The 55,706-nt window shown below is 69.3% G+C and carries 51 protein-coding genes (2 of these 51 running past the window's edge); 22 read left to right on the top strand and 29 right to left on the bottom strand.

The window, feature by feature from the left end; genetic code table 11:
• The 8 genes from CAL29_RS06155 to CAL29_RS06190 form a co-directional block, all read right to left on the bottom strand.
• Positions 1-1,010, bottom strand: the 5' portion of a protein-coding gene (locus CAL29_RS06155; protein WP_094852045.1) for an ABC transporter substrate-binding protein. It extends 652 nt beyond the left edge of the window; only the first 1,010 of its 1,662 coding nucleotides appear in the window; its start codon is at positions 1,008-1,010; its stop codon lies beyond the left edge, outside the window.
• A 148-nt stretch (positions 1,011-1,158) separates the two neighbouring features.
• The gene (locus CAL29_RS06160) at positions 1,159-2,238 is read right to left on the bottom strand and encodes an LLM class flavin-dependent oxidoreductase (protein WP_179283930.1); all 1,080 of its coding nucleotides are present in this window, start codon (positions 2,236-2,238) and stop codon (positions 1,159-1,161) included.
• 59 nt (positions 2,239-2,297) lie between these two features.
• Positions 2,298-3,116, bottom strand: coding sequence for an ABC transporter ATP-binding protein (locus CAL29_RS06165; protein ID WP_094852047.1), 819 nt, complete (start codon positions 3,114-3,116; stop codon positions 2,298-2,300).
• Entirely contained in the window at positions 3,113-3,862 is a 750-nt protein-coding gene (locus tag CAL29_RS06170) for an ABC transporter permease (protein ID WP_094852048.1), read from the bottom strand. Before CAL29_RS06170 ends, CAL29_RS06165 begins: the two co-directional genes overlap by 4 nt.
• Positions 3,859-4,815 (bottom strand): aliphatic sulfonate ABC transporter substrate-binding protein, encoded by a 957-nt coding sequence (locus tag CAL29_RS06175; protein ID WP_143277618.1) that lies wholly within the window; start codon positions 4,813-4,815, stop codon positions 3,859-3,861. Before CAL29_RS06175 ends, CAL29_RS06170 begins: the two co-directional genes overlap by 4 nt.
• Before the next feature lie 14 nt (positions 4,816-4,829).
• Positions 4,830-5,678 (bottom strand): sulfurtransferase, encoded by an 849-nt coding sequence (locus CAL29_RS06180; RefSeq protein ID WP_094852050.1) that lies wholly within the window; start codon positions 5,676-5,678, stop codon positions 4,830-4,832.
• Positions 5,675-6,649, bottom strand: a complete 975-nt coding sequence (locus tag CAL29_RS06185; protein ID WP_094852051.1) for a TauD/TfdA dioxygenase family protein — start codon at positions 6,647-6,649, stop codon at positions 5,675-5,677. The genes CAL29_RS06180 and CAL29_RS06185 overlap by 4 nt, the downstream gene beginning before the upstream one ends.
• A gap of 7 nt (positions 6,650-6,656) precedes the next feature.
• Entirely contained in the window at positions 6,657-7,655 is a 999-nt protein-coding gene (locus CAL29_RS06190; protein ID WP_094852052.1) for a Bug family tripartite tricarboxylate transporter substrate binding protein, read from the bottom strand.
• A gap of 214 nt (positions 7,656-7,869) precedes the next feature.
• On the opposite strand from CAL29_RS06190, the gene CAL29_RS06195 reads away from it, so the two are divergent.
• The 4 genes from CAL29_RS06195 to CAL29_RS06210 are packed head-to-tail and all read left to right on the top strand — an operon-like array spanning position 7,870 to position 11,865.
• The gene (locus tag CAL29_RS06195; protein ID WP_256977221.1) at positions 7,870-9,090 is read left to right on the top strand and encodes an acyl-CoA dehydrogenase family protein; all 1,221 of its coding nucleotides are present in this window, start codon (positions 7,870-7,872) and stop codon (positions 9,088-9,090) included.
• On the top strand, positions 9,087-9,890 hold the full coding sequence (locus CAL29_RS06200) for an ABC transporter ATP-binding protein (RefSeq protein ID WP_094852053.1): 804 nt from the start codon (positions 9,087-9,089) through the stop codon (positions 9,888-9,890). The genes CAL29_RS06195 and CAL29_RS06200 overlap by 4 nt, the downstream gene beginning before the upstream one ends.
• Before the next feature lie 11 nt (positions 9,891-9,901).
• Positions 9,902-11,092 carry an ABC transporter substrate-binding protein gene (locus CAL29_RS06205; protein ID WP_094852054.1) on the top strand — a complete coding sequence of 397 codons (1,191 nt, stop codon included), beginning with the start codon at positions 9,902-9,904 and terminating at the stop codon, positions 11,090-11,092.
• Positions 11,089-11,865 carry an ABC transporter permease gene (locus CAL29_RS06210; RefSeq protein WP_094852055.1) on the top strand — a complete coding sequence of 259 codons (777 nt, stop codon included), beginning with the start codon at positions 11,089-11,091 and terminating at the stop codon, positions 11,863-11,865. The genes CAL29_RS06205 and CAL29_RS06210 overlap by 4 nt, the downstream gene beginning before the upstream one ends.
• A 58-nt stretch (positions 11,866-11,923) precedes the next feature.
• Here CAL29_RS06210 and CAL29_RS06215 read toward each other — a convergent pair whose 3' ends face one another.
• Complete coding sequence (locus CAL29_RS06215; RefSeq protein WP_179283931.1) at positions 11,924-12,973, bottom strand: NADP(H)-dependent aldo-keto reductase; 1,050 nt, start codon at positions 12,971-12,973, stop codon at positions 11,924-11,926.
• A 201-nt stretch (positions 12,974-13,174) separates the two neighbouring features.
• On the bottom strand, positions 13,175-13,912 hold the full coding sequence (locus CAL29_RS06220; protein WP_094852057.1) for an IclR family transcriptional regulator: 738 nt from the start codon (positions 13,910-13,912) through the stop codon (positions 13,175-13,177).
• Between the two features lie 238 nt (positions 13,913-14,150).
• Between CAL29_RS06220 and CAL29_RS06225 the strand changes: the two genes are divergently transcribed.
• The 6 genes from CAL29_RS06225 to CAL29_RS06250 all read left to right on the top strand — a co-directional run bounded on the left by CAL29_RS06225 (position 14,151) and on the right by CAL29_RS06250 (position 21,814).
• A complete protein-coding gene (locus CAL29_RS06225; protein WP_094852058.1) occupies positions 14,151-15,137 on the top strand; it encodes a Bug family tripartite tricarboxylate transporter substrate binding protein in 987 nt (328 codons plus the stop codon).
• 89 nt (positions 15,138-15,226) lie between these two features.
• Positions 15,227-16,426, top strand: coding sequence for a CaiB/BaiF CoA transferase family protein (locus CAL29_RS06230; protein WP_094852059.1), 1,200 nt, complete (start codon positions 15,227-15,229; stop codon positions 16,424-16,426).
• Between the two features lie 92 nt (positions 16,427-16,518).
• Complete coding sequence (locus tag CAL29_RS06235; protein WP_256977298.1) at positions 16,519-17,286, top strand: citryl-CoA lyase; 768 nt, start codon at positions 16,519-16,521, stop codon at positions 17,284-17,286.
• A 258-nt stretch (positions 17,287-17,544) separates the two neighbouring features.
• On the top strand, positions 17,545-18,909 hold the full coding sequence (locus CAL29_RS06240; RefSeq protein WP_094852061.1) for a cytochrome c: 1,365 nt from the start codon (positions 17,545-17,547) through the stop codon (positions 18,907-18,909).
• A complete protein-coding gene (locus CAL29_RS06245) occupies positions 18,906-19,466 on the top strand; it encodes a (2Fe-2S)-binding protein (RefSeq protein WP_094852062.1) in 561 nt (186 codons plus the stop codon). The genes CAL29_RS06240 and CAL29_RS06245 overlap by 4 nt, the downstream gene beginning before the upstream one ends.
• A gap of 47 nt (positions 19,467-19,513) precedes the next feature.
• The gene (locus CAL29_RS06250; protein ID WP_094852747.1) at positions 19,514-21,814 is read left to right on the top strand and encodes a xanthine dehydrogenase family protein molybdopterin-binding subunit; all 2,301 of its coding nucleotides are present in this window, start codon (positions 19,514-19,516) and stop codon (positions 21,812-21,814) included.
• A 34-nt stretch (positions 21,815-21,848) separates the two neighbouring features.
• On the opposite strand, the gene CAL29_RS06255 is transcribed toward CAL29_RS06250, so the two are convergent.
• Entirely contained in the window at positions 21,849-22,850 is a 1,002-nt protein-coding gene (locus CAL29_RS06255) for a Bug family tripartite tricarboxylate transporter substrate binding protein (protein ID WP_094852063.1), read from the bottom strand.
• A gap of 337 nt (positions 22,851-23,187) precedes the next feature.
• On the opposite strand from CAL29_RS06255, the gene CAL29_RS06260 reads away from it, so the two are divergent.
• Complete coding sequence (locus CAL29_RS06260) at positions 23,188-24,093, top strand: LysR substrate-binding domain-containing protein (protein ID WP_094852064.1); 906 nt, start codon at positions 23,188-23,190, stop codon at positions 24,091-24,093.
• Here the strand turns inward: CAL29_RS06260 and CAL29_RS06265 are convergent.
• On the bottom strand, positions 24,072-25,520 hold the full coding sequence (locus tag CAL29_RS06265; RefSeq protein WP_094852065.1) for a M16 family metallopeptidase: 1,449 nt from the start codon (positions 25,518-25,520) through the stop codon (positions 24,072-24,074). The two genes, CAL29_RS06260 and CAL29_RS06265, sit on opposite strands and share 22 nt — an antisense overlap.
• Before the next feature lie 381 nt (positions 25,521-25,901).
• Positions 25,902-28,673, bottom strand: coding sequence for a M16 family metallopeptidase (locus CAL29_RS06275; RefSeq protein ID WP_094852067.1), 2,772 nt, complete (start codon positions 28,671-28,673; stop codon positions 25,902-25,904).
• Between the two features lie 483 nt (positions 28,674-29,156).
• Between CAL29_RS06275 and CAL29_RS06280 the strand changes: the two genes are divergently transcribed.
• The 3 genes from CAL29_RS06280 to CAL29_RS06290 are packed head-to-tail and all read left to right on the top strand — an operon-like array spanning position 29,157 to position 30,939.
• Entirely contained in the window at positions 29,157-29,522 is a 366-nt protein-coding gene (locus tag CAL29_RS06280) for a hypothetical protein (protein ID WP_094852748.1), read from the top strand.
• Between the two features lie 39 nt (positions 29,523-29,561).
• Positions 29,562-30,410, top strand: a complete 849-nt coding sequence (locus CAL29_RS06285; RefSeq protein ID WP_143277619.1) for a hypothetical protein — start codon at positions 29,562-29,564, stop codon at positions 30,408-30,410.
• A 7-nt stretch (positions 30,411-30,417) separates the two neighbouring features.
• A complete protein-coding gene (locus tag CAL29_RS06290) occupies positions 30,418-30,939 on the top strand; it encodes a GNAT family N-acetyltransferase (protein ID WP_094852069.1) in 522 nt (173 codons plus the stop codon).
• A 90-nt stretch (positions 30,940-31,029) separates the two neighbouring features.
• On the opposite strand, the gene CAL29_RS06295 is transcribed toward CAL29_RS06290, so the two are convergent.
• Complete coding sequence (locus CAL29_RS06295; RefSeq protein WP_094852070.1) at positions 31,030-32,202, bottom strand: vWA domain-containing protein; 1,173 nt, start codon at positions 32,200-32,202, stop codon at positions 31,030-31,032.
• A 15-nt stretch (positions 32,203-32,217) separates the two neighbouring features.
• Positions 32,218-33,093 carry an AAA family ATPase gene (locus tag CAL29_RS06300; protein ID WP_094852071.1) on the bottom strand — a complete coding sequence of 292 codons (876 nt, stop codon included), beginning with the start codon at positions 33,091-33,093 and terminating at the stop codon, positions 32,218-32,220.
• 170 nt (positions 33,094-33,263) lie between these two features.
• On the opposite strand from CAL29_RS06300, the gene CAL29_RS06305 reads away from it, so the two are divergent.
• The gene (locus CAL29_RS06305) at positions 33,264-33,638 is read left to right on the top strand and encodes a c-type cytochrome (protein ID WP_094852072.1); all 375 of its coding nucleotides are present in this window, start codon (positions 33,264-33,266) and stop codon (positions 33,636-33,638) included.
• 12 nt (positions 33,639-33,650) lie between these two features.
• Positions 33,651-34,013: a c-type cytochrome gene (locus tag CAL29_RS06310; protein ID WP_094852073.1), complete on the top strand. Its 363-nt coding sequence runs from the start codon at positions 33,651-33,653 to the stop codon at positions 34,011-34,013.
• 13 nt (positions 34,014-34,026) lie between these two features.
• Here the strand turns inward: CAL29_RS06310 and CAL29_RS06315 are convergent, their stop codons facing one another.
• Entirely contained in the window at positions 34,027-34,452 is a 426-nt protein-coding gene (locus CAL29_RS06315; RefSeq protein ID WP_094852074.1) for a DUF1841 family protein, read from the bottom strand.
• 228 nt (positions 34,453-34,680) lie between these two features.
• On the opposite strand from CAL29_RS06315, the gene icd reads away from it, so the two are divergent.
• On the top strand, positions 34,681-35,937 hold the full coding sequence (icd, locus tag CAL29_RS06320) for an NADP-dependent isocitrate dehydrogenase (RefSeq protein ID WP_094852075.1): 1,257 nt from the start codon (positions 34,681-34,683) through the stop codon (positions 35,935-35,937).
• A gap of 7 nt (positions 35,938-35,944) precedes the next feature.
• Here the strand turns inward: icd and CAL29_RS06325 are convergent, their stop codons facing one another.
• The gene (locus CAL29_RS06325; RefSeq protein ID WP_094852076.1) at positions 35,945-36,895 is read right to left on the bottom strand and encodes a LysR family transcriptional regulator; all 951 of its coding nucleotides are present in this window, start codon (positions 36,893-36,895) and stop codon (positions 35,945-35,947) included.
• A gap of 131 nt (positions 36,896-37,026) precedes the next feature.
• Between CAL29_RS06325 and CAL29_RS06330 the strand changes: the two genes are divergently transcribed.
• Positions 37,027-38,298 (top strand): MFS transporter, encoded by a 1,272-nt coding sequence (locus tag CAL29_RS06330; RefSeq protein ID WP_256977222.1) that lies wholly within the window; start codon positions 37,027-37,029, stop codon positions 38,296-38,298.
• Between the two features lie 111 nt (positions 38,299-38,409).
• On the opposite strand, the gene CAL29_RS06335 is transcribed toward CAL29_RS06330, so the two are convergent.
• The gene (locus CAL29_RS06335; RefSeq protein WP_094852078.1) at positions 38,410-38,727 is read right to left on the bottom strand and encodes a helix-turn-helix domain-containing protein; all 318 of its coding nucleotides are present in this window, start codon (positions 38,725-38,727) and stop codon (positions 38,410-38,412) included.
• A 459-nt stretch (positions 38,728-39,186) separates the two neighbouring features.
• Here CAL29_RS06335 and CAL29_RS06340 point away from each other — a divergent pair, with 459 nt between their 5' ends.
• Entirely contained in the window at positions 39,187-39,738 is a 552-nt protein-coding gene (locus tag CAL29_RS06340; protein ID WP_143277620.1) for a helix-turn-helix domain-containing protein, read from the top strand.
• Here the strand turns inward: CAL29_RS06340 and CAL29_RS06345 are convergent.
• From CAL29_RS06345 to kdpF, 9 genes are all read right to left on the bottom strand, one after another.
• Positions 39,705-40,634 carry a 4-hydroxy-tetrahydrodipicolinate synthase family protein gene (locus CAL29_RS06345; protein ID WP_094852080.1) on the bottom strand — a complete coding sequence of 310 codons (930 nt, stop codon included), beginning with the start codon at positions 40,632-40,634 and terminating at the stop codon, positions 39,705-39,707. The genes CAL29_RS06340 and CAL29_RS06345 overlap by 34 nt on opposite strands.
• The gene (locus CAL29_RS06350) at positions 40,634-40,948 is read right to left on the bottom strand and encodes a hypothetical protein (RefSeq protein WP_256977223.1); all 315 of its coding nucleotides are present in this window, start codon (positions 40,946-40,948) and stop codon (positions 40,634-40,636) included. The genes CAL29_RS06345 and CAL29_RS06350 overlap by 1 nt, the downstream gene beginning before the upstream one ends.
• 172 nt (positions 40,949-41,120) lie before the next feature.
• A complete protein-coding gene (locus tag CAL29_RS06355) occupies positions 41,121-41,903 on the bottom strand; it encodes a TorF family putative porin (protein WP_094852750.1) in 783 nt (260 codons plus the stop codon).
• Between the two features lie 313 nt (positions 41,904-42,216).
• Entirely contained in the window at positions 42,217-42,909 is a 693-nt protein-coding gene (gene kdpE, locus CAL29_RS06360) for a two-component system response regulator KdpE (RefSeq protein ID WP_094852081.1), read from the bottom strand.
• Between the two features lie 15 nt (positions 42,910-42,924).
• A complete protein-coding gene (locus CAL29_RS06365; RefSeq protein WP_094852082.1) occupies positions 42,925-45,747 on the bottom strand; it encodes a DUF4118 domain-containing protein in 2,823 nt (940 codons plus the stop codon).
• Positions 45,748-45,849: 102 nt separating this feature from the next.
• Positions 45,850-46,539 carry a potassium-transporting ATPase subunit KdpC gene (gene kdpC / locus CAL29_RS06370; RefSeq protein ID WP_094852751.1) on the bottom strand — a complete coding sequence of 230 codons (690 nt, stop codon included), beginning with the start codon at positions 46,537-46,539 and terminating at the stop codon, positions 45,850-45,852.
• A 47-nt stretch (positions 46,540-46,586) separates the two neighbouring features.
• A complete protein-coding gene (kdpB, locus tag CAL29_RS06375) occupies positions 46,587-48,740 on the bottom strand; it encodes a potassium-transporting ATPase subunit KdpB (RefSeq protein ID WP_094852083.1) in 2,154 nt (717 codons plus the stop codon).
• Positions 48,741-48,748: 8 nt separating this feature from the next.
• On the bottom strand, positions 48,749-50,545 hold the full coding sequence (gene kdpA / locus CAL29_RS06380) for a potassium-transporting ATPase subunit KdpA (RefSeq protein WP_094852084.1): 1,797 nt from the start codon (positions 50,543-50,545) through the stop codon (positions 48,749-48,751).
• Positions 50,545-50,634, bottom strand: a complete 90-nt coding sequence (gene kdpF, locus CAL29_RS06385; RefSeq protein ID WP_094852085.1) for a K(+)-transporting ATPase subunit F — start codon at positions 50,632-50,634, stop codon at positions 50,545-50,547. Before kdpF ends, kdpA begins: the two co-directional genes overlap by 1 nt.
• Positions 50,635-51,397: 763 nt before the next feature.
• On the opposite strand from kdpF, the gene CAL29_RS31965 reads away from it, so the two are divergent.
• Both CAL29_RS31965 and CAL29_RS06395 read left to right on the top strand, forming a co-directional pair.
• A complete protein-coding gene (locus CAL29_RS31965; protein ID WP_256977299.1) occupies positions 51,398-51,622 on the top strand; it encodes a DUF4212 domain-containing protein in 225 nt (74 codons plus the stop codon).
• Positions 51,622-53,727 (top strand): sodium:solute symporter family protein, encoded by a 2,106-nt coding sequence (locus CAL29_RS06395; RefSeq protein ID WP_094852086.1) that lies wholly within the window; start codon positions 51,622-51,624, stop codon positions 53,725-53,727. Before CAL29_RS31965 ends, CAL29_RS06395 begins: the two co-directional genes overlap by 1 nt.
• A 27-nt stretch (positions 53,728-53,754) precedes the next feature.
• Here the strand turns inward: CAL29_RS06395 and CAL29_RS06400 are convergent, their stop codons facing one another.
• Together CAL29_RS06400 and trxB are read right to left on the bottom strand one after the other, a co-directional pair.
• Entirely contained in the window at positions 53,755-54,528 is a 774-nt protein-coding gene (locus tag CAL29_RS06400) for a Smr/MutS family protein (RefSeq protein ID WP_094852087.1), read from the bottom strand.
• A complete protein-coding gene (gene trxB, locus CAL29_RS06405; RefSeq protein ID WP_094852088.1) occupies positions 54,512-55,474 on the bottom strand; it encodes a thioredoxin-disulfide reductase in 963 nt (320 codons plus the stop codon). Before trxB ends, CAL29_RS06400 begins: the two co-directional genes overlap by 17 nt.
• Before the next feature lie 43 nt (positions 55,475-55,517).
• Here trxB and CAL29_RS06410 point away from each other — a divergent pair, with 43 nt between their 5' ends.
• Positions 55,518-55,706, top strand: the 5' portion of a protein-coding gene (locus CAL29_RS06410) for a DNA translocase FtsK (RefSeq protein ID WP_094852089.1). It continues 2,184 nt past the right edge of the window; only the first 189 of its 2,373 coding nucleotides appear in the window; its start codon is at positions 55,518-55,520; its stop codon lies beyond the right edge, outside the window.

Raw genomic sequence — 55,706 nt, forward strand, 5'->3', positions numbered from 1 at the left:
TTGACGAGCGCGCGCCGGACGGCGGCGTCGCCGCCTATGGGAAGCGACTCCTGGGGATAAAGGCTGTAGACCAGGCCCGGATTGCCGCGCGCGAGGATGGGGATCTGCTGTGCCTGCAATACCTTCTCGTCCTGCGGCAGGACGCTGGTGTTGACGTCTATCTGGCGCGAGACCAGGCTGCCCGTGCGCACGCCCGACTCGGGTATGACGCGGAATTCGATGCCCTCCAGGTAAGCCTTGCCCGCATGGCGCGCCAGCGTCGAACCCCAGGCGTAGTCGTCGCGCCGGGCCAGCTTGACGGCCTGGTTGTGGACGAAGCTCTTGAGGACGAAGGGGCCGGAGCCTGTCAGTTGTCCCTGGCAGCGTTCCTCGTACGACCTGGCCAGGGTCGCCTTGGCGAGCAGGCCCATGCTCATGGTGGAGGTGGCCTGAAGGAACTGCGCGTTGGACTGCTTGAATCGCACCACCACGGTATGGGCGTCCGGCGTGTCGACGCCGTCGAGGCCGGCCAGGTAGGTGGAGGCCAGCGACGAGCGCGCGCCCATCTTGACGATGGCTTCGAAGTTGGCCTTGACGGCGTCGGCGTCCACCGGCGTGCCGTCGGCGAACGTGACGCCGTCGCGCAGCGTGAAGGCGAAGCGGCGGCTGTCGTCGTCGACGGTCCAGCGGGTGGCCAGCCAGGGAACGATGGCGCCGGTCTCCGGATCCTGGTCGGTCAGCGAGTCGGTGATCTGGCGCGCGACGTTCAGCGCGGTGTTGTTGCCCGGCTGCTGAGGATCGACGCATTGCGGGTCGCCGTCCAGCGCTACCTTGAGTATGCCGCCGTACCGCGGCGCGGCGGCCGTCGCGGTGGCCGCGCAGGCCGCTTGCAGGGCGGCGGCGGTCCAGAGCAGCGTTGCGCCGAACAGGCGGGCCCCGCGGTGGCGCAGTGTGGGCGTTGTCGCCGGTTCGGGATGGCGCGCGGGCCGGCGACAGTTGTCTGCGCCATTCCTTCGGACACTGCGGTGCATGGATGGACTGCCTTGGACGTCGTGAAGATACCTGACACTCTAAACGCTGGATCCACGGCGTTTAAATACTGTCTCCCCATTTGGAAATACGCGCGGCGAAGGTGGAAATGCGCGCAGCGAAGGACGCCTGGAAGAGATGCCAGGGACGTCAGGGCCGTCCCGCCAAGGCGCGCACCCGGGGGAAGATTTCCCTGGCGAAGCGTTCCTGCTCCTCGATCATGGGAAAGAAGGACAGCAGGAACGTGCCGATGCCGATGCGGTGGAATGCGGCGATTCTCTCCGCCACCTGGTCGTAGCTGCCGACGAACCCGGGGATGGTGCCGCCGTTGGCGCCGATCAGACGCCCTTCCTTGTATTGCTTGACGTAGTGGATCGTGCGCGCTTCGGGGTCGATATGGCCGACCTGGCGGCGCACGGTGTCGGCGTCGCCGTCCTGCACCGACAGCCAATGCGCCAGTTCGGCCTGGGCCTGCGCCTCGGTTTCCCTGACCAGCGCGAACCCGGTGGTGCCGAAGCGCAGAGGGGCCCCTTTGCGCGGCCGCGCCGCCACGTCGGCGATCATGGGCTGCAGGTCCTCGACCGGCCGGCCGTTGACCAGCCAGCAGTCGGCATGATCCGCGGCGAGCCGGCGGCCCTGCTCGGATTCGCCGCCCGAATAGACGTAGGGGCGCCGCCGGCCATGGCGCGTCGAGCGCAAGGAGAAGTCGCGCAGGCGAAAGGAAGGGCCGTCATGGTCGACCGTATGCCCTTCCATCAGCGCGCGCACGATTTCCATCCATTCGGCGCTATAGGCGTAGCGCTCGTCGTGCGGCGGGAATCCGATGCCGGACAGCTCGAGTTCCGGCTTGTACCAGGCGCTGACGAGGTTGATCGCAAAACGGCCGGCGCTGATGTCCTCGATGCCCAGGGCCATCTTGGCGAGGACGGCGGGATGATAGAGGCGGGGCTTGACGGCGGCGATGATCTCGATCCGGGAGGTAAGGGCCGCCGCCGCGGCGGCGGCCGTCCACGCCTCCAGCACCTCGGCGTCCTGGCCCGCGGGATTGATGGTGTGCTGGGCGAAGAGGGCGGTGGCGTAGCCGCTGCGCTCGGCGCTCAGCACCACGTCGCGCGCCAGGGCGAACGGTGCGGCGACGGGATCGCGCGCGGGCGTCACCCAGTGGCCGCGGTGCGGCGCCCAGATGCCGTAGCGGATGTCGTCGGGCGGGGATGGGGGGAGACGGGTCACGTTGGCTTGCTCCTGCCGGTTCATGTCGCGCCGCCGGCGGCGCGGGGATGGGTCGACCGCTATATCGCGCGGGGGCCGCCGTTCGCGCCCAGGCCCAGTTCGCCGAGCAGACGCTCGCGCAGGGCCTGCAGCGCCGGATCGGTGCGATTGCGGGGGCGAGCCATGGCGATGTCGTGGCGGGACGCGATGCGCCCCTGGTCCAGCACGAGCACGCGATCGGCGAGCAGCAAGGCTTCCTCGACATCGTGCGTCACCAACAGGGCCGCCATGCCATGGTCCGCCCATAGCCGGGCGACCAGCGCCTGCATCTGCATGCGGGTGAGCGCGTCCAGCGCCCCGAAAGGTTCGTCCAGCAGCAGGAGGCGCGGACGCCGCAGCAATGCGCGGCAGAGGGCGCAGCGCTGCGCCTGGCCGCCCGACAATGCGGCGGGATAGGCGTCCAGGCGATCCTCGAGCCCGACCTCGCGCAGCAAGGCCGCGGCCAGGGCGCGCCGCGTCGCGCGGGACGCGCCATGCCCCAGCGTGACGTTCTCCCAGACGCGCCGCCACGGGACCAGGCGCGCATCCTGGAATACGTAGCCGGTATGGGCGTCGGCTTCGATCTGTCCTTGCGCGCCGTTGTCCAGGCCGCTGAGCACGCGCAGCAGCGTGGACTTTCCGGAACCGCTCTTGCCGATGAGCGCAAGGAATTCGCCTTCATGGATGTCGAGATCCAGCGCATGCAGGACGTCGTGCCGTCCGAACCGCCGGCTGACGCCGCGCAGCCGCGCCACGGGCATGCCTGGCGCGGCGGTCGCGGCGGTCGCGGCTTCTTTCGGCGGACGCGGCGCGGGCGCCGCCGGAGCGCCGTAGTGGCCGGCGCGGGCGACGGCGCTCATGCTCCGGCCTGCCATGCGGCGCCTCGCTTTTCCAGGTAGCGCACGAACAGGTCGGCCAGCAGGCCGACCGCGGCGTAGATCGCCAGGCAAGCCATGATGACATCGGTTTGTCCGAAGGTGCGCGCCTGCATGGTGAGAAAGCCGATGCCGGCGTCGGCATTGACCTGCTCGGCGACGATGAGGCTGATCCAGGCGGCGCCCAGCGATAGCCGCAGGCCGACCAGGATGCCGGGCATGGCGCCGGGGAGCACGATCTCGCGGATGAGCTGGGCGCGCGTGAGCGATTGGATGCGCGCCAGTTCCAGCAGGCGGGGATCGATGCCGCGTATGGCCTTGAAGGTGTTGAGGTACAGCGGAAAGAAACTGCCCAGGGCGACCAGCGCCACCTTGGCTTCCTCGCCGATGCCGAACCAGATGAGGAACAGGGGCACCAGGGCCAGGTGCGGGAGCGTGCGTATCATCTGGAAGGTGGCGTCGAGCAGGGTCTCCGCGCCGCGCATCAGGCCCACCGCCACTCCCAGCAGCAGCCCCAGGCCGCCGCCCGCCAGCAGGCCGGCGGCCGCGCGGGCCAGCGAGATGCCCAGGGAGGGCAGCAGGACGCGGTCGTGCTGCATCCGGCCGAATGCCTCCAGGGTCTGCCAGGGCGTGCTCAGGCGCGTTGGATCGGTCCCGTCCAGGCCGCCCGCGAACTGCCATGCCGCGACGAGCAGCAAGGGCACGGCGTAGCGTAGAAGGCGTCGGTTCATGGCGCGGCGAGATTGCGATCGAAGCTGCCGTCGAATTCCTCGCGCGTGTCGATGCGGCCGGGAATCAGCTTCTGCCCGGCAAAGGCGTCGGCGATGCGTTGCGTGTAGGCCGCCAGCTTGCCGTCGCCGACCGGCACCAGGTTCGGCACCATGACGTTCGACGCGGCCCGCACGATGCCGGGTGGCAGGCCGTACTTCGGCGCCAGCCAGTCCGCGCGCGCGTCGAGGTTCTGCTGTATCCATCCGAGGTGGGTATCCAGCGCCTTGACGAAGGCATCCAGCGCCGGCCGCTTTTCTCCGGCGATGGTGCGCGTGGTGGCCAGGTAGTAGAGCGAGCTGTTGACCAGGCCCTTGCCGTCCGCGAGCACGCGGCCGCCCTGCGCCTCGATGATCTGTATGGTGGGCGCCGTGGTGATGGCGGCATCGATCCTGCCGTTCGCCAGGGCGGCGATGGCGTCCGCCGGGCCGAGCAGGACCGGCTGTATGTCCGATTGCTTCAGGCCCGCGCTGGCGAGGACCTGGATCAGCAGCCAATGGCTGTTGGTGCCTTGCACGAAGGCGATCTTCTTGCCCTTGAGGTCCGCCACGGTCTCGATGGGCGCATCCTTGCGCACCAGGATGGCCGTGGCCGCCGTCTGCGGCGCGGTGGCGGCGATGACGCGGACAGGACGCCTGCCGCTTTGCGCGAAGATGGGCTGCACCTCGCCGGTTTCACCGATATCGACGGCGCCCGCATTGACGGCCTCCAGGGCGTCGTTGCCTGTCTCCAGCGGCACCAGTTCGAGCTTGACCCCGGGGATCTCGACCTTGGCGAGGGGAAAGTCCGCGATATAGCCCTGGGTGCGCAAATAGCCGATGCGCAAGACGACGTCGGCGGCCGAGGCGGAGGCGGAGAGCGAGACCAGCAGCGCGGCGGCGGCCGCGCGGAGCGAGGGGGAAAGGAAGAGGCGCATGGTGGGCGTGGCGGTCAAGGAGGCGGGGAGGGACGGTGATGAGCGATGGGCGATCCGACGCTGCTGCCCCATTCGGTCCAGGATCCGTCGTACAGGCGAACGTCCGCATAGCCCAGGCGTTCCTGCAGGACGAAAACCAGCAGGCTGGCGCGGTGGGAGAGCCGGCAATAGGCGATGACGGGCAGATCCGCGCGCAGCCCCGCGGCATCGGCGCGCGCGTGCAACTCGTCGTCGGGCCGCAATTGCCCATGCGCATCCAGGAAATCCAGGTAGTGCAGATGGCGGGCGCCCGGGATATGGCCGGCGCGTTCGGCGCCATGGTCGTGGCCGCCGGGCGGGCTGACCCGCCAGCCGTCATACTCCTCGCGCGAGCGGGCATCGACGATCTGGACGTCGCGGCGTCCGAGCGCGGCCAGCACCTCCTGGCGCAGCGCTCGCCGGGGCGCGGGCCCCTCGTCGATCGGCGGCGGGGCAAGGTGCGGGGCCGGCGCCGGCAGCGCCGCAGCCAGTTGCTCCGGCCGTTCCAGGACGAAAACCGGACGCAGTCCGGCATGGCGCAGCGCCCAGCGCGCGTAGAAGCCATACTGGCGATGCTCGCCGTAGAGAACGGTCGGCCGGCCCGGATCCAGTCCGAGACGGCGCAGGCGCTCGCCCAGCAACCGGGCGTCGGCGAAGTCGCGCACGTCGGGCAGCCATAGCAAGTCCTTCCAGAAGACGGGGACGGCGCCGGCGGCTGCCGGCGCGGCGGTCGATGGCTGGGCGCGGATCTCGACCAGGTTCAGGGCGGTGCGCGCCGCCAGCGCGCGCAGCGTCTCCGCGTTCAGCGTGCCTTCGCGCAGCGTGGATTCGAGGACGGATGTCATGCGTGTGCGTGGTTGTGGGAAAGCGTGGCGGCGGGTTCGTAGCGAGAGAGCGCATCGCCCTCGACGACGACGCGGCGGAGCATCCGCCGGGCGGCCGGATCGAAGGGATCGCGCTTGTGAAGCACGCTGCGGTTGTCCCAGATGACGATGTCGCCCTGCTTCCAGTGGTGGGTCCAGACGTAATCGGGTCGGGTGGCGTGCGCCCACAGCCGGTCCAGCAGGCGTTCCGACTCGGCCAGGGAAAGGCCGGGAACATAGGCGTACAGCCGGCGTCCCAGGAAAAGCGCGGGACGGCCGGTTTCCGGATGGCGGGTGACCAAGGGCTGCGCCCGCCCCGGCGAACGCCGCACATCGGTCACCGGCGCATGGCCGGCGCGGGGATGGCCGGCCGAGTCCATCACTTCGTCCTGCTTGATGGAGAGCGCGGCGAGCGCGGCCAGTTCCGCCTCGGGCAGGCCGGCCGCGGCCAGTTCCATGTTCGCGAACGAGGTGCTGCCCTGGCCCGGGGGAATTTCCGCGCCATACACGAGGGTGGCGCTGGGCGGCCGCTCGAACTGGCACATGTCGCTGTGCCAGGTCAGTTCGCCGCTGCCCAGGCCGCCCAACGCCCGGCCGTCCCGGACGATATTGGAGACGATCGTGATCTCGGGATAGCGCAGGTCTCGCGGCGCTTGCGCCAGGCCCGGGAGATGGCCGGGCAGGTCGGCCCGCGCGAGGGGATTGGGCAGCGGATTGGTGATCTTCAGCGTCCCCAATCGGCGTCCCAGGACGATCTGCGCGGCATCGTCCAGATGCTGGCCCGGGATGCTCAGGACCTGGTACTTGAGCCAGGCCCTGCGCAGGTCGGCCGTGGCGGCGGCATCCAGGGCGCGCACGTCGTCGATATGCGCCGCGGCGCCGAAAGCCGCAGGGCCGGGCACGACGTCGAAGAGCGTGAATTCCGGATCGCGGCGATGGGTCGATTGAAGCATGTTCGGGTTACTCCGGTTGCAGGCCGATTTGCAGGGCCACCTCGCGCCACCGCCCGGCGTCTTGCCTGATCGTGGCTGCGAATGCCTGCGGCGTGCTGCCCAGCGGTCGCAGGTTGACGCTGGCCAGATAGTCCCTGAAGGCCGGTTCGGCAAGGATGGCGTTGATTTCGCGGTTCAGCCTGGCGATGACGGGGCGCGGCGTGCCGGCGGGCGCGAACACGCCGGACCAGCCGTCCAGGTCCACGCCTTCGAAACCGGCCTCGGCAAGCGTGGGCACCTGGGTCAGGTCCTTGCGCCAACGTTGCGGCGAGGTCACCGCGATGGGGCGCAGTCTTTCGCCGAGCACCAATGGCAGGCCGAAGGAAGCGGGTACGAGCATGACGTCGACCTGTCCCGCCAACAGCGCGTTCACGGCCGGGCCGCCGCCGTTGTAGGGAACATGGGTGCCCGGGATGCCGGCTTTCTTGAACAGCGACGCGATGGACAGGTGCATGTCGCCCCCTTGTCCGCTGGAGGCGTAGTTGACGCCGCCAGGCTTGCGCAGGGCGTACGCCTTCAGTTCGGCGAGCGTATGCACGGGCAGGGAGGGCGGCACTGCCAGGATGGAGGTGGATGCGCTGACCGTGGATACGGGCGCGAAATCCCGTTCGATGTCGTAGGGCAGGTGCGCGTAGACGGCGGGCCCCGTGGCGAATGCGGCCAGGGTCAGCAGCAAGGTATAGCCGTCGGCCGGCGCGTGCGCGACCACGGCGGTGCCCAGCGTCGTGCCGGCGCCCGGCCTCGGGTCGATGATGACGGGTTGTCCCAGCCGTTCCGACAGGCGTTGCGCCAGCGGGCGGCCGACGACGGTCAGGCCGCCGCCGGGCGCATAGGGAATGACCAGGCGTATCGGCCGGTCAGGGTATGGGCTGGCGGTGTCCGCGGCACGCGCGGCGGGCAGCAGCAACAGGGCCGCCATCGCCGCGGCAAAGCGGCGCCGCGAGAACGGAGGGGTGGGGTCGCCCATGGCGGCATGGCCTCATCGGAGGGACAGTGAAGCCATTCATCCTAGTGGCCTCGCGCGGCGGCACGAACGACGGATTTATTGTTTGTATAGACTCAAACACAAAGAAAGCGATGCCTTCGAGCAGGCGCATCCTATCCACGGCATCGCGGCAATAAGCCGGCTTGGCCGCAATACAATCCATTGCTTCCCCCGAAACCGGAAACCGGACTCCTCGATGGCGCGCCCGCCCAGAAATACCGAAGCCTTCGTTCCCCCCGCCATGCAGGCGGCTGCGCCGCAAGCCCACGAAGGCGCGGCGCGCCCTGGAATCCCGCCGCATACGTCGGCCTCGCCGCCATGGCGGCAGGCGGATGTCTTGCCGGCCGGGCTGTCGGCCTGGCTGGACGCGCACGCGGACGCGCTGGACAGCGGCGCGCAGGATCCCGCCACGCTCTTGCCCGCGCTGGCCGACGCCGGCCTGTTCCGGTGGGGCGTCCCCGCCGCGTACGGCGGCATCCCCGATACGGACGCCGGTCATGCCATCGAGGCGATCGCGGCGGTGGGCAGCCTTTCGATGGCGGCGGCGTTCGTGGGCTGGAGCCAGCGCTCCTTCATCGAGTTCCTGCTGCATACGCCCAACCGCGCGCTTGCCGGGCGATGGCTGCCGGAACTGGTGCGGGGGCGCATGGCGGGCGCCACCGCGCTGTCCAATGCGATGAAGTACTTGTCCGGCATCGAATCGCTGCAGATCTCGGCGCGCGAGGACGGCGCGGCGTGGCGCCTGGACGGCGTCATGCCCTGGGTGACGAACCTGCGGCCGCAGGGTTTCCTGGTCGCGGCCGCCGTCGCGCGGCCGGACGGGCAGGCCGCCGTCGTGGCGCTGCCCCATGACGCGCCGGGCCTCGCGCGCGGCGCCGACCTGGAACTCATGGGCCTGCGCTCGACCAATACCGCGGCCATTACCGTGGCCCACACGCCCGCCGGCGAGGCGTCCTTGCTGCATGCCGACGCACGCGCGTACCTGCCGGCCTTGCGGCCGGTGTTCGTGGGCTTGCAGTGCGCCTTGTCCATCGGGCTCGCGCGGCGTGGCGTGGAGGAAGCGCGGTCCGCATGCCCGGGCGGCGCGGCCGGCGCCATCCTGGCGGCGTCCGTCGACGCGCTGTCGCGTCGCGTGGAGGCGGCCAGCGCCGCCTTGATCGCGGGGGTGCGCGCGGGCGCGCTGGCGTCCCGGCCATTGGATCTTTTCGAATTGCGCATCGAGCTGGCGGAAAGCGCGGGCGCGGCGGTGCAACTGGAGTTGCAGGCCTGTGGCGGGGCGGCCTATCTGACCGGGCGCCGCCCGGGCTTCGCCCGCCGTTGGCGGGAAGCGGCCTTTGTCCCCATCGTGACGCCCAGCCTGCTGCAACTGAGAACCGAGATAGCCCGCAAGCGCGGCGACGGGGGCGCAGACCGATGATCGCCGGCGCACCTGTCATCCTGCGCGCCCGCCGCGTCAGCGTGGCGTACGACGCGCTCGGCAAGCGTCTCCTGGACGGCATCGATCTCGATCTCGCGGCGGGCGAGATCGTGGCGGTGCTGGGCGCCAGCGGGGTCGGGAAGTCCAGCCTGCTGCGCGCCTTGGCGGGCTTGCAGCCCTTGGCCGGCGGCGAGATCGAGATGGCCGGCCAGCCCTTGGAGGGCGTGCATCCGGCGGTGGCCGTGGCGTTCCAGGATCCGGCCTTGTTGCCGTGGCTGAGCTTGGAACGGAACGTGGCCTACGGACTGAATTTCCGGCGCCAGCCGGCGGTGGATGCTGCCGTCCGGCGCGCGCGGGTGGACCGCGCCATCGAGGAAGTCGGCTTGTCGACGGCGCGCCATCTGCGTCCCGCGCAGTTGTCCGGCGGCATGGCGCAGCGCGCGGCGCTGGCGCGCTGCCTGGCGCGCCAGCCGCGGGTGCTGCTGCTGGACGAACCCTTCGGCGCCCTGGATGAAGTGACCCGCGCGGGCATGCAGCAGCTCCTGCTCAAGGTCGTGGCGGACTTCGGCACCGCCACCCTGTTGATCACGCACGATATCGACGAGGCCCTGGCCGTTGCCGACCGGGTGCTGCTGCTGGGCGGCGCGCCGGGCCGGATCGCCGCGTCGTGGCGTATCGACGCGGCCCATCCGCGTGAAGACGGGATGGGCGCATTGCGCGCCGAAATCTATGACCGCCTGCACGAATCCATCCGGCTGGCGGCGGCTTCCCCCTGCCATTCCAGACAACAGACTGCATAGGAAAGACGGCGATGTGCTTCGATACCATGACCCGGCGCGATATGTTGAAGTTGTCCGCGCTGTTCTCCGCGGGCGGCGCCTTGCCGCTGCTCACGGCGCTGCAGGCGCGCGCGCAAAGCGAGCCCGACGCGCCGGTGCGCATCGGCTACCTGCCCATCACCGACGCGACCCCGCTGCTGGTCGCGCACAACAACGGCTATTTCGAGCAGGCGGGCCTCAAGGCCGAGAAGCCGACGCTGCTGCGGAGCTGGGCGCAGGTGATCGAGGCGTTCATTTCGGGGCAGGTCAACGTGGTGCACTTGCTCTCGCCCATGACGCTCTGGGCGCGCTACGGCAGCCAGGTTCCGGCCAAGGTCGTGGCATGGAACCATATCGGCGGGTCGGCGCTGACCGTCCAGCCCGAAGTCAACGACGTCGCCGATCTGGCGGGCAAGACGGTGGCGATTCCGTTCTGGCACTCCATCCACAACGTCGTGCTCCAGTACCTGCTGCGCGAGAACGGCCTGACGGCGGTTGTGCGCAAGGGCGGCGGGGTCGGCCCGAAGGAAGTCAACCTGGTCGTGATGGCGCCGTCGGACATGCCGCCGGCGCTGGCGCAGAAGCAGATCGCCGGCTATATCGTGGCCGAGCCCTTCAACGCGGTGGCCGAGACCATGGGCATCGGCAAGGTGTTGCGTTTCACCGGCGACGTCTGGCGCGACCATGCCTGTTGCGTGGTGTTCATGCATGAGCGCGATCTGCAGGAGCGCCCGGTCTGGTCGCAAGGGGTGGTGAGCGCCATCGTCAAGGCCCAGGCCTGGATCCGGACGCATCGCGCCGAAACCGCGCAGTTGCTCTCCAAGGAAGGCGCCAACCGCTACACCCCGCATACCCTGGCCGCGCTGGACAAGGTGCTGGCGCCGCCCGCCTCCGACGAACAGTCCTATCTCGCCACGCGCGCCATCCGCCATCCGCAATGGGCGGAAAAGCGCATCGACTTCCAGCCCTATCCGTTTGCCAGCTATACCGAGGAACTGGTGCGGCGCCTGCAGGGCACGCTCATCGAAGGCGAGCATGGTTTCCTCGCCAGCCTCGATCCGGCCAAGGCGGCGCGGGACCTGGTCGACGATCGCTACGTGCGGCGCGCCATCGAGGAGAACGGCGGCGCGGCAGGCTTCGGGCTGCCGGCTTCGTACGAACGCAGCGAGGCCGTGCAGGCATGACCTCCTCCCGTTTCGGCCGTCCGTTGAGCGGCCCGGCCCGCGCCGCGTGGGGGGCGGCCGGCTTGTTGGCGATCCTGCTGGCCTGGTGGCTCGGCACCGAGGTCCTGACGCCGAGCGCCAGCCTCGGCCGGCGTTTCGGTCCGAGCGCGAGCTTTGCCAGCCTGGGGCATCTGCTGCTGTCCTCGGACTTGCCCTGGCATGTCCTGGTCAGCCTGCGGCGCGTGCTGGTCGGCCTGGGACTGGCGTTGCTGATCGGCGTTCCGCTGGGGCTCGCGGTGGGCAGCCTGCAACGCGTCGAGGCGGCGCTTTCGCCCGCCATGCAGTTCCTGCGCATGATCTCGCCCTTGTCGTGGATGCCGATCGCCGTGATGCTGTTCGGCGTGGGCGACGATCCCGTGTACTTCCTGCTGACTTTCGCGGCCGTCTGGCCCATCCTGCTGAATACGGCGGCGGGGGTTCAGCAACTGGATCCGCGCTGGCTGCAGTTGGCGCGCAGCGTCGCCGCGACGCGCCGTGAAGTGCTGTTCACCGTCGTGCTTCCCGGCGTGTTGGGCAATGTGCTGACCGGGGTGCGCCTGGCCATCGGCATCCTGTGGATCGTGCTGGTGCCTTGCGAAATGCTGGGCGTTTCGGCCGGCATGGGCTACTTCATCCTCGATACGCGGGACCGGCTTGCGTACTCGGAACTGATGGCCATGGTCTTGCTGATCGGCCTGCTGGGCTTTCTCCTGGACGCGGCGGCGCGTTCGCTATACCGCTTGTGGAGGGGCTGAGGCGGCGCCGGCGCGTTGCCTGCCGCGCCGTCGCCACTCCTACTTACAGGGCCTTCGCTTACGGCGCCGGGTTCGGCCAGCGCGTGTGGATGGCGTCGACGGCCTTCAGCAGGTCGGCATCGAAGGGCACGTCCACGCTTTCGATGTTTTCCTTCAACTGGTCGAGATTGGTGGCGCCGATCAGGTTGCTGGTGGTGAAAGGCCGCGTGTTGATGAAGGCCAGGGCCAACTGGGTCGGCGTCAGGCCGCGTTCGCGCGCCAGCTTGCAGTATTCGACCGTGGCGGCTTCCGCCTGGGGATTGCTGTAGCGCGTGAAGCGGGTGAACAGCGAGAGGCGGGCGCCCTCGGGCCGCGCGCCGTCCAGGTACTTGCCGGTCAGCATCCCCATGGCCAGCGGCGAATACGCCAGCAGGCCCACGCCTTCGTGATGGCTGAATTCGGACAGGCCGTTTTCATACTGGCGGTTGAGCAGGTTGTAGGGATTCTGGATGGACACGACGCGCGGCAGCTTGTCCCGTTCCGCATGCTTGAGGAACTGCGCCACGCCCCATGGCGTTTCGTTGGACACGCCGACGTGGCGGACCTTGCCCTGCTTGACGAAGTCCTGCAGCACCTCCAGCGTTTCGGCGATGGGCACGGTGTGCTCGTCTTCGACCCAGGGGTAGTAGGGCACGCCGAAGGTGTTGGTGGTGCGGTCCGGCCAGTGCAGTTGATAGAGGTCCAGATAGTCCGTCTGCAGGCGCTTGAGGCTGGCGTCCAGCGCGGCGGTGAGATTCTTGCGGTCGAAGAAGGTCTTGCCGTCGCGGATGTGGCCGGGACGCTTGGGGTCGCGCGCCGGGCCGGCGCACTTGCTGGCGAGAACGATGTCCTGGCGGCGGCCGGTGCGCGCCAGCCAGGTGCCGATATGGCTCTCGGTGCGGCCTTGGGTTTCCGCCTTGGGCGGCACCGGGTACATCTCGGCGGTGTCGACCAGGTTCACGCCGTGCGCCAGGGCGTAGTCCAGTTGTTCGTGCGCTTCGGCCTCGGAATTCTGCTGGCCCCAGGTCATGGTGCCCAGGCCGATCAGGCTGACGTTCAAATCGGTATCGCCGAGTTTGCGGTATTTCAAGGAAGTGCTCCGGGGATGGGAGATAGGGGGCGCGGCGCGCGCGCCCGCGCAGTGAGGAGGAGAACGGGCAGGGCGCATCCGGGGAGCGCCTGGCCGCACACAGGAGCCGATCTTACTCCCCGCCTCCCGCCGCCCGCCATCATGGCGCACGGGACGTAAGGCTTTAAGCGCGGCGCAAGGCCGGCGCCGGCGCCGCCTTCTTCAGGCGCTCTGCTCGGGCGCGGGATAGCTGCCGCCCAGCGCCTCCGTCAACGCGCGCGCGGCCTGCTTGACCGGCACTTGATAACCCGCGTCGAAGCGTTCCGCCGGCATGGTCAGGGTGATGGAGCCGACGAATTCGCCGTCGGCGCCGAACACGGGCGCCGCGATGCCGGCCAGCTCGGGCAGTCGGTCGCCCACCAGCACCACCACCTGCTCGCGGCGGATGCGCGCATGGATGTCTTCCGTGCCGCCGCCGTAGGCGCCGAGGATGCGTCCGCCCGCGCCCCGGTCCAGCGGCAGCAGGTCGCCGGCGCGCGTGTGGTCGCGCACCGGCCGCGGGGAATCGACCCGATGCAGGCACAGGCGACGGTCGCCCTGGCGCACGTGCAGGGCGGCGCTTTCCTGCGTCAGCGCGACCAATTGGCGCAGGGCGGGCATCACCACCGACGCCAGCGAGAACGATGACGCATAGACCTGGTGCAGGCGCGCCACGCCGGGCCCCAGGGTATAGCGCCCGTCCGGCCGCCGCCGCACCAGATGCGCGTGTTCGAGCGACGCCATCATGCGCAGCACGGTGCTCTTGTGCAGCCGCGTGTGCTCGGCCAGTTCGGCCAGGTCGGGTTGCGGCAGCGAGGCCGAGAACGCATTCAGCAGGGACAGGGCGCGGTCGACGGCGGCCACGCCGCCGGCGGCGGCATTCTCGTCGGCGAGAGAGGGGACGGCGGATTTTCGGGGCATGGGTGTAGGGCTCCATTGCGTATTCCCGGGCCCGGCAACGGACGCCGGCAGGCAGCGACGGTAGGGCGGGACGGCGTGGCTTGACAGCGGCATGCCGCGCCAGCCATCATAGATAGAACGATATTCTATCTAATGAAATCAACCGGAACAAGGCTGAAGCCGGCATCCCAGCGCCGGCATTCCACCGCCAACGCGTTTCTTCATCCCGCTTCATCCAGACCACACTCCAGGAGACAACATGGATCATCAACGCCGAGTTCTGCTCGCCGGCATGGCTGCCGCCGCCGCCGGTTTCACGCTGCCAAGCCTGGCGCGCGCGGATACGAAGTACCCGTCCGGCCCCATCACCATGATCGTGCCCTTCCCGCCGGGCGGCGGCACGGACGCCGCCTCGCGGCTGATCGCGCAGTTCATGGGCCAGTCGACGGGCTGGAACATCGTGGTGGAAAACCGGGCGGGCGCCGGCGGCAACATCGGTTTGGGGCTGCTCTCGCGCGCCAAGCCGGACGGCTTGACGATAGGCATGGGGCAGACGTCCAACCTGGCCATCAATCCTTCGCTGTATCCCAAGATGCCCTATGACTCGCTCAAGGACTTCGTGCCCATCGTGCTGGTCGCCGGGCAGCCCGTGGTGCTGGTGGTGAGCGCGACCAGCCGGTACAAGACGCTGGCCGACGTGGTGACGGCGGCCAAGGCCAAGCCGGAGGCCATCACCATGGCGTCGGCCGGCATCGGCACCGTCGGCCACCTGGCCGGCGCCATGTTCATGCAGGCGGCGGGCGTCAAGTTCCTGCACGTGCCGCATCCCGGCGCGGCCAACGCCGTGTCCAACATGATCGGCGGCCAGGTCGACATCTATTTCGCGACGCCCGCCACCGTGCTGCCGCTGATCTCCAGCGGCAAGCTGCGTCCGCTGGCGGTGACGTCCAAGGATCGCCTGAAGGCCTTGCCCGATACGCCCGCCATCGCCGAACAGGGCTATGCCGATTTCGACGCGCGCGACTGGAAGGGCCTGGTGGCGCCGGCCGGCACGCCCGGCGACGTCGTGCGGCAGATCAACACGGTGGTCAACGAGGCCCTGAAGAAGCCGCTGACCATCGAGCGCTTCGCCGCGGAAGGCAGCACGCCGATCGGCGGCACGCCCGAAGACTTCGCCACCTTCCTGAAGTCGGAATACAAGCGCTGGGGCGACACGGTGCGCGCCTCGGGCGCCAAGATGGAATAAACCCCGTGGAATAAACCCCGACGCGGGTCGCGGCGGCCGGCCAGGTGGCCAGGCGCCGCGCTCCGCGTGTCTCCCAAGAGGAATCATTCATGTCCAAGCCGTTGCACGGCATCCGCGTGCTCGACCTCACCAACGTGCTGGCGGGGCCGTTCTGCTGCCACCAACTGGCGCACATGGGCGCCGACGTGATCAAGGTGGAAACGCCCGGGACCGGCGACCTGGCGCGCCAACTGGGCGCCGACGCCGACCTGAACCGCGGCCTGATGGGCGTCTCCTTCCTGGCGCAGAACGCCGGCAAGCGCTCGATCACCGTGAACCTGAAGCATGCGCGCGGCAAGGAAGTCTTCCTGCGCCTCGTGGCCCAGGCCGACGTGGTGGTGGAAAACTTCCGCCCGGGCGTGATGGACCGCCTGGGCGTGGGCTTCGAGGTGCTGCGCCAGCACCAGCCGCGCCTCGTGTATTGCGCGATTTCCGGTTTCGGCCAACAGGGGCCGCTGCGCGACTACCCGGCCTATGACCAGATCGTGCAGGGCATGTCCGGCGTCATGAGCATTACCGGCGCGCCGGACACCGCGCCTTACCGCGTCGGCTATCCCATCGCCGACACCGTCGGCGGCATGACGGCGGCCTTCGCGGTGGCGGCGGCCCTGGCGGAGCGGGACCGCGACAGCGCGCGCTTCATCGACGTTTCCATGCTGGAAGCCACCATGGCGACCATGGGCTGGGCCGTGTCGAATTACCTGGTGGCCGGCCGCACGCCGGCGCCCATGGGCAACGACAACGTCACCGCCAGTCCGTCCGGCACCTTCCGCACCGGCGACGGCCTGCTCAATATCGCGGCCAACAAGCAGGAGCAGTTCGAGGCCCTGTGCCGGGTGGTGGGACGGGAGGACCTGATCTCGCATCCGGACTACGCCGAGCGCCAGGCGCGCCTGCGCCATCGCGAGGCCCTGACGGCGGAACTGGAGCAGGCGCTGGCAAGGCAGTCGGCGCTGCAATGGTGGCCCTTGCTGACCCAGGCGGGCGTGCCGACCGGGCCGGTCTACAGCGTCGAGCAGGCCCTGGCCCATCCGCAGGTCGCCGAACGCGGCATGGTGGCCACCTTCCCGGACGTGCCGGGGGTGGGACGCGACGTGCGCGTGGTGCGCACGGGTTTCAAGCTGGACGGCGCCACGCCGTCGGTGGATACGCCGCCGCCGCAATTGGGCCAGCACAACGAGGAATTGCTGCGCGAGCTGGGCTATGACGCCGAGCAGATCCGCGGCCTGAAAGAGGAGAAAGCAATATGAGCAGCAGCGAAGCCGGAACCAACAAGGGCGTTGCCCCCGCGGCCGACGACGGCCTGGCCAGCCGCCAGTGGTGGCATACCTCCATCATCGACATGAAGCCGGGCGTGATCCGCTACCACGGCTATGCGATCCAGGACCTGATCGGCAACGTCGGTTTCGCCCAGATGGCGTGGCTGATGCTGCGCGGCGAACTGCCCTCCGAGCGGCAGGGCAAGCTGCTGGAAGCGGCGCTGATGGCCGCGGTCGACCACGGCCCGCAGGCGCCCAGCATCGCCATCGCGCGCATGGCGGCGACCTGCGGCGTGGGACTGAACAACGCCATGGCCTCGGCCGTCAACGTGCTGGGCGACGTGCACGGCGGCGCCGGCGAGCAGGCGGTCGAGCTGTACCAGGACGTGGCCGCCCGCATCGACGCCGGCGCCAGCCAGGAAGACGCGGTCCGCGCCGGGCTGGACGCCTTCATCGACGTGCATGGCAAGTTCGTGTCGGGCTTCGGCCATCGCTTCCATCATCTCGATCCGCGCGCGCCGCGCCTGTTGCAACTGGTGGACGAAGCCGCCGCGGCCGGCGCCGTGCCGGGCCGCTACGCCGCCATCGCGCGGGGCATCGAGGCGGAACTGGCGGCGCGCAAGGGCAAGGCCATTCCCATGAACATCGACGGCGCGACGGCGGTGATCTATGCGGAACTGGGCTTTCCCGCGCCGCTCGCCCGTGGCCTGTTCTGCCTCTCGCGCTCGGTCGGCATTCTTGCTCATGCGTGGGAGCAGACCAACCAAGGGGGCAGGAACAAAGGACCGATACCGCGCCAGTACATTCCGGTTTACGATGGACATCCTCCCCGGGACGTGCCGAAAGCCTGACGGCATGCCGGCGCCCCCGGCGGGATGTTGGGCGAGAGGTTGGGCGAGCAGCGGTTTCCCCTTCGGTGTTTCCTCGATTTTGAAGACCTGTAAGCGGGCGTAGCGCGCGGGGTCTTTTTTGCCGCCGGGCCGCCCCAAGGCAAAAACGCCCCCTCGGGGGGCAGCAAGCGGCGTCAGCCGCGCGGCGTGGGGGCTTTTTAAATCCCCTGTCAGCCCCGCGCCGGTACAGTCTGGCCACACATTGGTTCGGAGGGCGGGATGCGGGGCAAGACTATCGCGGCGACACTGGCCGGCGTGGTGGTGGTGGCTATCGTCGCGCTCATCGCGTTCGTGGCGGCGACGTGGCAACGCGGGATCGCGGAGATCGCGCCGCCGCCCGCCGCGTCCTTCGATCGCGCGTCGGTGGACCGCGGCTTGCGCGTGGCCGCGGCGGGGGACTGTATTTCCTGTCACACCGCGGCGGGCGGGCCGGTCTACGCCGGCGGCGCGCCGCTGCGCACGCCGTTCGGCACCCTGTACAGCAGCAACATCACGCCCGATCCCGACAGCGGCATCGGCCGCTGGTCCCTGGCGGCCTTCGCGCGGGCCATGCGCGCGGGCGTCGCGCGCGACGGGACCTTGCTCTATCCGGCGTTTCCCTATCCCCATTTCACGCATTTGTCCGACCAGGACGTGCACGATCTGTACGCCTACCTGATGACGCGCACCCCCGTGGCGACCAGTCCGCCGGACAACGCGCTGTCCTTCCCGTATTCCTTCCGGCCCTTGCTGGCGGTATGGAACCTGCTGTATCTGCCGGACGGTCCCTTGCCCGCCGCCGCCGCCGGCCGCGGCGAGGCATGGCTGCGCGGCCGTTACCTGGTGGAAGGCGCGGGGCACTGCGCGGCCTGCCACACCCCCTTGAATGCCCTGGGCGCGCCGGCCAGCGGCCGCGCCTACGCCGGCGCGGTCGTGGAGGGTTGGGAAGCGCCGGCGTTGACGGCGCTGGCGCACGCGCCCCGGCCCTGGACGGTCGACCAGTTGACCGCCTACCTGCGCACCGGCCTGGCGACCGAGCACGGCGCGGCGGCCGGACCGATGCGGGAAGTGACGCGGCAACTGGCGAATCTGCCCGAGGCCGACGTGCGCGCCATGGCGGTCTATTTGCTGGACCTGCCGGGCGCGCGGAAGGATGATGCAGCGGCGACCGCGACGGCGACCGCTTCGTCCGTGGCCGCACAGCCGGCCGCGGCGACGACCCTGGGCGCGACGCTCTACACCGCCACCTGTGCGGCCTGTCACGACGAGGGCGCGCCGATGGTGCGCATCGGCGGCCGGCCGTCGCTGGCGCTGAGCAGCGCGGCCATCGCCGACGATCCGCGCAACGCCATCAATCTGGTGCTGCACGGCATTCCGCAGGAAGGCAGCACAGCCACCCCCTACATGCCGGCCTTCGGCGCCGTGCTGGACGACGCGCAAGTGGCGCAGGTGCTGGACTATATGCGCGTGCAGGTCGCGCGCCGTCCGTCCTGGCCCGGCTTGCAGGCCGCCGTCGCCGCCGCCCGCAAGGAAACCGCCGAGCCCGCGCCGGCCCCGAAGACGCGGGCCGGGGAGGCGCAGGCCAAGGAGACCCATCAGCCATGATCACGCTGACCGTCAACGGCAAGGCGCACGAACTGGACGTCGATCCGTCCACGCCCTTGCTATACGTGCTGCGCAACCAGTTGCAGCTCAACGGCGCCAAGTTCGGTTGCGGACTGGGCCAGTGCGGCGCCTGTACCGTCATCGTCGGCGACGCGCCCCTGTTCTCGTGCCAGGTGCCGGTCGCCGCCGTCGGCGCCCGGCCCGTGCGCACGGTCGAGAGCCTGGGGACGCCGGAGCGGCCCGGGCCCTTGCAGCAGTCCTTCATCGATCACCAGGCCGCGCAATGCGGATACTGCATCGCCGGCATGATCATGCGCGCCCAGGCGCTGCTGGAACGCAATCCCGCGCCCACGCGGGCCGAGGTGGTCGCGCACATGGAGCCCAACCTGTGCCGCTGCGGCACGCACATGCGCATCGTCGCGGCCATCGTGGACGGGGCCGAGGGCCTGCGGGCACAGGCCGGCGGCGCGACCCACCTGTCTTCCCTGCGGCCGGCCGAATTGGTCGAGCAGACGCCGACGGCGGCGGTCCCGCATCCACGGAGGAAGCGGCAATGAAGCGCGCAGAGGCGAATACGCGGGACGACGGGCAGGCGGGCGTGGACATGCCGGTCGACGTGGGGCAGGGCGCGCCGGTCGACATGGGCCGCCGGCGCCTGCTGGCGTCGGGCGCGATCACGGTCGGGTTCTCGTTGCTGCCGGCGGCCGCCATGGCGCAGAAGGCCGCCGGGGGCAAGGCCGCGGCTCCTTCCTCCACTCCTGCCGCGGCGGCTTCCGCGGCCAAGCCGCCGGCGCCGCCCAAGCTGCCGGGCAGCCTGGCCAGCACGCCGATGCTGGACGCCTGGATCCGCCTGGAAGCCACGGGGCGCGTCACGGTCTGCACGGGCAAGGCCGAACTGGGAACCGGCGTGCGCACGGCGTTCATCCAGATCGCCGCCGAACAGTTGGACGTGGCGCCCTCGGCCATTACGCTGATCACCGCCGACACGGCCCGCACGCCCAACGAGGGCTATACGGCGGGCAGCCATTCGCTGGCCGACAGCGGCACCGCCATCCTCAACGCCGCGGCGCAGGCGCGCGACCTCTTGCTGGACGCGGCCGCCATCCAGTTGGGCGTCGCGCGCGATACCCTGCGCACCGAGGGCGGCCAGGTGCTGGCCGCCGACGGCCGGCGATTGGCGTATGGCGCGGCCGTGGCCGGCCTGGACCTGCATCGCGCCGCGGCGCCGGTGTCGCCCCTGAAGGACCCGCGCCAGTTCCAGGTGATCGGCCGGCCCTGGCCGCGCGTGGACATCCCCGGCAAGGTCGCCGGCGGTCCCAGCTACGTGCAGGACATGCGCCTGCCCGGCATGCTGCACGCGCGCGTCGTGCGCCAGCCATCCTATGGGGCGCGCCTGGTGTCGCTGGACGACGCGGCCGTGCGCGCCTTGCCCGGCGTGGTGCAGGTGGTGCGCGACGGCAGTTACCTGGCCGTGGTGGCGCGCGACGAATGGCAGGCCATCGTGGCGATGCGCGCCCTGGCGGCCGCCGCGCGCTGGGAAGAGACCGCCAGCCTGCCGCCCGCCGCCGACATCCACGCCTATCTCATGCGCCTGCCGGCGCGCGAGATCCAGGTGGCGGACACGCGCGCCGGGACGGCGCCGGCGGGCCGCAGATTCACGGCCCGCTATACCAAGCCCTACCTGACGCATGGTTCGATCGGCCCGTCCTGCGCGCTGGCGCAGTTCGTCGACGGCCAGCTCACGGTCTGGACGCATACCCAGGGCGTGTTCCCGCTGCGCGGGGGCCTGGCGGAGATGCTGGGCCTGCCGCCGGAACGGGTCCGCTGCATTCATGTCGAGGGCGCCGGCTGCTACGGCCACAACGGCGCCGACGACGTGGCCGCCGACGCCGCGCTGATCGCGCGCGCCGTGCCGGGCCAGCCGGTGCGGGTGCAATGGATGCGCGAACAGGAGCACACCTGGGAGCCGTCCGGCCCGGCCATGGTCACCGACGTGGCGGCGACGCTGGACGCCGGCGGCAACATCGTCGATTGGGATTACCAGGTCTGGAGCAATTCGCACAACCAGCGCATCGACAACGCCGGCCGCCTGATGCCGACCTGGGCGCTGGCGCGGCCGTTCACGCCGGCGCCGCCCAAGCCCATCCCGATGCCCGAGGGCGGCGGCGACCGCAACAGCATCCCGCTGTACGACCTGCCCAGGATGCGGGTGCTGCATCACTTCCTGCCCGACATGCCTTTGCGCGTCTCCGCCATGCGTTCGCTGGGCGCGTACATGAATGTCTTCACCATCGAAAGCTTCATGGACGAGTTGGCGCTGGCGGCCAAGGCCGATCCGGTGCAGTTCCGCCTGCGCCATCTGAAGGCGCCGCGCGCCCGGGCCGTGGTCGAGCTGGCCGCGCGGCAATTCGGCTGGCCGGCGCCGGGCCCGCGCGCGCCGGGGCACGGCGTCGGTTTCGCCTTCGCGCAGTACAAGAACCTGATGGCCTACATGGCGCTGGCGGTGGAGCTGGACGTGCAGCGCGAAAGCGGCGCGGTGCGGGTGCGGCGCGTGGTCGCGGCGGTGGACTGCGGCCAGATCGTCAACCCGGACGGCGTGCGCAACCAGATCGAGGGCGGCATCCTGCAGTCCTTCAGTTGGACGCTGCATGAACAGCTTCGTTTCGACCGGCGGCGCGTCGACAGCTACGACTGGAGCACCTATCCCATCCTGCGTTTTTCCGGCGTGCCGGAGCGGGTGGAGGTGCACCTGATCGACCAGCCGGGCCTGCCTTTCCTGGGCGCCGGCGAGGCCGCGCAAGGGCCGGCGTCGGCGGCCCTGGCCAACGCCCTGGCCGACGCCACGGGCCGCCGCCTGCGCGACACGCCCCTGGGCGGCGACCGCTTGCGCGAAGGCGCCGCCTGACGGCGCGGAGGCGGCAGGCGGCGCCGCGCCGGGATCAATCCACGTGCAGGTTGCGCGCCTTGATGATGTCGCCGTAGCGCGCGCGCTCGCGCGCCGCGATGGCGGCCAGTTCGGCGGGCGTCGAGCCATGGGCGACGGCGCCCTGGGCTTCCAGCTTTTTCTTCACGTCGGCGGAGTCGGCCACGCGGCGGATGGCGGCGGACAGCTTGTCCACCACGGCCTGCGGCGTGCCGGCCGGCGCCAGGACGGCGGTCCATGAGCCGGTTTGCGCGTTGTGCACGCCGGCTTCGTCCAGCGTCGGCACGTCGGGCATGGCCGGCGAACGCGAGGGGCCGGTGACCGCCAGCGCGCGCAGCTTGCCCGCCTGCACGTAGGTGACGGTCTCCAGGATGGAGGCGAACAGCATGTCGACGCGTCCCGCCATCAGGTCCGTCATGGCCGGGCCGCCGCCTTTGTAGGGCACGTGCGTCAGCTCGGTGCCGGTGGCCTGCTGGAAGATTTCGCCGGCCAGGTGGGGCGCGCCGCCGGTGCCGGAGCTGGCGAAGGTGTGCTTGCCCGGTTCCTTGCGCGCCAGCTCGACCAGTTCCTGCACGTTGCGGGCGGGCAGTTGCGGCGAGACCACCAGGGCGAAGGGCAGGTCCGAGAACATGGAAACCGGCGCGAAGGCAGTGGCCGGATCGCTGTGCAATTTGTACAGCCAGGGATTGACGGCGAGCATGCCGGAATTGGCGAACAGCAGGGTATAGCCGTCGTTGGCCGAGCGCGCCACCAGGTCGGCGGCGATCTGGCCCCCCGCGCCGGGGCGGTTGTCCACCACCACGGACGCGCCGCCCAGTTGCGGACCCAGCGCCGCGGCCAGCAGGCGCGCCGAGATGTCCGTGCCGCCGCCGGGCGAGAACGGCACCAGCAGGCTGATGGGCCGCGCAGGGTAGTCGTCCGCCGCGCGGGCGGTCAGTGGGCCCAGGCCCGCGGCCAGCACCGGCGTGGTCAGGGCCGCGCCCAGCAGGCGCCTGCGCGCCTTATCGATTGTCTCCATGGTCTCTCACCTTGTTTGAATAATGGGGTGTAAAAAGGCCCTCACGCCGCTTGCTCCCTCCCAGGGGGCGTTTTTGCCTTGGGGCGGCCCGGCGGCAAAAAAGCCGGGCACCAGTCTCGATGCCCACCCAGTGCATAGCGGAGCCGGCTTTGCCGGTCCGCCAACGCGGCCCCCTTGAGGGGGCCGCGCGCAGCGCGGTAGGGGGTGGGCCTCCCTCGCCCCGGCGGTAAAAAAAGCGTGATTCCGGCGCGGCCAGTATAGGAACGATTCGACGGGCGCATCCCATCCAGTTATAAATAGCAAAGATCAATATAAGAATTGAATCGATGGAGACAGGATGGAGTTGCGGCAACTGGAGTGCTTCGTGGCGGTGGCCGAGGAGCTGCATTTCGGCCGCGCCGCCGCGCGCCTGCGCATGACCCAGCCGCCCTTGAGCCGGCAGGTGCAGATGCTGGAACGCAGCCTGGGCGTGAGCCTGTTCGAGCGCAGCAGCCGGGTGGTCGCGTTGACGGCCGCCGGCCGCAGCTTCCTGCGCGATGCGCGGCACCTGCTGGAATTCTCGACCCGCGCGGCCTTGCAGGCGCAGCGGACGGCCACCGGCGCGACGGGCCACGTCACCCTGGGCTTTACCGCGGTGGCCGCCTATCGCCTGATGCCGGCCATCGTCACCCAGGCGCGCCGCGAACTGCCGGACGTGGACATCCAGTTGCGGGAAATGGTCTCGATCGACCTGGGGCGGCACCTGGTGGCCGGCGAACTGGACCTCGTGCTGGTCCGCCACCTGCCGCGGCCGGAGGGCCTGGGCCACCGCCTGCTGGAACGCGAGCCGCTGGTGCTGGCGGCGCCGCGCGGCTGGCCCCTGGCGCGCCTGAGGAGCGTGCCCTTGCAGGCGCTCGATGGCCAGCCCTTCATCGCCTATTCGCCGAATGAAGGCAAGTATTTCCATGAGCGCATCGCCGCCGCCCTGGCGCAGGCCGGGGTGCGGCCGGACGTCGTGCAGCATGCCAGCCAGACGCATACCCTGCTGGCCCTGGTCCGCGCCGGCCTGGGAATGGGCATCGTGCCGGCGTCGGCCCGTGAACTGCGCCTGGATGGCTTGCACTTCACCGCCATCGAAGATTGCGCATTGAAGGCCGACATGTACCTGGCCTGGCGCACGCCGCAGGACAATCCAGCCGTGCTGGCGCTGCTGGATTGCGTGGGCCGCATGCCGGCCGCGGCTCAGCCCTTGCCGGTGTCGTAGCGCTCGAGCTCGGGGCCCAGGTCGGCGGGATCGGCGGCGGGCCGCCGTTCGGCCGCCGGGACGGGAAGATAGCTGCCCTGGTGGCGGTTGGCCCGCAGCAGGTATTGGTCCGTTACGCGCTGGACGTCGGCCAGGGTGGCGTTGCGCACACGGTCGCGTTCCAGGAAGACCAGCCGCCAGTCGCCGTTCACGCTGGCCTGGGACAACGCCCGGGCCCACGCCCGCGGATCGGCCTGGGTGCGGGCCCAGGCGTCCAGCCAGCGGCGGCGCGCCTGATCGAGTTCTTCCCGGAGATAGGGATGCAGATGGACCGATTCCACGGTGCGGTCCAGGATGCGTTGCGCGGCGTCGGCATCCGAGGCGGGCTCGAGGGTGGCGCGGAATTCGATCAGGCCGTAATCGCGCCAGCCCAGGCTCGCGCCGCTCGCCGCGCCGGCCAGTCCCGGGACGACCAGTTCGCCCCGCAGGCGGTGGCGGCCGCCGGTGGCCAGCATGTCGGCCGCCAGGAGCAGCAGGGTGTGGTCGGGGCTGCTGGCCGTGGGCACGTGGTACATGGCGGCCACCAGCGGACGCCCGCCCACGCGGCGCAGCGTGACCGCGTGATTGCCGTCCCGCAGCGGTTCGACGTCGTCGTCGGCGGGCAGATTGCGATGCGGGCGCGGCAGCCTGCCCAGCGTATCGGCGATGGCGGACAGGGCGGCGGCGGCATCGAACTTGCCGGCGATGGTCAGCACGGCGTTGTCGGGTTGGTAGTACTCGCGGTAGTAGTCCTGGAGACGGTCCAGGCGGACGTCGGCGAAGTCCGCGGGCGTGCCCATCGGATCATTGCCGTAGCGGTGCCAATGGAAAACGGCGCCGAGCATCTTTTGCCGCAGCGCCCGCTCGGGCGTGCTTTCGTTGGCCGCGAGTTCCGCGCGTATGCGCGGCAGCACGGCGTCGACGTCGGCGCGCGCGATGCCCGTGTGGACCATGGCGTCGGCCTGCCAGCCCAGGTACCAGGCCAGGGCCGCGGGGGCGGCGGCGAAGGTGGCGGTATAGCGGGTGCGGTCGGCCGACGCGCCGGCCTCGACGTCGATGCCGTGGCGCCGGAATTCCCCGGAAACGTCCGGATGGCTGGGCGTGCCTCTCAGGACGAGGTGTTCCAGCAGATGCGACAGGCCGCGCTGGCCATCGTGTTCGTTGCGCGAGCCCACCCTATAGGTCAGGTCGACCGCCGTGCTTGCCTGCGCGTCGTCGGGCGCCAGGAGGATGCGCAGGCCGTTGTCCAGGCGATATTCGGCAACGCCTTCGGCCGACCTGATCTTGACGTAGCCGTCCGGCGCGCTGGCCTTGGCGGCCTGGCAAGCCAGGGAGCAGAAGACGATCAGGGAACAGAAAAAGAGCAGGGTGGCGAGCGGGCGCGGCAGCCCGGAAAAAGCGAGCGACATAGGAAAGAAGTCCCACGAGTGAGGTGCGATGAGGTGCGATCAGGTACATACGGGAGACGCGAGCGAGATGAGGGCCGGTTCCCGCGCGTATCTCCAGGCCCAACCCCCGGCGTTATGCACGGACTTCTCGCTTCGCGCGTCGCCCCCTCAGTGGCCGGACGAGCCGGGGGCGTTCCCCATCGTGGCGCTTCTTTCTTTTCATGCAAAAAAAGCCCCCACGCCGCGCGGCTAACGCCGCTTGCTGCCCCCGAGGGGGCTTTTTTGCCTTGGGGCTGCCCGGCGGCAAAAAAGCCTCAGGCCGCTTACGCGGCCCGAGGCTTTGTCGTGGCGCCTCCGCGCGCCGGCCCCCGAGGGGCCCAGCACGCGGAGGCCGGCGTCCGGCTACTTCTTGGCCGCCTTGTCGCCCTTGTACTTATCGAAGTCGCCCGCGTACACGGTGGTGAAGGCGGCCTGGTCGAAATACTTGCGCATGACGCCGTTCACCTGCTCCAGCGTCAGGCCGCCGATCTTGCGGTCCAGGTCGGCGACCCAGGTGAAGTCGCGGCCGCGGCGCAGGTAGCGGATCCAGGTGTCCGCCACCACGTCGTCCTGCGAATAAGCGAGGCGGAAGTAGTTGTGCAGCGCATTGACGCCGTCCTTCAGTTCCTCGGCGGTGTAGCCTTCCTTGAGCACCCGGGTGGTCTCGTCGTACAGCGCCTGTTGCAGGCGGTCGCGATTCTGCGGCGCATAGATGGCATGCATGGACCAGCTTCCTTCCGGTTCGAAGGAGGAGAGCTCCAGGCGGCTGCCGACGTCATAGGACAGGCCGTCCTTCTCTCGGACGCGGTCCCACAGGCGCGAGGACCCGGACGAGCCCAGCAGGAAGTCCGCAACCAGGAGGGCAGGGTAGTCCGGCGACGTGTCCTGCACGTTCAGCGGCAGGTAGGCGGCGAAGTAGGCGTTGGCCTTGTCCGGCGTCTCCAGGGTGTAGTCCTTGGCCGGCACGGCGTGGAAGGGCGTGGGAATGCGCGTATAGGGCGCGCCGCGCTGCCAGCCCGCCAGGCCTTTCTTCAACGCCGCCTGCACGGCGTCGGCGTCGAAGTCGCCCACCGCGGAGAAGGCGATGGTGCCAGCCCCGTAGAACTTCTTGTGGAAGCGCACCAGCATGTCGCGCGTCAGGCCGTTCACGGAGGCCAGCGACTCCTCGAAGGTCGGCACGTAGCGGATGTCGTCCTTGGGCCAGGGGTTGTCGTGGCGCGCCAGCGTGCGCAGGGCCAGGGCCGGCGGCTCGGTCATGGCGTTGTGGATGGCGGTGGCGACCTGGGTCTTGTATTCGTCGACCTGGTCCTTGGGGAAGTTGGCGCCGCGGACGACTTCCAGCGCCAAGGCGATCGCCGCCGGCAGGTTGTCGCGCGTGGTGGAGATCACGACCGACAGATTGGTGCCCGAGCCGCTGAAATGGACGTCGGCCTTGAGCTGGTCGAAGCGGTCTTCGATGGCCTGGCGGCTGAGCTTGTCGGTGCCGTGGGCGAGCAGGTCGGCGACCGCGTCGGCCACCGTGCGCTGGCCGCGCAGGCTTTGCACGTTGCCGAACTGCAGCAGCAGCTTGGCATGCACGCGGTGGCCGCGCGTCGGCTTGGACAGCAGCGCCAGGTCGACCTTGCCGTTGGGCAGGTCCAGGGTGCGGCGCAGCGTCTGCTTGTTGATGCTGGCGGGCGAGGCGTCGAAGGCGGCCGCCTGGGCATAGGCCGGGTCGCCCTTGTAGTCCTTGAGGACGCCGCTCAGGTCGACCCGCGTGTTGGCCGGCGCCCGTTCGGGCGCCGCGGTGGGAATGTAGCGGCCTTCGACGCGGTTGCTGCGCAGGAAGTATTGCTCGGCCACGCGCTGCACGTCGGCCAGCTTGGCGGCGCGCACGCGGTCGCGTTCCAGGAAGAACAGGCGCCAGTCGCCGGCCGCGATGGCCTCGGACAGGGCGATGCCGATGCGCTCGGGGTCGGCGTAGGTGCGGTCCCAATCGATCAGCCAGCGGCTGCGGGCGCGGTCCAGTTCCTCCTGCGTGAAGGGCTTCTTGCCGATCGATTCGAGGGTGTCCGTGAGCGCCTTGAGGGCGGCGTCCTGGTTCATCTTCGGATCGAGCTGGGCGCCGAACATGGCGATGCCGGGATCCAGTTGGTCCATCGTGAAGCCGAAGGTGTTGGCGGCCAGCTTGCGCGCGACCAGGTCGTGGTAAAGGCGGCCCGAGGGTTCGGAGGACAGGATGGTGGTGGCCAGGTCAACCGGCGCGAAATCCGGGCTGCCGGCCGCGGGGATGTGATACAGGGCGGCCACCAGGGGCGTGCCGCCGACGCGGCGCAGCGTGACCGAGCGTTCGCCGTCCTGCACCGGCTCCACGGTGTACTCGCGGCGCAGCTTGCGGGTGGGCTTGGGCAGCTTGCCCAGCGTATCGCCGATGGCCTGCAAGGTGCTGTCGGGATCGAACTTGCCGGTCACGATCAGCACGGCGTTATCGGGCTGGTAGTACTGGTGGTAGAAGGCGCGCAACTGGTCGATGTCGACGTTCTCCACGTCCGAGCGGGCGCCGATGGTCACCTTGCCGTAGCTGTGCCACTGGTAGGCCACGCCCTGCATCTTCTGCATCAGGATATTGAAGGGCGAGTTCTCGCCCCGTTCCATCTCGTTGCGCACCACCGGCATTTCGGTGTCCAGGTCGGCGCGGGCGATCAGCGAGTTCACCATGGCGTCGGCCTGCCATCCCAGGTACCACTTCAGCGTGTCGGGGTTGGCGGCGAAGCTGGCGAAGAAATTGGTGCGGTCCGTCGAGGTGCTGCCGTTGGCCTGCAGGCCGCGGCGGTTGAATTCGCCCAGGGCATTGCGGGTGGTGGGCGTGCCCTTGAACAGCATGTGTTCGAGCAGGTGCGCCATCCCGGTCTCGCCGTAGTTCTCCATGCGCGAGCCCACCAGATAGGTCATGTTGACGGTGGTGGTGGGCTTGGAGTCGTCCGGCGCCAGCAATACGCGCAGGCCGTTGTCCAGGCGGAATTCGGAGATTCCCTCGACCGAGACGGTTTCGGTCATGCCGGCCGGCACGGTCGCCGCGCCGGCCTGGAAGGCGACGAAGGATAAAAAGAGCAGGGCTTTCAGTTGACGCGATAGCGAGGGCAGAGAGAGACGCATGAATCTTGTAATCCCGCTGAATGGACGAAGTGCTTGGAGTGTATACGGGGGGTGAAGTTCTGGCCCCCGATCCTGTAACAGATCTTTCCGATGAGAAAACGGATTTTTTACCGGTGCGGCTGCGCGGATGGCGTACGTCGCACCGCTATCTCCCTGATTCCCCGGTAAAAGCGGCGCCGGAACGGCCGGCGGCCGGCGCCGCCAGGGCCGGTTTCCGGCACCCGGCGCCCCTGGCCTTGGGCCGCCGCCAGGAGTAATCTGGCAGTGACAGAGGCCGCGCAGCGCCGCGCGGCTCCGCCCTTCGCCGGCTCAGCGCGGGGGGCGACGCAGCAGCCCATCGCATCGATACCGCCATCCCCCCGGCTCCAATAATCCTGGGTCGGTGTTCGCGTCATCCGCGGCCGCGGCCGCGACCCCGGGTCGGGAGGTTAGAAGTGCCGCATGGGGCCGGCGCGCCGGCCCCGCTTCATGGAGGAATGCATCATGCTGACCGATCTCGTCTCGCGTGCCTTGTCGCATCTGGCGGGCAGCGAGCTGCCCAGCGAACGGCTCAAGGGAACCTTCCGGTACGCCTATGCCAGCGATGACGGCAAGTACGTCGCCATCCTGACGCACGACCACACGACGTATGTGGTCGACCTCGCCGCCTGTCGCTATTGCGCGGAAGGCGGCGGCGCGCCTTGCGGCTTTTCCGGCCACGTCCTGGAAATGGAAGGGCAGGGCAAGGGCATGCGGTCGCGGCCGGCTTATGCCCCTGTATTCGACCTGGACATGGACGCTGACGAGATCGATTGGCGACAATGTCCGGAATCATTCGGACGATTTCGTTCCGGCCGGGTATATTCCTAGGTCGGGCCATGGCGGGTGTGCCGTCCGTGGCTGAAATGAATGAACGCCTCCGTGGGAATTCGAGAAGTGCTGAAGAAGACGCCGGCGCCGCGCGCCATGACGGGAAAGATCCTCTCCATCTTGCTGGGCTGTGGGCTCGGGCTTAACGCGCTCGCCGCCGACGCGCCCGCGCCCGCCACGGCCCAGCCGGCGCAAGCGCAGCCCGCGCCGGCGCCGCAGGACAACGCGCCGGCCGCCAAGGAAGCCCCGAAGGAGCCCGCCAAGGAAGCACCCAAGCCGGCGGCCAAGGAGGCGCCGAAGGAGCCTGCCAAGGAAGCGCCGAAGCCGGCAGCCAAGGAGGCGCCCAAGCCCGCGGCGGCCAAGGAACCCGCCAAGCCGGCGGCGGCCAAGGAAGCGCCTAAGGAGCCCGCCAAGGAAGCGCCGAAGGAAGCCGCCAAGGAAGCGCCGAAGGAAGCCGCCAAGGCCGAGGACAAGGCGGCCCCCGCCGCCGCGCCGGCCGCCGATGCCGCCAAGGACGTCCAGCGCGGCCCCGTGGTGGTCGAGGTCCATCCGCCGGCCAAGGGCGCGCGCCAGCCGCAGTTCTCGCTGGGCGGCGACGCCGCCCGCCTGGACGGCCAGCAGCTCGGCCAGGCCCTGGGAACGGTGGCCAAGGACAAGGCGCGCGGCCCGATGACGCCCGTCGCGGTCCTGGTGGACGCCGACATGACGCTGGCCGACCTCAACAGCATCGCCACGCTGGCGGCCCAGGCCGGCATGAAGCAGGTGCGTTTCTTCATCTCGGACAGCGATCGCACCATGGTGACCGAAGTGGTGCCGCAGGCCGGCCACGCCTTTCCGCGCAACCGGCTCGAATCCGAAGTCATGGCGGCCCCCAAGGAACCGGATTGAACTTGGGATGATCGCGGTCGATTGCACTTACGAGCGCCACGCCGGCGCCATCCTGGCGATTTTCAATCACGCCATCCTCACTTCCACCGCGCTATACGACTACCAGGCCCGCACCGACGCATCGATGCAGGCCTGGTTCGAAGCCAAGCGCAAGGGCAACTATCCGGTCGTCGGTTTCGAGGACGAGGACGGCGTGCTGATGGGCTTCGCCAGCTATGGGCCGTTCCGGCCTTTCCCGGCCTTCAAGTACACCGTGGAGCATTCGGTCTACGTCGACCAGCGTTTCCGCGGCCGCGGCCTGGGCGAGGCGCTGCTGCGCGCCATCGTCGAGCGGGCCCGCGAGCAGGAGTACCACGTCCTGGTGGGCGCCATCGACGCCTCCAACGCGGTCAGTTGCGCCCTGCACGAAAAACTCGGCTTCAGCCGCGCCGGCGTCATCGAGCAGGCGGGCTTCAAGTTCGGCCGCTGGCTGGACCTGGTCCTCTATCGGCGCCAGTTGGAAACGCCCGGCCAGCCTGTCGACGGCTGAAACGGTCTCGCGACGGCCGGCCGGTCCGCCATCCCGTGGCCTGGAGATGGATCCGGGGCATCCCGGGGCGCGGACCGCCGCGCCTGGGTTCTATTTGGAGAGCGCCCGCATGGCCTGCTCCAGGCCGGCCACGGTCACCGGGTACATGCGGTCGTGCATGATGTCGCGCAGCAGCGCGATGGACTGCCGGTAGGTCCAGGACGCGGTCGGCTCCGGGTTGAGCCAGGCGGCCTTGGGCCACGTCTCCAGCAGGCGCTGCATCCATACCGCTCCGGCTTCCTTGTTCGCGTATTCCACCGAACCGCCGGGCTGCAGGATCTCGTAGGGGCTCATGGTGGCGTCGCCGACGATGATCAGGCGCCAATCCGCGTTGTACTTGCGCAGGATGTCCCAGGTATCGAAGCGTTCGTTGCTGCGCCGGCGCGCGCTTTGCCACAGGCTGTCGTAGGGGCAGTTGTGGAAATAGTAGACCTCGAGGTTGCGGAATTCGCTGCGCGCCGCGGAGAACAGTTCCTCGACCCGCGCGATGTGGTCGTCCATGCTGCCGCCGACGTCCAGCAGCATCAGCACCTTGACCGTATTGTGGCGTTCGGGCACCAGGCGCAGGTCCAGGTGCCCGGCGTTGCGCGCCGTGCTGGCGATGGTGTCGTCCAGGTCCAGTTCGAGATCCGCGCCCTCGCGGGCGAAGCGGCGCAGCCGCCGCAGGGCCACCTTGAAGTTGCGCGTGCCCAGCTCCAGCCGGTCGTCGTAGTCGCGGAACTGGCGCATGTCCCAGACCTTCACCGCGCTGCGGTTGCCGGCCGAGTCGCCGCCGACGCGGATGCCCTCGGGGTGGTAGCCGCCGTTGCCGAACGGCGACGTGCCGCCCGTGCCTATCCAGCGGCTGCCGCCGGCGTGCCGCTCCTTCTGTTCCTCCAGCCGTTCGCGGAACATCTCCATCAGCTTGTCCCAGCCGTGCTTCTCGATGGCGGCCTTTTCCTCGGGCGTCAGGGTGCGCTCGAACTGCTTGATCAGCCAGTCCAGGGGAATTTCCTTGCCGGCCGGCAGGGCGGCTTCGATCCCTCGGTAATACGCGCCGAAGGCCTGGTCGTAGCGGTCGTAGAGCGTTTCGTCCTTGACCAGGGCGGTGCGCGCGAGGAAATAGAAGTCGTCCAGCGTGGGCGACATCAGGTCGTGGCGCATGGCGTTGAGCAGCGTCAGGTATTCCTGCACCGACACGGGCAGCTTGTGGGCCCGAAGATGGTAGAAGAAGTCGATCAGCATGGCGCGGCCGCCCGCTCAGCGCCGCGTGCCGGTGCGCGTCATCGCGGCCAGGCGCTCCAGCAGGTGCATGTCCTGTTCGTTCTTCAACAAGGCGCCGGCCATGATGGGCACCGCGGTGGCCGCATGGGCCTCGATCTCGCCCGCCGGCACGTCCTCGGCCAGCAGCAGGCGCAGCCAGTCGAGCAATTCGGAGGTCGAGGGCTTCTTCTTCAGGCCGGGCGCCTCGCGCAGCGCGAAGAAGGCGTCCAGCGCGGCGCGCAGCACGTCCTGCTTGAGGTTGGGATAGTGCACCGCCACGATGTCGCGCATGGTGTCGCGGTCCGGGAAGCGGATGTAGTGGAAGAAGCAGCGGCGCAGGAAGGCGTCGGGCAGGTCTTTCTCGTTGTTCGACGTGATGATGACCAGCGGCCGGTGGCGCGCGCGTATGGTCTGGCGGGTCTCGTAGACATGGAATTCCATGCGGTCGAGCTCGCGCAGCAGGTCGTTGGGGAATTCGATGTCGGCCTTGTCGATTTCGTCGATCAGCAGCACGACCGGCTGGTCGGCCTCGAAGGCCTGCCACAGCACGCCTTCGACGATGTAGTTGCGGATGTCCCGCACCTTTTCGTCGCCCAGTTGCGAATCGCGCAGGCGCGAGACGGCGTCGTACTCGTACAGGCCCTGGTGCGCCTTGGTGGTCGACTTGATGTGCCATTGCAGCAAGGGGCGGCCCAGCGCGGCCGCGACTTCCTCGGCCAGCATGGTCTTGCCGGTGCCGGGTTCGCCCTTGATCAGGAGTGGGCGCTGCAGCGTCAACGCGGCGTTGACGGCAAGCTTGAGATCGTCGGTGGCGACGTAGCGGTCGGTGCCGTCGAAACGGGCGGCGGGAGCATCGGGGCGTGCAGCGGACATGAAACGGAAGCCTCCACGGGCAGGGCACGGGACGGCGCCCATGCGTGGTCGATCGGGCAATTATCGTACAATCGCTGGGATTTTGCGTCCGGCTGGAGGGCTGGCGCGAAGTCGCCGCAGATGTACCAGCAGAAGTTCCAGCAACCAGAACAGCCGAGACAAGAGCCCCCATGAAGTTGCGAACGAATGTATTGCGTACGGTAGCAGTGATGGCCATGGCGGCATCCTGTGCGATCCCGGGCCTGGCCCACGCGGCCGATGCCGCGCCCGCCCCTGCCGCGGGCCCCGCCGCGGGCAACGTGCAGGCGGCGCGTGACAAGATTTCCATGTGCATCGGCTGTCACGGCATCCCGGGATATAAAGCCAGTTTCCCCGAGCTTTACCATGTGCCCATGATCGCCGGGCAGAATGCCAAGTACATCGAGGCCGCCCTGAACGAATACAAGAGCGGTGCGCGCAGTCATCCCACCATGGATGCCGTGGCGGCCAGCCTGTCCGACCAGGACATCGCCGATCTGGCCGCGTATTACGCCAATCTCAAGTAAACGGGGGCATCCATGAAACGCTATTTCCTCGCTTGCGCGGGTGCCGCGCTGCTCGTCTCGTCCGGTGCCGCGGGCGCCGCCGACCTGGAGGCCGGCAAGGCCGTCTTCCAGAAATTCAATTGCGCGTCCTGCCATGGCGCGGACGCGAAGACCGCGGTCGATCCGGCTTATCCGGTGCTGGCGGGCCAGCATGCCGATTACCTGGCGCATGCGCTCAAGGCCTACCAGCGCGGCCAGTCCGGCGCCGCCGCGTCCGCCAATATCCGCAAGAATCCGGTGATGGGCGCCTTCGCGGTGCAGTTGTCGCCGGAGGATATCGACAACGTCACGGCCTGGCTGGCCAGCCTGCCCAGCGACCTGGGCGTGCGGAAGTAAATCCCGCCGGGATCTACCGCTCCGCCCGCTGGCGGATGAGGTCGATATAGGTATCGCTGTCCAGCGGCTTGCCCAGCCGCTGCGCTTCCCACACCACCTGGCCCAGGCATTCCATGATTTCATGCGCGGCGTGATGCGCGTCGCTGCGCGCCGTCAGGCGCTGGTAGGCGGCGCGGATGCCGGGCGGGTGGTCGATCGACAATTGCTCGGCGATCGCCAGGTGCATGGACAGGTGCAGGAAAGGATTCGTGCGGCCGTTCTCGACCGCGTATTCCTTGGTCAGGGCCGCCGGGTCTTCCATGTCGCCGTGATATTCGGGATGCTCGATCAGCCAGTCCAGGGCCATGGACTCCAGGGGCGTAAGGACTTCCGAGGCCCGGTGCTTGCGCCAGGTTTCGATGAAGAATTCGCGGACTTGATCGCGGGAAGGATTGAACATGCGGCGGATGGGGAAACGGGCCCGGGCCGGAGGCCTGACGGGCGCTGGGGGTTGTGCGTCGCGTCGCGCGATGCGGCCATGCCGGCCGCCGCGTGGGACTGCCGCGCCGACCGTTGTGCGGTGCGTCATGGCATTTTACTCCCGCCGCATGGGGACATCGGTCCGGATGCGTGGCATGCCGATATAGAATGGGTCTTGCCTCGACCGTAACCGCAGAGAGCCGTTGTCATGAGCTACCAACATATCGTTGTCCCTTCCGTGGGCCAGAAGATCACCGCGAACGCCGACCAGACCCTCAACGTGCCGGACCAGCCCATCGTTCCCTTCATCGAGGGCGACGGCGCCGGCGTGGACATCACGCCGGTCATGATCAAGGTGGTCGACGCGGCGGTCAGCAAGGCATACGGCGGCAAGCGGCGCATCCACTGGATGGAGATCTACGCGGGCGAGAAGGCGCGCAAGCTGTACGGCGACGACACCTGGCTGCCGCAGGAGACGCTCGACGCCATCCGGGAATACCTGGTCGCCATCAAGGGGCCGCTGACCACGCCCATCGGCGGCGGCTATCGCTCGCTGAACGTCACCTTGCGGCAGGAGCTGGACCTCTACGTCTGTCTGCGCCCGGTGCGCTATTTCAAGGGCGTGCCTTCGCCCCTGCGCGAACCGGAAAAAACCGACATGGTCGTGTTCCGCGAGAACTCGGAAGACATCTACGCCGGCATCGAGTATCCGGCCGAGTCCAGCCAGGCGCGCGCGCTGATCGACTTCCTGCGCAACGAGCTGGGCGCGACCTCGATCCGCTTCCCCGAGACCTCGGCCATCGGCATCAAGCCGGTGTCGCGCGAGGGCACCGAACGGCTGGTGCGCAAGGCGGTGCAATACGCCATCGACCACGATCGCGCGTCGGTGACCCTGGTGCACAAGGGCAACATCATGAAGTTCACGGAAGGCGGTTTCCGCGACTGGGGCTACGACCTGGTGCGCCGGGAATTCGGCGCCGAGCAGATCGATGGCGGCCCGTGGTGCAAGATCCGCAATCCGCGCGGCGGCCGCGACATCGTCGTCAAGGACGCCATCGCCGACGCCTTCATGCAGACCATCCTGCTGCGTCCGGGCGAATGCGACGTGATCGCCTCGACCAACCTCAACGGCGACTATCTGTCGGACGCCCTGGCCGCGCAGGTGGGCGGCGTGGGCATCGCCCCGGGCGCCAATATGTCGGAGTCGGTGGCCGTGTTCGAAGCCACCCACGGCACCGCGCCCAAGTACGCGGGCAAGGACTACGTGAATCCGGGCTCGGAAATCCTGTCGGCCGAGATGATGCTGCGCCACATGGGCTGGACCGAGGCCGCCGACCTGATCATCGCCAGCATGGAAAAGGCCATCCTGTCCAAGCAGGTGACCTACGATTTCGCCCGCCTCCTGCCCGGCGCCGCGCAGGTGTCCTGCTCCGGCTTCGGGCAGGTGATGATAGGCATGATGTAGGCCGCGCCTAGGACGGCGCGATCGCCAGCGGCCTGCCGTCCATGACCGGCGGCATGGCCTGCCGGATGATCTCCAGAAAGCGCCGCAGGCGCGCCGGGTAGTAGCGCGCGTAGGGATGCATCAGGTAGATGGGCAGGGGCGGGGCCTGCCAGTCCGGGATCAACTGGCGAAGCCGGCCGGCCTGGATGTCTTCCGTGGCCATCCAGGCCGACTCGACGGCGGCGCCCATGCCGAGCAGCGTGGCGTGGTGCAGGGCATAGAGATTGTCGGTCAGCATCCGCGGCCGGATCGGCAGGCGGTGCTCGGTCTGGTCGGCGACGTGCCGCAGCATGATTTCGTCGCGGTAGAAGGTCCGCAACGCCAGCCAGGGCAGGCCCGCCAGGTCCGCGGGATGCCGCGCCTCGGCCACGGCCGCGGCCAGTTCCGGCGTGGCCACCACGATGCGCGGCACTTCGGAAACCCGCGTCGCCACCAGGTCGACGTCGTCCAGTTCGCCCACGTGCAGGGCGCAGTCCATGCCTTCCGCGATGAAGTCCGGCCGCCGGTCCTGGAGCAGCCATTCCACCGACACCTTGGGATAGCGGGCCAGGTAATCGGCCAGCAAGGGCATCAGGTGGCGCTGGCCGAAGGCGTGCGGCACCAGCACGCGCAGCCGGCCCTCCGGCTCGTCGGCCACGCCGCGCAGGTCCGCTTCCATGGCGCCCCAGTTGTCCAGCAGGTCGCGGGCGCGCGCGTAACAGCGTTCGCCGTCCTCGGTCAGCTTCATGACGTGGGTCGTGCGCTGCAACAGCTTCAGGCCGAGAAAGCGTTCCAGCGCCTGCAAACGCCGGCTGACGGTCGGCTGGGTCGTTCCCAGCCGTTCGGCCGCGGCGGACAGGCTGCCGGTATCCACGATGCGGACGAAGGTCTGCATCAGCTCGATGCGGTCGACGCCAGGGGGCGTTTGGGTCTTTGTCATGCGCGTAGCGTATAAGGGATCTGCGATGGGCGCTACTACCGCACCGCGTCATTCGTGCGGAGAATGCGAAGCATCGAATCTTCCCCCGAATTCCGACCATGTCTTCCCTATCCGCATCGCGGCAACCCCCTATGTCCACCGTGCCCGGCGGCGAACAGGCCGCCCAACCAGCGGCCACCCACCCAGCCGCCCACCCCGCCGCCGGCAAGGCGGCCGCCAGTACGCCGCCGCAGAGCCTGTCCGGCGGGCTGATCCTGCTGCTGGCCGTCGGCACCGGCGTCAGCGTGGCGTCGCTCTATTACAGCCAACCCATGCTGGGCGTGCTCAGCGGCGCGATCCACGCCGGCGAGCGCGAAGTGGGCCTGGTTCCCACGCTGACCCAATTGGGCTACGCGCTGGGCCTGTTGCTGCTGGCCCCGCTGGGCGACCGCTTCGACCGCCGCAACATCATCCTGCTCAAGGGCGCGATTCTCGCCCTGGCGCTGCTGGCGGCGGGCCTGGCGCCCTCGCTCGGTTTCCTGCTGGCGGCCAGCCTGGCCGTGGGATTGACGGCGACCATGGCGCAGGACCTCGTGCCCGCCGCCGCCACGCTGGCGCCCGCCGCGCATCGGGGCAGGGCGGTGGGCATCGTCATGACCGGCCTGCTGCTGGGCATCCTCCTGTCCCGCGTCGTCAGCGGCTTCGTGGCCGAACAGTTCGGCTGGCGCGCGATGTATTTAGCAGCCGCCGTGGGCATGGCCTCGATCGGCGTGGCGCTGTGGCGCGGCTTGCCGCGCTTCGCGCCGACCACTTCGCTGTCCTATGGCGCGCTGATGGGTTCGCTGTTCGCCCTGTGGCGCCGGCATCCGGCCCTGCGCCGCGCCGCAGTGGCGCAAGGGCTGCTGGCCCTGGGCTTCAGCGCCTTCTGGTCGACGCTGGCGGTGATGCTGCATGAAGCGCCTTTCCACCTGGGCAGCGCGGCGGCGGGTTCTTTCGGCCTGGCGGGCGCGGCGGGCGCCCTGGCGGCGCCGTTGGCCGGCCGCGTCTCGGATCGCAGCGGGCCGGAACGCGTCACGCGGCTGGCCGCGGGCCTGGCGGCGTTGTCCTTCCTGTCCATGGCCTTCGCACCCCTGCTGCCGGGCACGCACGGCAAGATCATGTTGATCGTGGCCAGCGCCATCGGTTTCGACTTCGGCATCCAGGCCGCCCTGGTGGCGCACCAGACCATCGTCTACGGCATCGATCCGGGCGCCCGCAGCCGCTTGAACGCGCTGTTGTTCACCAGCGTGTTCGTGGGCATGTCGCTGGGCGCGGCGCTCGGCAGCCTGGCGCTGGCGCAATGGGGCTGGATGGGCGTGGTGGGCCTGACCACGCTGGCGGCGGCGGGCGCGCTGCTGGTCCGGCTGACGGCGCGGCGCCCCTGAGCGGCATTTCCGCGCAAGCGCAGACAGCCGAACGGCGACCCGCGGGTCGCCGTTTGCACGCCTGGCGCCGGGTTGCGGCGCGGATCTCGGCGTGGGATCGCTTTTTCGCGTTCAGGCGGTTTCGTCCGCAGGTCGATTCAGCAATTGCTTCACGTAGGCCAGCGCTTCCACTTTCCGCGCCGGCGGCAGGCGGTGATAAGTCAACAACAACTCGGCCAGGTCATCGTCCCGCGTGTAGAACCAGGGGGCGGGGATATCCAGCGCCAGCGCCAGCCTTTCGATGAGGAAAAAGCCCGGCGTGTGCTTGCCGCGCTCGTATTGATTCATGCGGGAGCTGGCGGACATTTCATCCAGTCCGGCCAATACGCCCAGCCGCTCCTGGGAAATCCCGGCGCGCAATCGCGCTTCCTTGAGCCTTGTCGTCAGCATATTGGCGCCCCAGAGAGGGATACAAAGCAGAGGATGGTCGTAGATTTCTCACTACCGCTTCCTAAGATTTTCGTAGTGCCAGACGCGTCAATCTTTGAAAGAATGTTTCCTAGCGCGACATTGTCGACAAATTCAGCTAAGGTATGCGGTTAGCGTGGCAAATTTGGTTTGTCCACGTCGCGGCACTTGTCTGTTTGGTGAATCCTTGCGGGTTTTGGGGGCTTAATTCGCCATATAGCTACCGATTTGGCGCTTTTTTGACCGATCTCGCCAGTTACGGAATCCTACAATCGAATGTCCTCGCAGTATGGGGCAATTTGGTCGCGAAGATACGCAAATGCCGGCAATTTGCGAACAGGGGGTATGCAGGAGGTGTCGCAACAAGCTGACATGGTCTGTACACCTGTCTCCATATGTGAACGTAAGCGGGCCTGCCGGGCCCGGAGTTGAGTGGTGCACGTGATCCCTTCTACTACCCGTGAACTGCAGGCCACGCTACAGCAGCTAGATGCCGATCTGCGCAAGCTGACCTCGACAGTCCATGCCTTGTTGAATTGTTTGCCTGGCGCGCCCATGGACGACGTCGCCATGCCGGCGAACGTCCCGCGCTACGCGCCCGCGCGCGCCCTGGCCGGCATCGAGGACGACGCGGCGGTCGCGGCCGTGCCGGCGGCGCCCCCGGAGCCGCCGGTCACCGGACAGTGGCGCCTGCGCGACGGCGGCTGGACGCTGGTGTCGCCCCGCGGCCAGCGGCTGGTGCTGACCACCCTGGAGCGCAAGTTCATGCTGTCGCTGTTCGGCGCGGCCAGCCGCAGCCTGGCGCGGGCGGAGCTCAGCGCCCTGGCGCCGTCGACCGGCGAAAGCGGCGAGCATCCGGCGTCCTCGCCGCGCGGCGTGGACGTGATGGTGAGCCGGCTGCGCCGCAAGGCGCAGGCCATGGGCATGCCCCTGCCGCTGCGTTCCGTGCGCCGCTGGGGCTATATGTTCACCGAGGCCGCGCTGGTCGATTGATGCCGGACGTCGGCGGGCGCCGCCGACAGTTTTTCCAGCAGCCGCCGCAACCGGCCCGCCAGGTCGCCGCTGGCGGGCATCATGGGTAGACGCAGTTCATCCTGGATCAGGCCGGCCAGGGCCAGCGCCTTTTTCACCGGCGCGGGATTCGGCTCCGAGAACAGCAGGCGAACCAGGGGCTTGAGCTGCTTGTCCAGCGCCTGCGCCTCGGCCGCGCGGCCCGCGCGCGCCAATCGCATCATGGCGACGAACAGGTCCGGCCGCACATGCGCCGACGCCGCGATGGCGCTCTGTCCGCCCGCCAGGAAGAAATCGCACAAGGCCGTATCCTCGCCGCATACCGCGGGCACTTGGCCGCGCCGCAGGATGGCCATCAGGCGCGTCGGGTCGCATTCCTTCACGCCCACGATGCGCTGCGTGGCGGCCAGTTCCTCGATGCTCGCCACCGTCAGCGCCGAGCCCGTGCGCCTGGGCACGTTGTAAAGCATGATCGGGCGGTCGGTGGCCCAGGCCAACTGGCGGTAGTGCCATTGCATGCCGGCCTGGGTCGGACACAGGTAATAAGGCGGCGGCACCAGGTAGGCCACGGGATCGAGGCGGTTCAGGCGCCGCATGGCGGCGGCCACGCCGCCGGTGTCGACGCCACCCAGGCCCAGCATGATGGGCAGCTCCCCGGCCTCGGCGTCGGCGCGTAGGGCCGCCGCCATATCGCACCGTTCGGCCAGGCTGAGCAGGTTGCCTTCGGCGGTGGAGCCGAACAGCACCAGCCCGGCGATGCCGGCGCGCCGGTAGTGGCGCGCCAGGCGCACGGCGGCCTCCTCGTCCACGCGGCCCTCGCGCAGCGGCGTCACCATGGGCAGCCACAGGCCGTCCAGGGCCGTCACGGCGGCGTCCATCAGTGCAACACCGGCAGGCCGCCGGCGCTCAGGCCGCCGAATTCCGCTTGCGGGACGCCCGCCATGATGGCGTCCATCAGCGCCGCCACCTCGCCGCGGGCGACCTGCAGCCGCAGCGTGGTCAGCGCATGCTGGGTATCCACGGCCAGCGTATAGGCGTCGATGTGGTCGCCCAACGCGCGATGCAGCGCGCGGCGCACGGCCTGCGTGTCGAGGTTGGGAACGCGCACGGTCAGGCAGACGCGGGGGCCGCGGTCGCGCGACAGGACCTGGGCGGGATGACGGGACGCGATGAACTCGGAGATCAGGGGCATGTCAGGGGAAGGCGCCGCGCCCGGCGGGCGGGGGAGGCCAGTGGTTGATGACGAGTCCACTGTAGGACGGCGCGGATAAACGCCTGGAAAAAAGCGGGCGCCGCGCCGTAAAAATGGCATCAACGTTTTTTGCCTGCCCCTACCGGTACTCGAGCGTCTTTCCCGACGGCGATCAGAACGTCTTCGTCAGCGACGCCAGCACCGTGCCGCGTCCCATGTCGCGGCCCTGGCTGTTGGTGTAGACGGCACGGTCGGCATTGGTGTCGATGTAGGCCACCGCGACGCTCAGGCCCTGGCCCAGGTCCTTGGTCAGGCCCAGCTTCCAATCGTAGTAGGAGCCGTTGTCGACGTTGCGCAGGTACTGGTAGCCCACGTGCGTATTGACCGTGAGGCCCCAGACGCCGGTGTCGAAATTGCCGTTGACCTCGACGTACTGGCTGCCCTTGGAGCGGGCGAAGCCGAACAGGTTGGACAGCGCATAGGAGTATTTCAATGTCACCGGGCCATAGCCCACGCTGCCATAGACCTCGGTGGTGTCCGGGTTGGTGTAGCCCGAGGGGTAGTCCCCCGGGTAGTAGTACTTGAGCGCGCCGAAATCGAAAGGCACGTCGGCGGCGAAGTTGCCGCGATAGCCGCCGTAGAAATCCATCTCCACGGGCGCGGACACATCGTGGTTGCTGTCCGACAGCCAACTGATGTTGGAATTCCAGTTGCCGAGATAGAAGCCGCTGCGATGGACGAAATCGAAGCCGCCCTGGATGGCGGGCTTGTTGTCGGTCTGCATGATGCCGCGATAGCGGTACTGCGAAGCCAGCGTCACGTTGGCGCTGAGCGTGTAGGCGGGCGTTGCGGCGGCGGCCGTGGCGTTTGCGCCGTTTGCGTCGGTCGCCGGCGCGTTGTCGGCGCGGCTGGCGGCGGCGGGGCAGGCGCATGCCGCCGCGGCCGCCAGGGCCATGGACAGGGCGCGCATGCTGGCGCGCGGGGCCGGCGCCCCCTGCGGGCGGCGCAATGCCTGGGCCGGCAGCCCGCCTGCGCGGCGGACGGCTTGCGTGAGCGTGAACTGCATGGTGTTTCTCTCCTGTGTGGCGCCTCGGACGAGGCTGCGCAACGATAGGAAGAAACGCCTAAAGGCCGGCTCAAAAGACGGGCCGCGCGTATCAATAAACCCTAAAAATGGCGACGGCCGCCGTGCGGTATTGCCGCCGCTTGCGCGCGAGGCCTTGCGGGACGTTCATCGAATGCGCGGCCACGCCATGCCGCCGCGCGGCTCACCCGGCGAAGCGATAACCCACGCCGATTTCCGTCAGGAGATACACGGGCTGGGCGGGATCGGCTTCCAGCTTCTGCCGCAGGTGCCCCATGTAGATGCGCAGGTAATGGCTGCTTTCCACATGGGATGGCCCCCAGACTTCGCGCAGCAGTTCCCGGTGCGTCATGACCTTGCCGCGATGCGCCAGCAAGGCGGCGAGCAGGCGGTATTCCATCGCGGTCAGGTGCACGTGGGCGCCGTCGCGCGTGACCGTGCGCCGCGCGAAGTCCACCGTCACGCCGCCGAAGCTGATTTCCGCGGGGTTGCCGGCGCCGCCGCGGCCGTGGCGGCGCAACAGCACGCGCAGGCGCGCCAGCAGTTCGCCGACGCCGAAGGGCTTGGCCAGGTAATCGTCCGCGCCGGCGTCCAGCGCGGCGATCTTGTCGGCCTCGGCGACGCGGGCCGACAGTACCAGCACCGGCACTTCGGTCCAACCGCGCAATTCGGTGATCAGGTCCATGCCGTCGCCGTCGGGCAGGCCCAGGTCCAGCACCACGGCGTCGGGCTGGCGCGTGCCGGCCTCGATCAGGCCGCGCTTGACGGTCTCCGCCTCGAAGACCTGGCAGCCTTCGCTTTCCAGCGCGTCGCGCACGAAGCGGCGGATGTGGGGATCGTCTTCGATGAGCAGGACGGTGGGTTGGAAGTCGAACATGGCGGCGATGAAGGGTCAGGCGGCGTCCGCGGGCATTTCCGGCGCCAGGCCGGGCGCGGGGCGCAGGGGCAGGGTGAGGATAAAGCGCGCGCCGGCCAGGGGCGGCACGCCTCGTTCGACGTGGATGCGGCCATCGTGCGCGTTCATGATGGCCTGGCAGACCGCCAGCCCCAGGCCCACGCCCGGGGTGGCCGACTCGCGTTCGCCGCGGACGAATTTCCGGAAGATGGCCTCTTCGCTGCCGGGCGCCACGCCGGGCCCGTCGTCCGCCACGGCGATGCGCATCTCCTGGCCGTCGGCCTCGGCTTCGATGCGCACATGGCTGCCGGGCGGCGTGTACTTGGCCGCGTTTTCCAGCAGGTTGCACAGGACGCGCTGGATCAGCACGCCGTCGCACTCCACCAGCGGCAGGTTCGACAGCGGCGCCACGGAGACGCGATGCGCGCGCAGGGGTTCGCGCGTCGCGGCCAGCGCCGCCCCGACCAGTTCTTCCACCGATTGCCATTCCTTGCGCAGCGCGACCTCGCGGTTCTGCAGGCGCGCCATGTCCAGCAGGTTCACCACCAGCGCGTGCATGCGGCAGGCCTGCTGGCGCATGGCGGCGGCGATGTCGCGCTGGGCCGGCGGCAGCGGCGGCGTGGCGGCCAGCAGGTTGTCGCTCATGCCCACCAGGCTGGTCAAGGGCGTGCGCAGGTCGTGCGACACGGCCGCCAGCAGCGAGTTGCGCAATTGTTCCGACGTCATGTCGACCAGGGCCTTCTGCGCCACCTCCACGTAGTGCAGGCGCTCGATGGCGATGGCGATGACGGTGGCGTAGGTTTCCAGTTGGCGGCGCGCCTCGGTGGCCGCGAAGGCCGCGCCGCCCGGGGGCTGGATCGCCAGCACGCCGCGCGTGCGCATGGGCGCCTTCAGCGGCAGGTAGAACAAGGGGCTGGCGGACAGCGTGGCCGTGCCCGCGCCGGCGGGCTGGGCATGGTCGAACACCCACTGGCCCAGCGCCGGTTCGAGGGTCAGCGGCGTATCGGTGTTGGCCAGCCGCAGCCGGTCGTGTTCGTCCAGCACCAGCAAGGCGCAGGGCGTGCCGAAGGCGGCATCGATGAAGGAAACGGCGGAGGCGACGATCTGCTCGGGCAACAGGGCCGAGGACAATTCACGGGCGAATTCATACAGGCCGTGGGCCACGCTTTCGCGGCGCGCCGACAGGCGGGCCTGCAGGCGCAGGCCCGCGGTCAACTGGCCGACCAGCAGGCCCGCCGCCAGCAGCACCAGGAAGGTCAGCAGGTATTGCACGTCCGACACCGCGAACGAGGCGACGGGCTGCACGAAGAAGAAATCGAAAGCCAGCACGCTGATGACCGAGGCCAGCGCCGCCGGGCCGCGGCCGTGGCGCAACGCCACCGCCATGACCGCCAGCAGGTAGAACATGACGATATTGGTCTGGTGCAGCGCCGGAAAGACGGCCAGCGAGACCAGCGTGGCGGCGGCGCAGTAGGACAGCGACCAGATATACGGCATGAGCGGGCCGGGACGCCCCGAGCGCGAATCCTCCGCCGGGGAGGCGGCCGCGTAGCGGCGGGAGGGCTCGCCATCCAGGGGCGCGCCACCCGGGGCATCGCTTCCCGGCCGGGGCAGCGGCTCGTGCACCGGCGCCGCCAGGCGGATCACGTCCAGTTCCGGGCAGCCCGCGGCCAGGCGGTCGGCGAAGCGTTCGCGGCGCCAGAGGCCGGCGCTGGACAGCGCGGCGGTGAGCCAGCCCGCCAGCCCGGCCGCCAGGCCGCGGCGCGGTTCGGCCCGTCCCACCACCGCCTTGGTGATGTTATGGCGCCGCACGTAGGCGCCGATCGCTTCCACCATATCGGTGCCGCCCAGCGTCTCGACGTGGGCCTCCAGGCTTTGCGCCAGCGCCAGCGCGGATTGCAGCGCTTTCTCGCGCTGCGCCGGCAGCGGCGCGGCGCGCGGCGTCTCCACGGTGACGACGTGCAGGTCGCAGTCCAGTTGCTGCGCCAGCCGGTGCGCGCCGCGCACCACGTGCTCGGCGCCCTCGCCGGCGGCCAGGCAGGCCACCACCGCCTCGCGCGTGCGCCAGACCGTGCCGATGGCGCTTTCGCGCCGGTAGGCCTGCACGTCGTCGTCCACGCGGTCGGCGGTGCGGCGCAGCGCCAGCTCGCGCAGGGCGATCAGGTTGCCCTTGCGGAAGAAGTTGCGGGCCGCGTGGCGCGCCTGCTCGGGCAGGTAGACCTTGCCTTCGCGCAGGCGGCGCAGCAGCTCGTCGGGGGGCAGGTCGACCAGCACCACTTCGTCGGCGGCGTCGAACACCGCGTCCGGCACGGTTTCCCAGACGCGCACGCCGGTGATGCTGCCGACGGCTTCGTTCAGGCTCTCCAGGTGCTGGGCGTTGAGCGTGGTCCAGACGTCGATGCCGGCCGCCAGCAATTCCTCCACGTCCTGCCAGCGCTTGGCGTGGCGCGAGCCGGGGGCGTTGCTGTGCGCCAGTTCGTCCACCAGGACCAGCGCCGGCCGGCGGCGCAGGGCGCCGTCGAGGTCGAATTCGCGCAGGGCGTGGCCGCGGTGCGCCAGTTCGGCGCGCGGCAGCACCTCCAGGTCCCGCAGCAGGGCGGCGGTGTCGTCGCGGCCGTGGGTTTCGACCACGCCGGCGAGCACGTCCGCGCCTTGCGCATGCAGGGCGCGGGCGGCGCTCAACATGGCGTAGGTCTTGCCGACGCCGGCCGACGCGCCGAAATAGACCCGCAGCCGGCCGCGCACGGCGCGCTTTTCGGCGGCGTCGATATCGCGCAGCAGGGCGTCCGGGTCGGGGCGGGCGCGAGGGGAGGCGGACATGGGCGGTGGCTATCCTGGTGTCGTGTCCGGCCGCCGGCGGTGCCCGCCCGGCGCGCTGGACCTGTCGTCACTATACGCGGCCCGCGCGGCCGCGCGGGCGGGTCAGCGGCCGGTCTTCACGCCGTCCAGGTCCAGGTTCAGGGCCAGGACGTTGACGCCCGGTTCGCCCAGCAGCCCCAGCCAGGGCTTGCGGGTGTGGGCGGCGATGCGCTGTTCGACGTCGGCCAGCGGCAGGCCGCGTTCGCCCGCCACGCGGGCGGCCTGGTAGCGGGCCGCGGCCACGCTGATGTCCGGGTCCAGGCCGCTGCCCGACGCCGCGACCAGGTCCACGGGGATGGGCGCGGTATTGCCAGGATCGGCGGCGTGCAGGGCGGCGACACGCGCCTGCGCGGCGTCGGCCAGCGCCGGATTGCGCGGCCCCAGGTTGGAGCCGCCCGACGCGGCCGCGTTGTACGGCATCGGCGCGGTGGCCGACGGCCGGCCCCAGAAGTAGCGCGGCGACGAGAAGGGCTGGCCGATCAGTTCCGAGCCCACCGCCTTGCCTTCCTTGGACGCCAGGATGGAGCCATGCGCCTGGTAGGGAAAGAGGGCCTGGGCCGCGCCGGTGGTGGCGTAGGGATAGACGATGCCGGTGATGACGCTCAGCGCCAGGAACACGGCGAGCGCCGGGCGCAGCAGGCCGCCCTGGACCGGCGCGCCGCCCTGCGCCGCCGGGCCGGCGCCGTCGTCGTTGCGCTTGTCGTCGTGCCCGGCGTTGCGCCTGTCGTCGTGCTTGAGATCGATGGTCTTCATGATGATGTCCTCGTTCGATGAAATGCCGCTGCTCGATGGCACGGGCATCACGTCCACCCCAGCGCGACCAGCGCCATGTCCACCGCCTTGATGCCGGCGAAGGGCAGCAGCAGGCCACCTAGTCCGTAGACCAGCAGGTTGCGCCGCAGGAGGATGGCCGCGCCCAGCGGGCGATAGCGCACGCCCTTGAGCGCCAGGGGGATCAGCGCCACGATGATCAAGGCGTTGAAAATCACCGCCGACATGATGGCCGAGGCGGGCGTGGCCAGCCCCATGACGTTGAGCACGCCCAGTTGCGGATAGACGCTGGCGAAGGCCGCGGGGATGATGGCGAAGTACTTCGCCACGTCGTTGGCCACGCTGAAGGTGGTCAGGGCGCCGCGCGTCATCAGCATCTGCTTGCCGATCTCGACGATTTCGATCAGCTTGGTGGGATTGGAATCCAGGTCCACCATGTTGCCGGCTTCCTTGGCGGCCTGCGTGCCCGAATTCATCGCCACCGCCACGTCGGCCTGGGCCAGCGCCGGCGCGTCGTTGGTGCCGTCGCCGGTCATCGCCACCAGCCGGCCTTCGGCCTGGTAGGCGCGGATCAGCCTGAGCTTGGCTTCCGGCGTGGCCTCGGCCAGGTAGTCGTCGACGCCCGCCTCGGCGGCGATGGTGGCCGCGGTCAGCTTGTTGTCGCCGGTGATCATCACCGTCTTGATGCCCATGCGGCGCAATTCGCCGAAGCGTTCCTTGATGGCCGGCTTGACGATGTCCTTCAGTTCGATCACGCCCAGCACGCGGTCGCCGTCGGCCACCGCCAGCGGCGTGCTGCCGCGCCGCGCCACGTCGTCGGCGGCGCGCGTCACGGCGCCGTCCATGGCCGCGCCCTGTTCGGCCAGCCAGCGGCGCACGGCGTCCACCGCGCCCTTGCGGATCCGGCGGCCATCGATGTCGACGCCGCTCATGCGGGTCTGCGCGGTGAAGGGCACGGTCTCCATGCGCTCCAGCGCCGGCGCCGGCGAATGCAGCGTCTTGTCGGCCAGCGCCACGATGCTGCGGCCTTCGGGCGTCTCGTCGGCCAGGGAGGCCACGCGGGCGGCCTCGGCCAGTTCGCGGGGCGACACGCCCGGCGCCGGCATGAAGGCCGAGGCCTGGCGGTTGCCGAAGGTGATGGTCCCGGTCTTGTCCAGCAGCAGCACGTCGACGTCGCCGGCGGCCTCCACCGCGCGCCCGGACATCGCCATTACGTTGGCCTGCATCATGCGGCTCATGCCGGCCACGCCGATGGCCGACAGCAGGCCGCCGATGGTGGTCGGGATCAGGCACACCAGCAGGGCCACCAGCGCCGTCACGCTGACCACGGTGCCGGCCTTGCCCACCATCACCGCGTATTGCGAGAACGGCAGCAGGGTGACGGTGACCAGCAGGAAGACCACCGTCAGGCCCACCAGCAGGATGGTCAGCGCAAGCTCGTTGGGCGTCTTCTGGCGCTTGGCGCCTTCGACCATGGAGATCATGCGGTCGAGGAAGCTTTCGCCGGGGTTCGCGGCGATCCGCACGAACAGCCAGTCCGACAGCACGCGCGTGCCGCCGGTCACGGAGGAGAAATCGCCGCCCGCTTCGCGGATGACCGGCGCGGATTCGCCGGTGATGGCGCTTTCGTCCACCGACGCCACGCCGGCCAGCACCAGGCCGTCGCCGGGAACGGTGTCGCCGGCCTCGACCAGCACCACGTCGTCCTTGCGCAGGTCGCCGGAGGCGCGCGCAATGGCGCGGGTGCGCCATTGCGCGGGATCGGCGCGGGCAATGTCCGCCGGCTTGAAGTCGCGCAGCAGGTTGGCCGTCAGCGTGGTGCGCAGCCCGCGCAGCGTGGCCGCCTGCTGCTTGCCGCGGCCCTCGGCCAGGGCCTCGGCGAAGTTGGCGAACAGCACGGTGAACCACAGCCACAGCGCCACGCCCAGGATGAAGCCGGCCGGCGCCTCGGCCTGGCCGCGCAGCGCCATCGCCCACAGCAGCGTGGTGAGGATGCTGCCGACGTAGACCACGAACATGACGGGGTTCTTGATCTGCGTGGCCGGGGCCAGCTTGCGCAGGCTGTCGACGATCGCCGGCGCCAGCAGCGTACTGGAGAAGAAGTTGAAGTGCCGCCGGGGCGGCAAACCGCCGTCCTGAGCCGGCGCGATGCCGGCGGCGGTGTCGTTTCGGGTAAGGGCCATGATGGTTTTCAGCCTTTCAAATGTTCCGCGACCGGTCCCAGGGCCAGCGCCGGCACGTAGGTCAGGGCGCCGACCAGGAGCACCGCGCCGATCAGCAGCACGACGAACAACGGGCCATGCGTGGGCATGGTGCCGGCGCCCGCCGGGACGCGCCGCTTGGCGGCCAGCGAGCCGGCCATGGCGAGGATGGGCACGATGACGGCGAAACGGCCGAACCACATCGCCAGGCCCAGCAGCACGTTGTAGAAGGGCGTGTTGGCGGACAGGCCCGCGAAGGCGCTGCCGTTGTTGTTGGCCGCCGACGTCACGGCGTAGAGAATTTCCGAGAAGCCGTGCGCGCCCGGGTTGGCGACGCCGGCCTGTCCCGCGGCCACGCTGACGCCCACCGCGGTCCCGGCCAGCACCAGCAAGGGCGTGGCCAGGATGACGATGGAGGTCATCTTCATCTCGTAGGCCTCGATCTTCTTGCCCAGGTATTCCGGCGTGCGGCCTATCATCAGTCCCGCGATGAACACCGCCAATATCGCGAAGCCCAGCATGCTGTAGAGACCGGAGCCGACGCCGCCGAACACCACTTCGCTCAACTGCATCAGCAGCATGGGCACGAAGCCGCCCATGGCCGACAGCGAGTCGTGCATGGCGTTGACCGCGCCGCAGGAGGCCGCCGTGGTCACGGCGACGAACAGCGACGTGGCGTTCAGGCCGAAACGGATCTCCTTGCCTTCCATATTGCCGCCCGGGCTGATCGCCGTGGTGGCGGCATCGACGCCCTGCCGCGCCAGCATGGGGTTGGGCAGGCCTTCGTAATGCCGCGCGATCAGCGCGAAGACGATGAACAGCACCGTCATCGCCGCCAGCACCGCCAGGCCCTGGCGCCGGTCGCCGACCATGTCGCCGAAGACGAAGCACAGGGCCGCGGGGAGGATGAAGATGACCAGCATCTGCACGAAGTTGGACAGCGGGGTCGGGTTCTCATACGGATGCGCGGAATTCGCGTTGAAGAACCCGCCGCCGTTCACGCCCAGCATCTTGATGGCTTCCTGCGACGCCACCGGCCCCATGGCCAGCGTCTGCGTGGCGGCGGTGGCGGGCTCCGTGACCGGTTGTCCCGCCTGGTCCAGCACGGGCTGCCCGACGGCGTCGAGCCTGGGCTGCGCGTACTGCACGGATTCGACCAGCGGCACCTGCTTGTAGGCGTCGAAGTTCTGGATCGCGCCCTGGCCGACGAAGAACAGCGCGATGAGGAAAGACAGCGGCAGCAGCACGTACAGCGTGCCGCGCGTGATGTCGACCCAGAAGTTGCCGACCGTGCGCGCGTCATGGCGCGCGAAACCGCGGATCAGCGCGAACACCACGCCGATGCCGGTGGCGGCGGAGACGAAGTTCTGCACCGTCAGCACCAGCATCTGCGTGAGGTAGCTCATCGTCGTTTCGCCGCTGTAGCCTTGCCAGTTGGTGTTGGTGACGAAGCTGATGGCGGTGTTCAGCGCCGAATCGGGCGACACCGGGCCGAAGCCGGCCGGGTTCAGCGGCAGCACGCCCTGGACGCGCTGCAGGAGGTAGGTGGCCAGCGTGCCGAGCACGCTGAACGCCAGGACGGCGGCGGCATAGCGCTTCCAGTCCATTTCCGCGTCGGCGCGGATGCCGCCGGCGCGATAGATCAGGCGCTCCAGCGGCCGGCCCCAGGCGGTCAGGCGCGATTGCCCGTCCTCCATGGCGAGACGGATATAGCGCCCGACCCAGGGCGCGAGCAACAGGAGCACGACGAGAAAGCACGCCAGCAAGCCCACGAAACGCATGTCCATCAGAATTTCTCCGGCTTGAAGAGGGCGACCAGCAGATAGATGAAAAGCAGCAGGGCCAAGGCGCCGCTGACCAGGTAGAGCCAGCTCATGGGCGGTCACCTTTCAGCAGCAGGTCGCAGAATTCATACAGCCCCGCCGTCAAGGCGGCGCAGACGGCCAGGATGGCCAGGTAGACAGCGTCCATATCGTTTCTCCCAGGGCGGATCGCCCGCCGGCGCCGGTGTCGTGGAGGTCCGGCGTGACGGTAAGCAGAGTAGGGAGGCGGCGATAAAAACGGGGTAAAGCTTGGCGGCGCGGGCGTAAAGAAGATATAAATGCGCGTCGGTCCGGGGCCCCTGACGCACGGAAACGGGCGTCCCCGGTCATTTGCATGAATCCGGTCGTCATCCCTTTTTGCACCATTTTGAGTACAAATACCCGCCTGACAGCGAGCTGAGCGGGGGAAAATCGGGGTTTTTCTTGAAAAGCACCACGATGGTGCGTAATTTAAGTAAATGAATGCCCCTTCCTAGGGCATACCCCTAGTGTCACATTCACGTAGTTGGTGCAGAATTCGGTCCATGCAGGTGAGGAGACAAATGCCCTGCATGGGCTGAACCGGGCGGCACCGGTATATATAAAAAAAGCTGTACCTTAATAAAAGCAAAACGCGCAACGGCTGGCACCAGGCAGTGCCAGCCGTTGTCGCATTCAGAGGCTGAAATAATGCAGGAGATGCCGAACCACTCCCGCCGCGCGCCCGCTTCCCCTCACGATGCGCCCCCTCTCGCGCCCGCAGGCGCACCTGGAACCGCGCCCGAAACCGCCCCCGATGGCCGGCCGCTCAGGCGCGAGACGTCCGGGACGTCCGGACTGCCCGCGTGGCGCCGCAATCTCCGCTGGACCCTGCTGCTGCTGTCCCTGTGGGCGGCCTTGACCTTCCTGCCCGCCTGGTTCGCGCGCGACCTGCCCTATACCGTGCTGGGCTGGCCGCTTTCCTTCTGGATGGCCGCCTACGGCGCGCCGCTGGCCTATCTTTTCATCGTCGTCGTCTACGCCCGCGTGATGAACCGGGGCGACGACGCCTGGGACGAATAATGCTGTTCGGCGGCGAAACCCAGCGCGAACTGGACGTGCAGCTACGCCGCATCTACGTGCTGTACGCCGCCGGCTTCGCGGTGCTGATCCTGGTGCTGGCCCTGTGCGAAGTCCTGGGCATGGCGCGCAACTGGATCGGCTACGTCTTCCTGCTGGTCACCGTCAGCCTCTACGCGGGCATAGGCATCGTCTGCCGCACCTCGGACTCGGTCGAATACTACGTGGCCGGCCGCCGCGTCCCCGCCTTGTACAACGGCATGGCCACGGCGGCCGACTGGATGTCGGTGGCGTCCTTCATCGGGGTGGCGGGCACGCTGTACCTGACCGGCTACGGCGGCCTGGCCTACGTCATGGGCTGGACCGGCGGCTACGTGCTGGTGGGCCTGCTGCTCGCGCCCTACCTGCGCAAGTTCGGCCAGTACACCTTGCCGGACTTCCTCGGCGCCCGCTATGGCGGCAACCTGCCGCGGCTGGCCGGCGTGGCCTGCGCCTTCCTCTGTTCCTTCACCTACCTGGTGGCGCAGATCTACGGCGTGGGCATCATCACCACGCGCATGACCGGCATTTCCTTCGAACTGGGCATCTTCGTGGCCCTGGGGGGCATGCTCGTGTGCTCGTTCCTGGGCGGCATGCGGGCGGTCACGTGGACCCAGGTCGGGCAGTTCATCATCCTCATCATCGGCTACCTGGTGCCCGTGATCTGGCTGTCGCTCAAGGTCGCGGGCGGCCCGGTGCCGCAATGGTCGGCCGGCCCGGTCATGCAGCAGGTCATCCATACCGAGGAACGCCTGCGCGACGATCCCGCGGAAGCGGCGGTGCGCCGTCTCTGGCAGGCGCGCGCCGAGCAGATGGACGCGCGGCTGCGCACGCTGCCGCAGTCCTGGGTGACCGAGAAGGTGATCCTGCGCGACCGCCTCGCGGCCCTGATGGCGGCCGACGCGCCGTCGGTGGAGATCCGCTCGGTGGAGCGCGAGCTGGCCGCCTATCCCGCCGATCCGGAGGAGGCGCGGCTGGCCTGGTTCCAGGCGCGCAACGACTACCTGGCGCGGGCCCGGCCGCCCGTGCCCTCGGCCCAGCCCTATCCGGGCGCCACGCCGGCCGAGCGCGGCAACCTGCGCAACAACTTCCTGGCGCTGGTGCTGTGCCTGATGATGGGAACGGCGGGCCTGCCGCATGTCCTGATGCGCTCCTACACCACGCCCTCGGTGGGCGCGGCGCGCCGCTCCGTGGCCTGGTCGCTGTTGTTCATCCTGCTGCTGTACCTGACGGCGCCGGCGCTGGCGGTCCTGATCAAGCAGGTGATCTATAGCACCCTGGTGGGGTCGCACTACACGGACCTGCCGGACTGGGTGCACGCCTGGAGCGCGGTCAGCCCGGGGCTGCTGGACGTCACCGACGTCAACGGCGACGGCATCGTGCAACTGGACGAGATCAGCATGGGCGCGGACATGATGGTGCTGGCGGCGCCCGAGATCGGCGGCCTGCCCTATGTCGTGTCCGGGCTGGTGGCGGCGGGCGGGCTGGCGGCCGCGCTGTCCACGGCCGACGGCCTGCTGCTGACGCTGTCCAATTCGCTGTCGCACGACATGTGGTACCGCGTGGTGTCGCCGCGCATGGCGGCCAACCGGCGCGTGCTGGTGTCCAAGATCCTCTTGCTGGGCGTGGCCTTCGCGGCGGCCTGGGTGGCGGCGCGCAAGCCGGCCGACATCCTGTTCATGGTGTCGGCCGCCTTTTCCTTCGCCGCGTCTTCCTTCTTCCCCGTCCTGGTGATGGGCATCTTCTGGAAGCGGGCGAACAAGTGGGGCGCCACGCTGGGCATGGCGACCGGGGTGGCGGTGACCTTCATCTACATGGCCCACGCCCATCCGTGGCTGCGCGAACTGGTGTTCGGCATCGACCGCACCCAGCCGGTGACCCTGTGGTGGGGCATACAGCCCATCGCCGCCGGCGTCTTCGGCGCGCCCGCGGCCTTCCTGGCGATCGTGCTGTTCTCGCTGCTGACGCCCCCGCCCGATCCCGCGACGCGCGCCCTGGTGGACTACATCCGCGACCCGTCGTCGGCGACCGCGGAGGCCGCGGCGGCTGCCGGCGCCGATGGCGCTTGATCGCGCCGGGCCGTCGCGGCGATGCCCTCAGCGCTTGCCGCCTTCCACCTGTTTCAGCAGCACCAGCAGCGCGCCCGCGCCGCCATGCCGTTCCTCGCTTTCGGAAAACGCCATGACTTCGGGCTTCTGCACCAGCCAGGTCCGCACCTTGTCCTTGAGCACCGGCTCCATGTCCAGCGACCCGTGGCCCTTGCCGTGCACGATGCGCACGCAGCGGATGCCGTATTCCAGGCACTCGTCCAGGAAGGAAAACAGGGCATGGCGGGCCTGTTCGACCCGCAGGCCGTGCAGGTCCAGTTCCGCGCCGGTGCGCCAGTTGCCGCGGCGCAGGTTGCGCGCGGTGTCCGGCGCGGCGTCGTGGCGGACGAAGGCGGTGCCGTTCTCCGACAGGAAAGGAGTGACGTCGGCGCCGTCCGACACGCCGGCGTCGGGGCGCCCGCCTTGCTCGCCCAGCGCGTTGGCGCGGCGCATGGCCTGGCTCAGCGTCGGCTCCTTCGGCGCGGCGGCGGCCGGGGCATGACTGGCCCGCGCCGGCGCCTCGATCTTGCGCACGTTGCGCATCGCGCGTTCGAACAACCGGGAATCGTCGGGCAGGCCGGCGCCGGCCAGGTCGTCGTCCCTGGCCGCGGCCTTGGCGGCCGTCGCGGCGGGGGAGGGCCGCAGGGCCGCCGCGCGCGATGTCTCGCGCAGGCTGTCCCGCAGGTTCTTCAGGTCGGCGATGTCCGCCAGGCTGCCCTTGGCGCGCTTGCCGCCGGCGCCGTCGGGGTCCGGACGCGCGCCCGGCTTATTGCTGCCCCGCATTTTCCAGCCACCGTTGTGCGTCCAGGGCGGCCATGCAGCCGGTGGCGGCGCTGGTGATGGCCTGGCGGTAAACGTGGTCCTGCACGTCGCCGGCGGCGAAGACGCCCGGCACGGAGGTCATGGTCGCCATGCCGGACAGGCCGCTGCGCGTGACGATGTAGCCGTCCTTCATGTCCACCTGGCCCTGGAAAATGTCCGTGTTCGGATGATGGCCGATGGCGATGAAGGCGCCTTTCACGGCGATGTCCTCGGTGGCGCCGTCCTTGGTGCTGCGGATGCGCACGCCGGTCACGCCGCTGTCGTCGCCCAGCACTTCCTGCAGCTCGGAGAACAGCTTCAGCTCCATATTGCCGTTCTGGACCTTTTCCATCATGCGGTCGACCAGGATGGGCTCGGCGCGGAATTTGTCGCGGCGGTGGATGACGGTGACCTTGCGCGCGATGTGCGACAGATACAACGCTTCCTCCACGGCGGTATTGCCGCCGCCGACCACCACCACGTCCTGGTTGCGGTAGAAGAAACCGTCGCAGGTGGCGCAGCCGGACACGCCCTTGCCCATGAAGGCTTCCTCGGAGGGCAGGCCGAGGTATTTGGCGGAGGCGCCGGTGGCGATGATGAGGGCGTCGCAGGTGTAGACGTTGCCGCCGTCGCCGTTCAGCTTGAACGGCCGTTGCGTCAGATCCACGCTGGCGATGTGGTCGAAGATGATTTCAGTGTTAAAACGTTCCGCGTGCTGCTGGAAACGCTGCATCAGGTCGGGGCCCTGGACGCCGTCGACGTCGGCCGGCCAATTGTCGACCTCCGTCGTGGTCATGAGCTGGCCGCCTTGGGCCAGGCCGGTCACCAATACCGGTTTCAGGTTGGCGCGGGCGGCGTACACGGCGGCGGTATAGCCGGCGGGACCGGAACCGAGGATCAGCAATTGGGCATGTTTGGAAGTCGTCATCGGGCACACTGAGCAAAGTGGATGCCCAATTATAATGAGGCCTATGCCGCGTATTTCAACCGCTTCTCCGCGCGCCTCGCGCAATACCCGTAACGGGCCTTCCCCCCTGCAAACGCGCTTGTCCGCGCTGTTGCGGGAAGCCCGCTGGATCCTGTTCGCCGCCATGGCGGCCTGGCTCACCCTGGTGCTCGCGACCTGGAATTCGGCCGATCCGGGCTGGTCGCACTCGGTG

Source organism: Bordetella genomosp. 10, from assembly GCF_002261225.1.
Taxonomy (GTDB): domain Bacteria; phylum Pseudomonadota; class Gammaproteobacteria; order Burkholderiales; family Burkholderiaceae_B; genus Bordetella_C.

Coding starts and splice junctions, on each gene's coding strand:
- CAL29_RS06250 (WP_094852747.1), top strand. CDS start 19,514: ATGCCGGTCGACGTGGGGCAGGGCGCGCCGGTCGACATGGGCCGCCGG.
- kdpB (WP_094852083.1), bottom strand. CDS start 48,740: ATGGCCCTTACCCGAAACGACACCGCCGCCGGCATCGCGCCGGCTCAG.
- CAL29_RS06315 (WP_094852074.1), bottom strand. CDS start 34,452: ATGTTCAATCCTTCCCGCGATCAAGTCCGCGAATTCTTCATCGAAACC.
- kdpE (WP_094852081.1), bottom strand. CDS start 42,909: ATGTTCGACTTCCAACCCACCGTCCTGCTCATCGAAGACGATCCCCAC.
- CAL29_RS06400 (WP_094852087.1), bottom strand. CDS start 54,528: ATGCGGGGCAGCAATAAGCCGGGCGCGCGTCCGGACCCCGACGGCGCC.
- CAL29_RS06245 (WP_094852062.1), top strand. CDS start 18,906: ATGATCACGCTGACCGTCAACGGCAAGGCGCACGAACTGGACGTCGAT.
- CAL29_RS06220 (WP_094852057.1), bottom strand. CDS start 13,912: ATGCCCCGAAAATCCGCCGTCCCCTCTCTCGCCGACGAGAATGCCGCC.
- CAL29_RS06300 (WP_094852071.1), bottom strand. CDS start 33,093: ATGTCCGCTGCACGCCCCGATGCTCCCGCCGCCCGTTTCGACGGCACC.
- CAL29_RS06175 (WP_143277618.1), bottom strand. CDS start 4,815: ATGCGCCTCTTCCTTTCCCCCTCGCTCCGCGCGGCCGCCGCCGCGCTG.
- CAL29_RS06335 (WP_094852078.1), bottom strand. CDS start 38,727: ATGCTGACGACAAGGCTCAAGGAAGCGCGATTGCGCGCCGGGATTTCC.
- CAL29_RS06200 (WP_094852053.1), top strand. CDS start 9,087: ATGATCGCCGGCGCACCTGTCATCCTGCGCGCCCGCCGCGTCAGCGTG.
- CAL29_RS06330 (WP_256977222.1), top strand. CDS start 37,027: ATGTCCACCGTGCCCGGCGGCGAACAGGCCGCCCAACCAGCGGCCACC.
- CAL29_RS06260 (WP_094852064.1), top strand. CDS start 23,188: ATGGAGTTGCGGCAACTGGAGTGCTTCGTGGCGGTGGCCGAGGAGCTG.
- CAL29_RS06255 (WP_094852063.1), bottom strand. CDS start 22,850: ATGGAGACAATCGATAAGGCGCGCAGGCGCCTGCTGGGCGCGGCCCTG.
- kdpF (WP_094852085.1), bottom strand. CDS start 50,634: ATGAGCTGGCTCTACCTGGTCAGCGGCGCCTTGGCCCTGCTGCTTTTC.
- CAL29_RS06285 (WP_143277619.1), top strand. CDS start 29,562: ATGAACGCCTCCGTGGGAATTCGAGAAGTGCTGAAGAAGACGCCGGCG.
- CAL29_RS06265 (WP_094852065.1), bottom strand. CDS start 25,520: ATGTCGCTCGCTTTTTCCGGGCTGCCGCGCCCGCTCGCCACCCTGCTC.
- CAL29_RS06225 (WP_094852058.1), top strand. CDS start 14,151: ATGGATCATCAACGCCGAGTTCTGCTCGCCGGCATGGCTGCCGCCGCC.
- icd (WP_094852075.1), top strand. CDS start 34,681: ATGAGCTACCAACATATCGTTGTCCCTTCCGTGGGCCAGAAGATCACC.
- kdpA (WP_094852084.1), bottom strand. CDS start 50,545: ATGGACATGCGTTTCGTGGGCTTGCTGGCGTGCTTTCTCGTCGTGCTC.
- CAL29_RS06165 (WP_094852047.1), bottom strand. CDS start 3,116: ATGAGCGCCGTCGCCCGCGCCGGCCACTACGGCGCTCCGGCGGCGCCC.
- trxB (WP_094852088.1), bottom strand. CDS start 55,474: ATGACGACTTCCAAACATGCCCAATTGCTGATCCTCGGTTCCGGTCCC.
- CAL29_RS06170 (WP_094852048.1), bottom strand. CDS start 3,862: ATGAACCGACGCCTTCTACGCTACGCCGTGCCCTTGCTGCTCGTCGCG.
- CAL29_RS06240 (WP_094852061.1), top strand. CDS start 17,545: ATGCGGGGCAAGACTATCGCGGCGACACTGGCCGGCGTGGTGGTGGTG.
- CAL29_RS06275 (WP_094852067.1), bottom strand. CDS start 28,673: ATGCGTCTCTCTCTGCCCTCGCTATCGCGTCAACTGAAAGCCCTGCTC.
- CAL29_RS06395 (WP_094852086.1), top strand. CDS start 51,622: ATGCTGTTCGGCGGCGAAACCCAGCGCGAACTGGACGTGCAGCTACGC.
- CAL29_RS06295 (WP_094852070.1), bottom strand. CDS start 32,202: ATGCTGATCGACTTCTTCTACCATCTTCGGGCCCACAAGCTGCCCGTG.
- CAL29_RS06280 (WP_094852748.1), top strand. CDS start 29,157: ATGCTGACCGATCTCGTCTCGCGTGCCTTGTCGCATCTGGCGGGCAGC.
- CAL29_RS06190 (WP_094852052.1), bottom strand. CDS start 7,655: ATGGGCGACCCCACCCCTCCGTTCTCGCGGCGCCGCTTTGCCGCGGCG.
- CAL29_RS06290 (WP_094852069.1), top strand. CDS start 30,418: ATGATCGCGGTCGATTGCACTTACGAGCGCCACGCCGGCGCCATCCTG.
- CAL29_RS06185 (WP_094852051.1), bottom strand. CDS start 6,649: ATGCTTCAATCGACCCATCGCCGCGATCCGGAATTCACGCTCTTCGAC.
- CAL29_RS06365 (WP_094852082.1), bottom strand. CDS start 45,747: ATGTCCGCCTCCCCTCGCGCCCGCCCCGACCCGGACGCCCTGCTGCGC.
- CAL29_RS06325 (WP_094852076.1), bottom strand. CDS start 36,895: ATGACAAAGACCCAAACGCCCCCTGGCGTCGACCGCATCGAGCTGATG.
- CAL29_RS06195 (WP_256977221.1), top strand. CDS start 7,870: ATGGCGCGCCCGCCCAGAAATACCGAAGCCTTCGTTCCCCCCGCCATG.
- kdpC (WP_094852751.1), bottom strand. CDS start 46,539: ATGAAGACCATCGATCTCAAGCACGACGACAGGCGCAACGCCGGGCAC.
- CAL29_RS06355 (WP_094852750.1), bottom strand. CDS start 41,903: ATGGCCCTGGCGGCCGCGGCGGCATGCGCCTGCCCCGCCGCCGCCAGC.
- CAL29_RS06345 (WP_094852080.1), bottom strand. CDS start 40,634: ATGGACGCCGCCGTGACGGCCCTGGACGGCCTGTGGCTGCCCATGGTG.
- CAL29_RS06350 (WP_256977223.1), bottom strand. CDS start 40,948: ATGCCCCTGATCTCCGAGTTCATCGCGTCCCGTCATCCCGCCCAGGTC.
- CAL29_RS06235 (WP_256977298.1), top strand. CDS start 16,519: ATGAAGCCGGGCGTGATCCGCTACCACGGCTATGCGATCCAGGACCTG.
- CAL29_RS06310 (WP_094852073.1), top strand. CDS start 33,651: ATGAAACGCTATTTCCTCGCTTGCGCGGGTGCCGCGCTGCTCGTCTCG.
- CAL29_RS06205 (WP_094852054.1), top strand. CDS start 9,902: ATGTGCTTCGATACCATGACCCGGCGCGATATGTTGAAGTTGTCCGCG.
- CAL29_RS06180 (WP_094852050.1), bottom strand. CDS start 5,678: ATGACATCCGTCCTCGAATCCACGCTGCGCGAAGGCACGCTGAACGCG.
- CAL29_RS06305 (WP_094852072.1), top strand. CDS start 33,264: ATGAAGTTGCGAACGAATGTATTGCGTACGGTAGCAGTGATGGCCATG.
- CAL29_RS06230 (WP_094852059.1), top strand. CDS start 15,227: ATGTCCAAGCCGTTGCACGGCATCCGCGTGCTCGACCTCACCAACGTG.
- CAL29_RS06210 (WP_094852055.1), top strand. CDS start 11,089: ATGACCTCCTCCCGTTTCGGCCGTCCGTTGAGCGGCCCGGCCCGCGCC.